Annotated in this window: 52 protein-coding genes; 34 read left to right on the plus strand and 18 right to left on the minus strand. The window is 34.9% G+C overall.

The features are described from left to right. Window positions 1-76: 76 nt before the first annotated feature. The 4 genes from ACFQZ1_RS21610 to ACFQZ1_RS21625 all read right to left on the minus strand — a co-directional run bounded on the left by ACFQZ1_RS21610 (window position 77) and on the right by ACFQZ1_RS21625 (window position 3,641). On the minus strand, window positions 77-736 hold the full coding sequence (locus ACFQZ1_RS21610) for a PspA/IM30 family protein (protein ID WP_377884217.1): 660 nt from the start codon (window positions 734-736) through the stop codon (window positions 77-79). 3 nt (window positions 737-739) lie between these two features. After that, window positions 740-1,303, minus strand: coding sequence for a hypothetical protein (locus ACFQZ1_RS21615; RefSeq protein WP_377884218.1), 564 nt, complete (start codon window positions 1,301-1,303; stop codon window positions 740-742). Between the two features lie 255 nt (window positions 1,304-1,558). Continuing rightward, window positions 1,559-2,926, minus strand: a complete 1,368-nt coding sequence (locus tag ACFQZ1_RS21620) for a HAMP domain-containing sensor histidine kinase (protein ID WP_377884219.1) — start codon at window positions 2,924-2,926, stop codon at window positions 1,559-1,561. A 31-nt stretch (window positions 2,927-2,957) separates the two neighbouring features. After that, entirely contained in the window at window positions 2,958-3,641 is a 684-nt protein-coding gene (locus ACFQZ1_RS21625) for a response regulator transcription factor (RefSeq protein WP_377884220.1), read from the minus strand. 163 nt (window positions 3,642-3,804) lie between these two features. Between ACFQZ1_RS21625 and ACFQZ1_RS21630 the strand changes: the two genes are divergently transcribed. Beyond that, window positions 3,805-5,460 carry a multicopper oxidase domain-containing protein gene (locus tag ACFQZ1_RS21630; protein WP_377884221.1) on the plus strand — a complete coding sequence of 552 codons (1,656 nt, stop codon included), beginning with the start codon at window positions 3,805-3,807 and terminating at the stop codon, window positions 5,458-5,460. A gap of 168 nt (window positions 5,461-5,628) precedes the next feature. Here ACFQZ1_RS21630 and ACFQZ1_RS21635 read toward each other — a convergent pair whose 3' ends face one another. Next, on the minus strand, window positions 5,629-6,171 hold the full coding sequence (locus ACFQZ1_RS21635; protein WP_377884222.1) for a hypothetical protein: 543 nt from the start codon (window positions 6,169-6,171) through the stop codon (window positions 5,629-5,631). A gap of 262 nt (window positions 6,172-6,433) precedes the next feature. Here ACFQZ1_RS21635 and ACFQZ1_RS21640 point away from each other — a divergent pair, with 262 nt between their 5' ends. The 19 genes from ACFQZ1_RS21640 (at window position 6,434) to ACFQZ1_RS21730 (ending at window position 28,039) form a co-directional block, all read left to right on the plus strand. Further along, window positions 6,434-6,745: a metal-sensing transcriptional repressor gene (locus tag ACFQZ1_RS21640; RefSeq protein ID WP_377884223.1), complete on the plus strand. Its 312-nt coding sequence runs from the start codon at window positions 6,434-6,436 to the stop codon at window positions 6,743-6,745. Between the two features lie 12 nt (window positions 6,746-6,757). Continuing rightward, window positions 6,758-9,154 carry a heavy metal translocating P-type ATPase gene (locus ACFQZ1_RS21645; protein WP_377884224.1) on the plus strand — a complete coding sequence of 799 codons (2,397 nt, stop codon included), beginning with the start codon at window positions 6,758-6,760 and terminating at the stop codon, window positions 9,152-9,154. Between the two features lie 30 nt (window positions 9,155-9,184). After that, the gene (gene copZ, locus ACFQZ1_RS21650) at window positions 9,185-9,388 is read left to right on the plus strand and encodes a copper chaperone CopZ (protein WP_098309950.1); all 204 of its coding nucleotides are present in this window, start codon (window positions 9,185-9,187) and stop codon (window positions 9,386-9,388) included. 252 nt (window positions 9,389-9,640) lie between these two features. Beyond that, window positions 9,641-10,564 carry a CobW family GTP-binding protein gene (locus ACFQZ1_RS21655; RefSeq protein WP_377884225.1) on the plus strand — a complete coding sequence of 308 codons (924 nt, stop codon included), beginning with the start codon at window positions 9,641-9,643 and terminating at the stop codon, window positions 10,562-10,564. A 280-nt stretch (window positions 10,565-10,844) separates the two neighbouring features. Beyond that, window positions 10,845-12,062, plus strand: coding sequence for a substrate-binding domain-containing protein (locus ACFQZ1_RS21660; RefSeq protein WP_377884226.1), 1,218 nt, complete (start codon window positions 10,845-10,847; stop codon window positions 12,060-12,062). Between the two features lie 198 nt (window positions 12,063-12,260). Continuing rightward, window positions 12,261-13,034, plus strand: a complete 774-nt coding sequence (locus ACFQZ1_RS21665) for an ABC transporter ATP-binding protein (protein ID WP_377884227.1) — start codon at window positions 12,261-12,263, stop codon at window positions 13,032-13,034. After that, the gene (locus ACFQZ1_RS21670; RefSeq protein WP_377884228.1) at window positions 13,012-13,716 is read left to right on the plus strand and encodes a branched-chain amino acid ABC transporter ATP-binding protein; all 705 of its coding nucleotides are present in this window, start codon (window positions 13,012-13,014) and stop codon (window positions 13,714-13,716) included. Before ACFQZ1_RS21665 ends, ACFQZ1_RS21670 begins: the two co-directional genes overlap by 23 nt. Window positions 13,717-13,740: 24 nt before the next feature. Continuing rightward, a complete protein-coding gene (locus ACFQZ1_RS21675; protein ID WP_377884229.1) occupies window positions 13,741-14,601 on the plus strand; it encodes a branched-chain amino acid ABC transporter permease in 861 nt (286 codons plus the stop codon). 7 nt (window positions 14,602-14,608) lie between these two features. After that, on the plus strand, window positions 14,609-15,610 hold the full coding sequence (locus ACFQZ1_RS21680) for a branched-chain amino acid ABC transporter permease (RefSeq protein ID WP_377884230.1): 1,002 nt from the start codon (window positions 14,609-14,611) through the stop codon (window positions 15,608-15,610). A 157-nt stretch (window positions 15,611-15,767) separates the two neighbouring features. Then, window positions 15,768-16,487 (plus strand): 3-ketoacyl-ACP reductase, encoded by a 720-nt coding sequence (locus ACFQZ1_RS21685; protein ID WP_377884231.1) that lies wholly within the window; start codon window positions 15,768-15,770, stop codon window positions 16,485-16,487. Between the two features lie 292 nt (window positions 16,488-16,779). Next, window positions 16,780-17,727, plus strand: a complete 948-nt coding sequence (locus ACFQZ1_RS21690) for a DNA-binding transcriptional repressor DeoR (RefSeq protein ID WP_377884232.1) — start codon at window positions 16,780-16,782, stop codon at window positions 17,725-17,727. A gap of 319 nt (window positions 17,728-18,046) precedes the next feature. Continuing rightward, window positions 18,047-18,718 (plus strand): deoxyribose-phosphate aldolase, encoded by a 672-nt coding sequence (gene deoC / locus ACFQZ1_RS21695; RefSeq protein ID WP_377884233.1) that lies wholly within the window; start codon window positions 18,047-18,049, stop codon window positions 18,716-18,718. A gap of 111 nt (window positions 18,719-18,829) precedes the next feature. Continuing rightward, window positions 18,830-20,011 carry a NupC/NupG family nucleoside CNT transporter gene (locus tag ACFQZ1_RS21700; RefSeq protein ID WP_377884234.1) on the plus strand — a complete coding sequence of 394 codons (1,182 nt, stop codon included), beginning with the start codon at window positions 18,830-18,832 and terminating at the stop codon, window positions 20,009-20,011. A gap of 54 nt (window positions 20,012-20,065) precedes the next feature. Then, window positions 20,066-21,367 (plus strand): pyrimidine-nucleoside phosphorylase, encoded by a 1,302-nt coding sequence (locus ACFQZ1_RS21705; protein ID WP_377884235.1) that lies wholly within the window; start codon window positions 20,066-20,068, stop codon window positions 21,365-21,367. A gap of 39 nt (window positions 21,368-21,406) precedes the next feature. Next, complete coding sequence (locus tag ACFQZ1_RS21710) at window positions 21,407-21,802, plus strand: cytidine deaminase (RefSeq protein WP_377884236.1); 396 nt, start codon at window positions 21,407-21,409, stop codon at window positions 21,800-21,802. Between the two features lie 537 nt (window positions 21,803-22,339). Next, a complete protein-coding gene (locus ACFQZ1_RS21715) occupies window positions 22,340-23,815 on the plus strand; it encodes a protein adenylyltransferase SelO (RefSeq protein WP_377884237.1) in 1,476 nt (491 codons plus the stop codon). 292 nt (window positions 23,816-24,107) lie between these two features. Then, window positions 24,108-26,252, plus strand: a complete 2,145-nt coding sequence (gene topB, locus ACFQZ1_RS21720; protein ID WP_377884238.1) for a DNA topoisomerase III — start codon at window positions 24,108-24,110, stop codon at window positions 26,250-26,252. Between the two features lie 340 nt (window positions 26,253-26,592). Beyond that, window positions 26,593-27,486, plus strand: coding sequence for a cation diffusion facilitator family transporter (locus tag ACFQZ1_RS21725; protein WP_377884239.1), 894 nt, complete (start codon window positions 26,593-26,595; stop codon window positions 27,484-27,486). A gap of 424 nt (window positions 27,487-27,910) precedes the next feature. Then, window positions 27,911-28,039 (plus strand): hypothetical protein, encoded by a 129-nt coding sequence (locus ACFQZ1_RS21730; RefSeq protein WP_302850598.1) that lies wholly within the window; start codon window positions 27,911-27,913, stop codon window positions 28,037-28,039. Between the two features lie 47 nt (window positions 28,040-28,086). Here the strand turns inward: ACFQZ1_RS21730 and ACFQZ1_RS21735 are convergent, their stop codons facing one another. Then, window positions 28,087-28,938, minus strand: coding sequence for a LysR family transcriptional regulator (locus ACFQZ1_RS21735; RefSeq protein ID WP_377884240.1), 852 nt, complete (start codon window positions 28,936-28,938; stop codon window positions 28,087-28,089). A gap of 99 nt (window positions 28,939-29,037) precedes the next feature. Here ACFQZ1_RS21735 and ACFQZ1_RS21740 point away from each other — a divergent pair, with 99 nt between their 5' ends. Further along, window positions 29,038-30,171, plus strand: a complete 1,134-nt coding sequence (locus ACFQZ1_RS21740) for an MFS transporter (protein ID WP_377884241.1) — start codon at window positions 29,038-29,040, stop codon at window positions 30,169-30,171. Between the two features lie 102 nt (window positions 30,172-30,273). On the opposite strand, the gene ACFQZ1_RS21745 is transcribed toward ACFQZ1_RS21740, so the two are convergent. Then, entirely contained in the window at window positions 30,274-30,939 is a 666-nt protein-coding gene (locus ACFQZ1_RS21745; protein ID WP_377884242.1) for a nitroreductase family protein, read from the minus strand. Window positions 30,940-30,981: 42 nt separating this feature from the next. After that, window positions 30,982-31,830 (minus strand): VOC family protein, encoded by an 849-nt coding sequence (locus ACFQZ1_RS21750; RefSeq protein ID WP_377884243.1) that lies wholly within the window; start codon window positions 31,828-31,830, stop codon window positions 30,982-30,984. A gap of 406 nt (window positions 31,831-32,236) precedes the next feature. Here ACFQZ1_RS21750 and ACFQZ1_RS21755 point away from each other — a divergent pair, with 406 nt between their 5' ends. Continuing rightward, complete coding sequence (locus ACFQZ1_RS21755; protein WP_377884244.1) at window positions 32,237-33,691, plus strand: flavin monoamine oxidase family protein; 1,455 nt, start codon at window positions 32,237-32,239, stop codon at window positions 33,689-33,691. A gap of 307 nt (window positions 33,692-33,998) precedes the next feature. Here ACFQZ1_RS21755 and ACFQZ1_RS21760 read toward each other — a convergent pair whose 3' ends face one another. Continuing rightward, window positions 33,999-34,781, minus strand: coding sequence for an alpha/beta fold hydrolase (locus ACFQZ1_RS21760; RefSeq protein ID WP_377884245.1), 783 nt, complete (start codon window positions 34,779-34,781; stop codon window positions 33,999-34,001). Between the two features lie 1,146 nt (window positions 34,782-35,927). Between ACFQZ1_RS21760 and ACFQZ1_RS21765 the strand changes: the two genes are divergently transcribed. From ACFQZ1_RS21765 to ACFQZ1_RS21775, 3 genes are all read left to right on the plus strand, one after another. Next, entirely contained in the window at window positions 35,928-36,824 is an 897-nt protein-coding gene (locus tag ACFQZ1_RS21765; RefSeq protein ID WP_377884246.1) for a LysR family transcriptional regulator, read from the plus strand. A 58-nt stretch (window positions 36,825-36,882) separates the two neighbouring features. After that, window positions 36,883-37,716 carry a YitT family protein gene (locus tag ACFQZ1_RS21770; RefSeq protein WP_377884247.1) on the plus strand — a complete coding sequence of 278 codons (834 nt, stop codon included), beginning with the start codon at window positions 36,883-36,885 and terminating at the stop codon, window positions 37,714-37,716. A gap of 330 nt (window positions 37,717-38,046) precedes the next feature. Further along, window positions 38,047-39,054, plus strand: a complete 1,008-nt coding sequence (locus ACFQZ1_RS21775) for an LCP family protein (protein WP_377884248.1) — start codon at window positions 38,047-38,049, stop codon at window positions 39,052-39,054. Window positions 39,055-39,117: 63 nt separating this feature from the next. Here ACFQZ1_RS21775 and ACFQZ1_RS21780 read toward each other — a convergent pair whose 3' ends face one another. The 3 genes from ACFQZ1_RS21780 to ACFQZ1_RS21790 all read right to left on the minus strand — a co-directional run bounded on the left by ACFQZ1_RS21780 (window position 39,118) and on the right by ACFQZ1_RS21790 (window position 41,817). Further along, entirely contained in the window at window positions 39,118-39,270 is a 153-nt protein-coding gene (locus ACFQZ1_RS21780) for an SDR family NAD(P)-dependent oxidoreductase (RefSeq protein WP_377884249.1), read from the minus strand. A 56-nt stretch (window positions 39,271-39,326) separates the two neighbouring features. Beyond that, window positions 39,327-39,920, minus strand: a complete 594-nt coding sequence (locus ACFQZ1_RS21785) for a TetR/AcrR family transcriptional regulator (RefSeq protein ID WP_377884250.1) — start codon at window positions 39,918-39,920, stop codon at window positions 39,327-39,329. A gap of 403 nt (window positions 39,921-40,323) precedes the next feature. Then, entirely contained in the window at window positions 40,324-41,817 is a 1,494-nt protein-coding gene (locus tag ACFQZ1_RS21790; RefSeq protein ID WP_377884251.1) for an NAD(P)/FAD-dependent oxidoreductase, read from the minus strand. Between the two features lie 529 nt (window positions 41,818-42,346). Here ACFQZ1_RS21790 and ACFQZ1_RS21795 point away from each other — a divergent pair. After that, complete coding sequence (locus tag ACFQZ1_RS21795; RefSeq protein ID WP_377884939.1) at window positions 42,347-42,565, plus strand: DUF1254 domain-containing protein; 219 nt, start codon at window positions 42,347-42,349, stop codon at window positions 42,563-42,565. Between the two features lie 164 nt (window positions 42,566-42,729). Beyond that, window positions 42,730-43,407 carry an MgtC/SapB family protein gene (locus tag ACFQZ1_RS21800; RefSeq protein WP_377884252.1) on the plus strand — a complete coding sequence of 226 codons (678 nt, stop codon included), beginning with the start codon at window positions 42,730-42,732 and terminating at the stop codon, window positions 43,405-43,407. 161 nt (window positions 43,408-43,568) lie between these two features. Here ACFQZ1_RS21800 and ACFQZ1_RS21805 read toward each other — a convergent pair whose 3' ends face one another. Beyond that, a complete protein-coding gene (locus tag ACFQZ1_RS21805) occupies window positions 43,569-44,537 on the minus strand; it encodes a DMT family transporter (protein WP_377884253.1) in 969 nt (322 codons plus the stop codon). A 129-nt stretch (window positions 44,538-44,666) separates the two neighbouring features. Beyond that, window positions 44,667-45,281: a LysE/ArgO family amino acid transporter gene (locus ACFQZ1_RS21810; protein WP_377884254.1), complete on the minus strand. Its 615-nt coding sequence runs from the start codon at window positions 45,279-45,281 to the stop codon at window positions 44,667-44,669. A 182-nt stretch (window positions 45,282-45,463) separates the two neighbouring features. On the opposite strand from ACFQZ1_RS21810, the gene ACFQZ1_RS21815 reads away from it, so the two are divergent. Next, entirely contained in the window at window positions 45,464-46,915 is a 1,452-nt protein-coding gene (locus tag ACFQZ1_RS21815; RefSeq protein WP_377884255.1) for an aminotransferase-like domain-containing protein, read from the plus strand. 35 nt (window positions 46,916-46,950) lie between these two features. After that, window positions 46,951-47,118 carry a DUF3933 family protein gene (locus ACFQZ1_RS21820; RefSeq protein WP_377884256.1) on the plus strand — a complete coding sequence of 56 codons (168 nt, stop codon included), beginning with the start codon at window positions 46,951-46,953 and terminating at the stop codon, window positions 47,116-47,118. A 204-nt stretch (window positions 47,119-47,322) separates the two neighbouring features. Here ACFQZ1_RS21820 and ACFQZ1_RS21825 read toward each other — a convergent pair whose 3' ends face one another. Together ACFQZ1_RS21825 and ACFQZ1_RS21830 are read right to left on the minus strand one after the other, a co-directional pair. Further along, entirely contained in the window at window positions 47,323-48,291 is a 969-nt protein-coding gene (locus tag ACFQZ1_RS21825) for a patatin-like phospholipase family protein (RefSeq protein WP_377884257.1), read from the minus strand. Between the two features lie 102 nt (window positions 48,292-48,393). Then, window positions 48,394-48,555, minus strand: coding sequence for a YjcZ family sporulation protein (locus ACFQZ1_RS21830; RefSeq protein WP_377884258.1), 162 nt, complete (start codon window positions 48,553-48,555; stop codon window positions 48,394-48,396). Window positions 48,556-48,803: 248 nt separating this feature from the next. On the opposite strand from ACFQZ1_RS21830, the gene ACFQZ1_RS21835 reads away from it, so the two are divergent. From ACFQZ1_RS21835 to ACFQZ1_RS21845, 3 genes are all read left to right on the plus strand, one after another. Next, the gene (locus ACFQZ1_RS21835; RefSeq protein ID WP_377884259.1) at window positions 48,804-49,577 is read left to right on the plus strand and encodes a YwqG family protein; all 774 of its coding nucleotides are present in this window, start codon (window positions 48,804-48,806) and stop codon (window positions 49,575-49,577) included. A 264-nt stretch (window positions 49,578-49,841) separates the two neighbouring features. After that, complete coding sequence (locus tag ACFQZ1_RS21840; protein WP_377884260.1) at window positions 49,842-51,008, plus strand: transglutaminase domain-containing protein; 1,167 nt, start codon at window positions 49,842-49,844, stop codon at window positions 51,006-51,008. Between the two features lie 360 nt (window positions 51,009-51,368). Further along, a complete protein-coding gene (locus tag ACFQZ1_RS21845; protein ID WP_377884261.1) occupies window positions 51,369-52,499 on the plus strand; it encodes an NlpC/P60 family protein in 1,131 nt (376 codons plus the stop codon). Between the two features lie 252 nt (window positions 52,500-52,751). Here the strand turns inward: ACFQZ1_RS21845 and ACFQZ1_RS21850 are convergent, their stop codons facing one another. Both ACFQZ1_RS21850 and ACFQZ1_RS21855 read right to left on the minus strand, forming a co-directional pair. After that, on the minus strand, window positions 52,752-52,976 hold the full coding sequence (locus tag ACFQZ1_RS21850) for a hypothetical protein (RefSeq protein WP_377884262.1): 225 nt from the start codon (window positions 52,974-52,976) through the stop codon (window positions 52,752-52,754). 84 nt (window positions 52,977-53,060) lie between these two features. After that, on the minus strand, window positions 53,061-53,408 hold the full coding sequence (locus ACFQZ1_RS21855) for a DUF4257 domain-containing protein (protein ID WP_377884263.1): 348 nt from the start codon (window positions 53,406-53,408) through the stop codon (window positions 53,061-53,063). 311 nt (window positions 53,409-53,719) lie between these two features. Here ACFQZ1_RS21855 and rsgA point away from each other — a divergent pair, with 311 nt between their 5' ends. Together rsgA and ACFQZ1_RS21865 are read left to right on the plus strand one after the other, a co-directional pair. Further along, window positions 53,720-54,772: a ribosome small subunit-dependent GTPase A gene (rsgA, locus tag ACFQZ1_RS21860; protein WP_377884264.1), complete on the plus strand. Its 1,053-nt coding sequence runs from the start codon at window positions 53,720-53,722 to the stop codon at window positions 54,770-54,772. A 376-nt stretch (window positions 54,773-55,148) separates the two neighbouring features. Next, on the plus strand, window positions 55,149-56,527 hold a 1,379-nt coding region (locus tag ACFQZ1_RS21865), incomplete at its 3' end, for a methyl-accepting chemotaxis protein (protein WP_377884265.1).

Genomic DNA, 56,527 nt, shown 5'->3' on the forward strand with positions numbered 1-56,527 from the left:
TAAGAAATTTTACATATAAAAAAGCCCATTTCATAAGGGCTTTTTTATATTACATAATAGTTAATTGGAAATGAAACTATTTATTTTCTTTTAATTTTGCTAATGCTTGTTGTACTTCTTCTTGTAGATTTTGGTCTAAAATTTGTGCTTGATTAGGAGCGTTTAACTGATAAAAATAGTTACTAGCAGCTGCTTCAGCTTCTAGTTTCTGCACGTAAGTTTCGACACGTGCAAAGCCTTTCACTGCATTTTCTGTATGGAAAGAAGCAAGTGCAGCGTTACTATTTTTTATGGCTTGCGCCGCATTTAATCGGGAAACAAGTACAAGTTCTTTATATTGTAATTCTTGATATTTCTCTTGTAGTTTGTCAATTTGCTCATATAATGCAGCTGTTTGTTGCTTTGTTATTTCGTACTGTTCACGATATAATGCAGCTTTCTTTTCATTTGTGATTTTATCTTGTAAAGCTAGCTGTGCCATGTTATCTTCCTCGCGAGATACTGCAAGTTCAGCTTGACGAGTTCTTTTTGCGATAAGAGCATCAGCTTCCAAAATTAATGCTTCATATTTCTTTTCTAAATATAATTGGTGAGCTAGAGCTTTTTGCGCTTTTGTAATTTGTTCTTCTGTCTCTCTCAAGTATTGCTTCAGCATGCTAATAGGGCTTTCTAGCTTATCCAACGTTTGGTGTACATCTGCCATTACAATATTTTTAATGCGTTTTAGGATACCCATTGTTTAGTTCTCCCCCTTACGAATATTACGTTCCCATTGATCTAAAATGTCTATTTGTTTTTGCATTGTTGAAAAATTATATGTGTGAATATCGATATGCTCATTTGCCATCGTTCTTTTTTGTTTGAACTTTCTATACACCCAAGTAATAGCTGCGGCAAGCGCAAGTATTGGAATGAACGGGAATAAACCGATAACAATGAGTAGCACTCCTGTCCACTTCTTAGCCATATTTCCTTCAGATTTGCGAAGAATTAACCAACCGAAAAGAACAAAGCCAAGTTCTAATAGGAATGGTGCAAAGAATACGCCATCAAACTCTTTTTCATGATGTTTTTCATGATGAGTATGTCTTTCAGAGTTAGCAAAGCGCTCTTTCTCCGTAAAGAAAGCTTGTCCCTTTTCATGGGAGGCAACGGCATATTCAGCTTTTCTATGCTTCTCATGATTCCATCTTTCTGACTTCATACTATGTAGTCCGAAGAATAGTAAAGTAAGAAGCAGGGGAAGGATTAAAATCCATTTTAGCCAGCGCAGCTTTTTGCATTTGTTCTTTTTCTTTTTCATGTGTTCACCTCCATCTATGATTCATAATGTTTCAAGAAAAAATGAATCTAGAACTACTTTTGATAGAGTCAAAATCTGAATGTTTGCGTCTGAATATATCACCTCGCTATATCTTTAGTGAGTCCTAGTGTAAACCCTAGATGTGAGAAGGGAATGAAAGGGGAATGATGAAAATATGAGAAATATATAAGAAAATTCTCATTATAATTAAAAACTCGCCAAATAGTTGACGAGTTAATTTTTAAGGAACATAGTTCATTTTTTTAGATAGATAGTAAAAATAGTCCCATAACCTAATTCACTCTCTACAGAAATATTGCCTCCATGTAATTCGATAATTTCTTTTACAATTGCAAGACCTAAACCGCTTCCGCCTGTTGCGCGAGTTCGAGATTTATCGACTCTATAAAACCGCTCGAAAATATGAGATAGATCTTGTTCAGGGATACCTTCTCCTTCATCTTTTACTCTAATCTTAACGATTTCCTTGTTCTCTGTAACTGTAACAAATACTTTAGAATTTATGTCAGAGTGAGAATACGCATTGTTTAACAGATTGAGTATAACTTGTTCAAAACGTTGTTCGTCGAGTAGAAGAACAACGTCTTCTGGACACGAGGAAATAATACGAATATTTTTATCGGTATAAGCTGGTTGGATCTTTGTTAATATGTTTTTTAATAAATCATATAGATTCGTCTGCTTTGTATGAATAACAAAATTATGCTTTTCCATTTTAGCTAATTCAAATAAATCTTGAACAAGCTGTGTTACATGATCAGCTTCTTCTTTAATAATAGATAAATAATGATGTTGGTCTTGTGCAGGAATCTGATTTTTAATAAGAATATCAGCGTATCCTCTAATATATGTTAACGGTGTTCGAAGTTCGTGTGCAACGCTAGCTAGAAATTCGTCTCGTTCTTTTTTCATATAATGTAAATCATCCGCAAGTTTTTGAATAGAATGTGCTAGTTCTCCAACTTCATCGTTTCCATTAATATTTAAAGACACGGATAAATCCCCTTTGCTCATTTTTTCTGTTGCTTTTTTCATTTTAATTAAAGGATTAGTGAGAAGTTTTGATAATAAGAACATGGTTATAACAGTAAGGATAAAGGTAATGGCTCCAACAACTATAAATTGGTATGTTAAGCGCTGAATCATTTGCTTAATAGAGTCAGTACCTAAAAACATGTATACATATCCTTTCGTATCACTGCCAACTTGAATGGGACTAATTGTACAAATATAATTAGATGTTTTCCAATGATCTTCCACAACTGTGCCATTTTTACTAACAGGGGGCATTTTTGTATGTAAATGTTTTTCCATGGAATGATCTACATTACTTGATTTTGCAAGAATTTCGCCATTTTTCGAAGTAATAACAACCTTAGTTTCTGCTTCTGATTCCATTAGTGCTACATGAGAGATGGTTTGATTATCAAAATATTTCTCCAATACATCACGATGATTATTTCCTCTAGTAAGGAGAGATTTTACTTCCTCTTGAACTCTCGTATTGACTAAACTGTAATACAATAAAAGAAACAATATACTTTCAATTAGAAAGGTACAAATAAAAAAGTAAAATCCAAATTTTACTGAGATACGCTTCATAAGAACCCACTATCCTTGTTGTTTAGTAATATCATATATCTTTCTCTTCATTTGCCCAGCGATATCCAATTCCATATATCGTCTTAAGGTGATCATGAATTGGAAAAGAAGCCTTTCGTAATTTTTCACGTAAGTTACGAATATGAGAATCTACAGTTCGATCCTCTGTTTCTGATGTATGTCCCCAAATACGTTCAATAAGTTGTTCACGACTAAATACGTAATTTACATTATTTAAAAATAAACCGAGTAGCGAAAATTCAATTGGGGTTAATAACAGTTCATTTCCATGCACAGAAGCAGCATGTTTTGCCTCATCCCACACCAATCCTTTATATTCTATTTTATGATGCTGCTTTGTTCTGCGTAGCACGGCTTCTATGCGAGCTAATAATTCTTCTTCATGAAACGGTTTCGTGATATAATCGTCAGCTCCTTTTTTTAATCCTTGTACAACATCTTGTGTATCATCACGAGCAGTTAGCATGATGATAGGTACGCTATTGAACTCACGGATTCTCGCGCAAGTTTCCCAACCATCCATTTCGGGCATCATAATGTCTAGTAAAATTAATCGAAATTCTTTTTCTTCTAATAAAGAAATCGCTTCTTTGCCAGAAGTTGCTTTTGTACAGTAATACCCCCTAGGGGCTAAATATAATGAAAGTAAATCTAGCATACGCGGTTCATCATCTACTAATAGAATGTTAATCATATAGGCCCTCCTTAATTACATGATACCTAAATATAAGATATTTTACTAAAAGATATTGAAGAAATTATGCAGGCTGCTATGTGTTTTTTCATTTTTGTCTCTCCATAATTTCTTGATAATTGTTCTATATAATAATTACGAATAAACTGGGGAGGGATTTTTTATGAAGAGAACGGTATTAACGGGGATTTCAATCGTAGCAATTTCTTTAATTGCTGGATGCTCTGCAACTACAAATACAGCAAGTGATCATAAAAATATGAACGATAAAAAGACCACACAGACTGAAACAGCAACAAAACCATTACAAGTGATAAAAGGACCTGAAGTTACGCTAGTGGCGAAAGAAGAGAAGCAAAAGCTAAGTAACGGTGTTGTTGTTCCAGTATGGACATTTAATGGTTCTTCTCCTGGACCAGAAATTCGTGTAAAAAAAGGTGAAAAGGTTAAGGTCACATTAAAAAATGAACTATCTGTACCGGTATCGATCCACTGGCACGGATATCCTGTTCCAAACAATATGGATGGAATTCCAGGAGTTACGCAAGACGCGATTGAACCAGGGAAAAGTTTTACGTATGAATTTGAAGCAAACGTACCAGGAACGTATTGGTATCATTCGCATCAAGACTCCGTTAATCAACTAGATCGAGGACTGTATGGTGCTCTTGTTGTAGAAGATACAAATGAAAAATATGATAAAGATTACACATTAATGTTAGACGAATGGGTAACTGATAAAAAAGAAATTGATAAACAAATTAAGGAAATGACAAAAGGGAAAACAGAAAAATCAGATGATAATAAGTCTAGTATGGATCATGGAAATATGGAAAAGCATGATGATATGAACGGTATGGATCATTCTGGTATGGACATGGGAGGCGACAAAAAAGACTCCGGTAATATGAAAGGCATGGATCATGGAAATATGAAGATGGAAGGTCATAATATGAGTATGTATGATCTATTCACAATCAATGGTAAAAGCGGGGATTTAGTAGAGCCGTTGAAAGTGAAAAAAGGAGATAAAGTTCGACTACGATTCATCAATGCTGGTTACTTATCACACAACATCCATGTTCATGGTCATGATATAAAAGTAATTGCAACTGATGGCCAGCCAATCAATGATCCAAAGGTTGTAAAAGATGAAGTCATTTCGATTGCACCAGGTGAACGTTATGATGTTGAGTTTACAGCGAATAATCCTGGAAAATGGTATGTTGAGGACCATGGGGAAGGAAAAGGTGTAAAAGGAATGAAAGCTGTTATTGAGTATGATGGCAGCAAAGATATGAAAGATAAAGCGAATGAAAAAGAAAAACTTCCAACATTAGATATGACGAAATATGGTTCTAAGAAATTAGGAAGCCTCACATTAGATCAACAATATAATGCCACATATACAATGGATTTGAACACAGAAATGAATGGCAATGGAATGGTTTATACAATTAACGGAAAAACATTCCCTAATATTGATCCAATTCAAGTAAAAAAAGGCGATCTAGTAAAAGTAAAATTAGTTAATCGTTCTAAAATGGATGATCATCCTATGCATTTGCACGGACATTTTTTCCAAGTATTAAGTAAAAATGGAAAACCAATAGACGGTTCTCCGATTGTGAAGGATACATTAAACTTGAAACCAGGAGAAGAATATGAAGTAGCCTTTGTAGCAAACAATCCAGGTGAATGGATGTTCCACTGCCATGATTTGCATCATGCATCTGCAGGGATGGTAACAGAAGTGAAATATAAAGATTATAAATCTGATTATGTTCCAAATCCTAATATTCCTAATATGCCAGAGTGATGTAAAATTTGTGTAATTTATTATAGATAATATAAAGCAGCTTTCCAATTGGAGAGCTGCTTTATTAATATGTTGTATGAAGCGTTTAATCGATCCAGCATAAACAGGCAGTAAGTCCCCCACTGATGGAAGTTTCACTTTATACTGTTTTTTGAAATCTTGATTCAGTTAATGTATATGTTGATTGTGTTGAGAAGAAGGTGAATTATGATCTGGAAATGTTATAAAAACGGTGAGAAGAATTATAATGCTAACTGAAAGCAAAAATAGAAACCAGCGGTGAATGTAAGAAGAGAAAATTTTTGACAAGAATTGAATGATACATGACGTAGTAATGGCAATTGTGAGCAAAATACTAATAAGAAGTATACTGTGTGCTTGCTGAGCATTCAACATTTCCGTCACCATAGCTCCCATCATACCTGCCATCAATCCAGAAAACATACCTTCTAAAGCAGAGTACAGATGAAAAGATAGCCCAACTAAAAGTCCAACTATGCCACTAATCAACATAGAAAGTAAAGTAGAATACAACAAGTCTCCTTTTAACATAATACCAAGATAGAATCCTATGCTTAATCCGGTGCTCATACTAAAAGACATAATGAATACCATATACTCCATTAGGGTACCTTTAGATTTAGTGATAAATGATGTAACAATAACTAAGATAAAACAAAGCGTTAGGGTAGTTAACGTATAGCTGGACACAGTGATACCTCCCTGTCCTTTTGTTCATTTCATCATATGTGCAAATGTAGAGTACTTATGCCTATATATATCTGCAAAATATCTGCATAATTTAAGGGAGAGAATGAAAATAGTTGTTCTGATAAAAATACATATAAGTGTGCTTGTATGTATTTTATTTGAAAACATTTCAAAAAATAGACTTATGAACAGTTGCTTTTTATACCCCCTACCCGTATAATGTATATAAAGATTGGTAATTACAATACATGAGGTGATATAAATGGATCATTGTGAAGGAAATCATAGAGATCAAAAAATGGTTCCTCGAACAGAAGAGGAAATTCAAAGTGTTATAAAACGTTTAAAACGTATTGAAGGGCAAGTACGCGGTGTTCAAAAAATGGTGGAAGATAATCGATATTGTGTTGATATTTTAATTCAAATTTCAGCGATTAATGCAGCTTTAAATAAAGTAGGTTTTTCTTTATTGGAGCGTCATACAAAGCATTGTGTAGCAAAGGCGATTCATGAGGGGAATGGGGACGAATCGATTCAAGAATTGATGAGTGTAATTAAGCAATTTTCAAAATAGGAGGAGTATAAGATGGAGAAACAAAAACATGTTACGCTTGGAGTTACAGGAATGACATGTGCAGCTTGCGCCAACCGGATTGAAAAAGTGCTAAATAAAATGGATGGGGTAGAAGCTAACGTAAATTTAGCAATGGAAAAAGCAAGTATCAAATATGATTCGTCTCAGCAAGAAATTTCGAATATAAAAGAGAAAATTGAGAAGTTAGGGTATGGCGTATCAGCAGAAAAAGTTACTTTTGATATTGAGGGAATGACATGTGCAGCTTGTGCGAATCGAATTGAAAAAGTACTAAATAAAATGGAAGGCGTTTCTCATGCAACTGTTAATTTAGCTACAAATAGCGCTGTTGTAGAGTACAATGAAGGTTTAGTTTCTACAGAAAATATTTTAGAAAAGATAAAGAAAATTGGATATAAGGGACAAATCCGTAACGAAAACGCAGAGCGTTCCGAAAAAAAAGAAGAAATTATTAAGGAGAAAAAGCGTCAACTTATTATTTCTATTATTTTGTCCTTACCTTTACTTTATACAATGCTTGGACATATGCCATTTGATACAGGAGTACCAGTGCCGCATATTCTTATGAATCCGTGGTTACAACTTTTATTGGCAACACCAGTTCAGTTTTATATTGGAGGACACTTCTATGTAGGTGCTTATCGGGCTCTTCGAAATAAAAGTGCGAATATGGACGTTTTAGTTGTCTTAGGAACATCAGCAGCTTATTTTTATAGTTTATATGAAACTTTGAAAACGTTAGGAAATCCTGCATACACTCCTGATTTATATTTTGAAACAAGTGCGGTTTTAATTACGTTAATTTTGGTCGGAAAGTACTTTGAAACAATGGCAAAAGGACGTACAACAGAAGCAATTTCAAAATTGTTAAGTTTACAGGCGAAAGATGCGCTTGTTGTTCGTAATGGTCAAGAGGTGCGAGTGCCGTTAGAAGAAGTTGTGATTGGAGATATCATGATTGTAAAACCCGGTGAAAAAATACCGGTGGATGGTATCGTGATTTCAGGGACATCTTCTGTTGATGCATCTATGATTACTGGAGAATCTATTCCGGTGGATAAAAAAGAAGGAGATTCTGTTATTGGTGCGACAATTAATGCAAATGGGATGCTGACTATTCAAACTGAAAAAGTTGGAAAAGACACAGCGTTAGCGGGCATTATTAAAATTGTTGAAGAAGCGCAAGGATCTAAAGCACCTATTCAGAGATTAGCAGATATCATTTCGGGTATTTTTGTTCCTATTGTTGTAGCGATTGCTTTAGTTGCCTTTATTGTATGGTATTTCTTTATAACACCAGGAGATTTACCAAAAGCATTAGAAGTAGGAATTGCGATTCTTGTCATTGCATGTCCGTGTGCACTAGGTTTGGCTACACCAACTTCGATTATGGTTGGTACGGGAAAAGGAGCAGAGAAGGGTATTCTCTTTAAAGGAGGTGAATACCTAGAAGGGACGCATAAAATCAATGCAGTGTTGCTGGATAAAACAGGAACCGTAACAAAAGGGAAACCAGAAGTTACCGATGTATTAGAATTTCAAGAAGGTATGCTGGATTATGCGATTTCAGCTGAAAGTGCTTCTGAACATCCGTTAGCCCATGCGATTGTTGAATATGGAAAACAACATGAGATAAAAGTGAAAGAGTTACAGCACTTTGCAGCAATTCCAGGTCATGGTCTTGAAGTGGATATTGAAAACAAAAAGGTTCTTGTTGGAACACGTAAATTGATGAATGAACAATCTGTAGAAATTTCACAGCATGAAGAGGTCATGAAAGAACTAGAGTATCAAGGTAAAACAGCGATGCTTGTTGCAATTGATGGAAAAATGGCTGGAATAATCGCTGTTGCTGATACTGTAAAGGAAAGTTCAAAGGATGCAATTCAAACACTCAAGCAAATGGGAATTGAAGTATATATGGTAACAGGTGATAATAAACGTACAGCTGAAGCGATTGCAAAGCAAGTTCATATTGATCATGTATTTGCAGAAGTATTGCCAGAGGATAAGGCTAAGATTGTAGAGGATTTACAAAAACAAGGAAAGAGAGTAGCAATGGTAGGTGATGGTATTAATGATGCACCGGCTCTTGCGAAATCTGATATCGGTATGGCAATTGGAACAGGGGCAGATGTAGCAATTGAAACTGCAGATGTTACGTTAGTTGGCGGTGATTTATCACATATACCAAAAGCAATCGAGTTAAGTCGTAAGACGATGAAAAATATTCGTCAAAACTTGTTTTGGGCTTTATTCTATAATGCAATCGGTATTCCTGTGGCGGCATTTGGATTATTAGAGCCTTGGGTAGCCGGAGCAGCAATGGCATTTAGCTCTGTATCTGTTGTGACTAACGCACTTCGTTTGAAACGCGTTAAAATATAAATGAATTAAATTAATATGGAGGAATTTAATATGACTATCACATTAAACGTACAAGGAATGACATGTAATCATTGCAAAATGGCAGTAACAAATGCACTTACAGAGTTAGCAGGAGTACAAAATGTAGAAGTTAACCTGCAAGAGGGAACTGTAAATGTAAAATATGATGAAGCAAAAGTAGATGTAGAAAAAATGAAAGAAGCAATTGAAGATCAAGGATACGATGTGCAGTAAATAGGGAAATTCAACAATTCTTAGCAAAAGGCCGCTTTATTAAAAGTGGCCTATTATTTAATGATAAATAAGTTGTATCGTTACATATGATAGGCTTCGAATAGGTATAATCTGTTACCCTAATAATCGTATTTTGTTTACATATAAAATTTAATTTACTAGAATAATAGATATAAATCGTAATAATTACGCTTTGTGGCGGTGTTGTACAAGTAAGTATAGTCAGAAACAAAGAAATGGATGGTTGATAATATGAACAAAGTAGAAATTCATATTTTAGGTGGTTTTTTAGGGAGCGGAAAATCAACGCTGCTTCAAAATTTATTATTAGCGGAAAAGAAGAAAAATCGAAAAGTTGCAGTACTAATGAATGAAATAGGCGAATACTCCGTAGATACAGATATTGTAGGACGAGAAAATATTTTAAGAGAACTTTTAAAAGGCTGTATTTGCTGTACGATGAAAGATGAATTAGAAATTCAGCTACATTCCTTATATCAGGAGGAGAGACCTGATGTAGTTTATATAGAAACAACGGGAGTTGCGCATCCGATTGAAGTATTAGACGCTTGTCTCTCACCTATTTTAGCTCCTTATATTGAGGTGAAGTCCATTATTGTTGTATTAGATGCAATCAGATGGTTAAATCGGGAAACATTAAGTAAAAGCGTGCAACAACTTTTAAACGAACAAATGAAGTATGGAAGTCATATTCTTATCAATAAATCAGATTTGCTTAGAGACGAAGAAAAGAAACAGGTTGTTGAGGAAGTAGCGTTAATAAATAGACATGCAAAATTATACGAAACACAGTATTGTAATATATCTTTAGAGGATTTCGAAGAAGTAAAGCTAGCGAGTAATCAAAATCATGAAAAATTACATGTGAAACAGCATTTACATATTCAAACCATGACTTATCCATTTGAAAAATCAATTGATCAGGGCAATTTGTACGAGTGGCTTTCTAATTTACCTGAGGGAATTTATCGTGTAAAAGGGTTTGTGAAATTTCATGGTGATAAATACCCAACGTTGCTGCAATACTCATTTGGTGTGCCATCTTTATTGGAGCAGAATTTTGGTTTCCCTACAAACCTTGTAATTATTGGAGAGAATTTAGATAAAGCGAAACTGAAGAAGGAGCTAGAGAGTTTGGAACAAGTTGAGTTGTAAGGTTTGTATACGGTTGTTTTCAGATGAATATATTAATTTTATTAGAGAGGGAAGGACTAGTTTTTTAGTCATTCCCTTTTTTAGTTAAGAAACGAACATGCTATTAGTAAATATTTACAAATAAACTGGAAGGGATTTAGGGAAAGTTAGAGAAATTAGAGGTACTTCAAGAAATTTTATATCATAGTAGCGATTGATATTGAGAAATGTCATTATTACGGATAGTTCACCTCAGTGTATTCAATTCTCTAAGAAGGTAAATAATAGGGGAGGAATCATGATGTCAGTGAAAAAACGTAAGTGGCTAAGGATAGTGTGCACAAGTTGTATACTTGGTTCACTGTTCGTATCAGTTGGGTGCTCTGGAAAAAAAGCAAGTACAAGTAATGAGGAAACAGTTAAGGTAGGTGTTCTTGCTTCGTTAACTGGACCACTTGAATCGTATGGAAAACAAACAGTAAATGGATTTGAACTCGGTCTAGATTATGCAACAGGTGGAACAGGAAAAGTGGAAGGGAAAAAGATTAAGTTTGTTGTAGAAGATACGGAAACAAAAGCAGATGTAGCCGTTAAGAAGGCTACGAAACTATTAGAAGAAGATAAAGTAGACTTTTTAGTTGGTTCATCTAGTTCAAGTGATACGTTAGCGGTTTTACCATTGGCTGAAGAATATGAAAAAATAATGGTTGTTGAGCCGGCTGTAGCAGATAGTATTACGGGGAAGAACTGGAATAAATATATTTTTAGAACAGGACGGAATTCATCTCAAGATGCAATTGCTGGTGCAGCATCAATTGCTAAGAAAGATGTGAAGATTGCTACACTAGCTCAAGACAATGCATTTGGAAGAGAAGGGATTGCGGCATTTAAAGATGCAGCAAAGAAGTTAGGCGCAAACATTGTAAATGAGCAATATGCTGATGCGAATTCTACTGATTTTACGGCAAATATACAAAATATTATAAGCTCAAAACCAGATTATTTATTTATTGTCTGGGCAGGTGCAAATTCACCTTGGAAGCAATTAAAAGATATGAATGTGGAGCAGCAAGGTATTAAAATTTCAACGGGTGCACCTGATATTCCAGCGTTAAAAACGATGGATGCGTTAGTTGGCATGCAAGGATTTTCAGTGTATTATCATACGCTTCCAAAAAATAAAGTGAATGATTGGTTAGTAGAGGAACATAAAAAACGATTTAACGGTGCTGTCCCAGACTTGTTTACAGCTGGTGGGATGTCAGCTGCTATTTCAATCGTTGAAGCCTTAAAGAAAACGAAAGGCGATACTGATGCTGCTACACTTATTAAAAAGATGGAAGGAATGGAATTTGAAACACCAAAAGGAACAATGAAATTCCGTGCGGAAGATCATCAAGCTTTACAAACGCTTTATTCGATTACATTGAAAAAACAAGATGGAATTGATTATCCAGTTCCAGTTTTAGAGCGGGAATTAAAAATGACAGAAACAGAACCACCAATTCGTAATAAATAATCTGAATAATTAAAAAACAATTTTTATTATAACGAACAGTGAAAGTTTTCCATTCCTATCATAAAGGGATGGAAAACTTTTCACTTCATATGAACGGGCAGTAAAATCTGCGCCTCAAGATTCAGAGAAAACGAAGAAGATAGGTGGAGACTAGTGATCAGTAGGGAATTAAGGAATTCTTTGTGAGGAGGACGTAGTGTGGAGAATTTGTTAGAGACTCGCGAACTTTCTGTCTCATTTGGAGAACATCATGTGATTAAAGATGTAAATTTGATGATACCGAAAGGAAAACTTATTTCCATTATTGGACCGAACGGAGCAGGAAAAACCACCCTTTTTAATTTGTTAAGCGGGCAGCTTACTCCGACAAAAGGGGAGATTTATTTTAAGGAACGTGACATTACAAAGTTATCAATTCCAGATCGAACACGTCTTGGTATGGGACGTTCTTTTCAGCTTACGAACATTTTTTCAGAATTAACGGTTCTTGAAAATGTTCGGCTTGGTGTACAGTCATATGCGAAAGATTATTATAGTTTCTTCCCACGCCCGTCTCAGTATAAGCAGCAACAAGAAGAAGCACGCCATTTACTCGAAGTTGTGTTGCTGAATGAAAAGGAAGAAGTACTTGCAAAAGATTTAGCTCATGGAGAAAAGAGAAAATTGGAACTTGCAATGCTTTTAGCACTTAAAACAGATATGTTGTTGTTGGATGAACCGACAGCGGGTATTTCTATTGAAGAAGTTCCTGCTATTTTACAAGTGATTGAAAATATAAAAAATGATCGTGAAAATACGATTGTGTTAATTGAGCATAAAATGGATATGGTTCTTCATTTATCTGATCATCTCGTTGTGTTATTTCATGGGGAGTTATTAGCTGAAGGATTACCAGAAGAGATTATGAAGGATGAGCGTGTGCAAACTGCATATTTAGGAGGATTATACAGTGACACTATTAAAAGTGGATAATATAGAAACGTATTTAGATCAGTTTCATATTTTGCAAGGTGTTTCTTTTGGGGTGGAGGAAGGAACCATTACAGTCTTATTTGGAAGAAACGGAGCAGGGAAAACGACAACGCTGCGTTCTATTATGGGGTTTCATACCATTTCTAACGGAGCGGTTTATTTTGGCGACGAGAAAGTAAATGGGCTATCAGCACATATGATTTCTCGAAAAGGTATAGGATATGTGCCAGAAAACCAAGGAATATTTCACGACTTAACGGTTGAAGAAACGTTTGCACTTGCTCAAACGAAAAAGAATGAAGAAACAGATGGAAAAGTAGAGTGGATGCTGAATCTTTTTCCAGACTTAAAACAATTTTGGCATAAAAAGAGCGGATTGTTAAGTGGAGGTCAAAAGCAAATGCTCGCTATCTCAAGAGCTTATATTAACAGTGAAGGTCTACTGCTTATTGATGAGCCTAGTAAAGGCTTGTCACCAATCATGATTGAGAAGTTGATGGTCTCAATTTTAAAAATGAAGGAGAAAACAACGGTTTTACTTGTCGAACAAAACTTTATGATGGCCAGTCAAATTGGCGATTATTTTTACATTATGGATAATGGGAAAATTGTGCATAATGGTCCGATGAGTGAACTGAAGGAAGATAAGGAAACGTGTCATAAATATTTAGGGATCTCTTAACCTTGATATGGGTGAGGTGAAAACATGGATGTGTTAGTTAATTTATTTGTAAATGGTGTTTCGACAGGTGTGCTTATTTTCTTATTAGCATCTGGCTTAACGCTCATTTTCGGTTTAATGAGCGTTCTTAATTTTGCTCATGGCGGGCTATTTGCATGGGGTGCTTTTACTGGAGTGTGGTTATTTCATGTAACAGGCAGTTATGTGTTTGCATTATTTGGTGCTATTGTGATGGGGATGTTTCTTGGTTGGATATTAGAAAGATTCCTCATCCGTCCGGTTTATGGAAATCATGTTCGTCAACTTCTAGTTACCCTTGGTGGTATGCTCGTGCTTAGTGAATGTATAAAAGTATTTTGGGGACCGAATCCGATAGGAGCTAAGTTACCGAATTGGTTACAAGGAAGTTTTACATTTGATGGAATCATATTAATCAAGTATCGCTTATTTGTTATTTTGATCGGTTTATTCGTTTACATCGGATTTGTATTGTTACTCCGAAAAACGAAAATCGGGCTTATGATTCGTGCTGGTGTAATGGATAAAGAGATGGTACAAGCACTTGGAATTAATGTGAAAGCTATCTTTTCTTTTGTGTTTTTATTAGGAGCTGGAATGGCGGCGTTAGGTGGCTTTCTTCTTGCACCTTATTCGGGTATTATTTTTGCCGAAATGGGGATGCAGTATGCTATTTTAGCTTTTATCGTTGTAATTATTGGTGGATTAGGTAGTGTACAGGGCTCTGTAATTGCATCCTTAATTGTTGGCTTGGCAGGAGCTTTTACGGCATACTATATTCCGGATTTATCGCTTGCTATAAACATGTTGATGCTGTTATTCGTCTTATTAGTTAAGCCAACAGGACTCGTTGGTGAAAAGGGGTGAGATTGTTATGATCACATCATCTAATCGGGCTAGCTTATATTTTTGGGGGACAATTCTTTTCTGCTTCATGCTATTTCCTTTTATAAACGATTCAAGAAGCATGTTAATCTTGTTTACACAAATTTTCATTTTCGCAATATTTGCAATGAGTTTTGATATTCTATTAGGTTATACGGGAATTGTGTCGTTTGGACATTGTATGTTCTTTGGAATCGGTGCTTATTGTGTTGCACTCTTATTAGATCGACAAGAGGCAACAATATCGAATTTTTTCATTGGGATTATATTTGCAGTCACCTTATCAGCAATCATTAGCTATATAGTCGGTATGCTTTCCTTACGATTAAAAAGCCATTTTTATGCGATGCTAACGCTTGCTATTTCTCAATTATTCTTTGTGCTCGCTGAAAAATGGCGAACCGTCACGCATGGGGGGGATGGTTTTACGTTCCATGTACCTGATATATTCCGAGATCGTTTCACATTTTATTATATTACATTAATAAGTCTAGTAATCATTTTTTTATTACTACAACTGTTTACGAAATCTTCAATTGGAAACGTATTAAAGGCGATTTCGCAAAACGAACAACGTGTGGAAGCACTTGGTTATAAAATTCTTCATTATAAAGTAATTGCGAGTGTTGTAGCTGGAGTAGTAGCATCTGTGAGCGGCGGATTATTTGTTATCACACTGCGCTTTGTAAATACAACCGTTTTCTCAATTGACATGACGCTGAACGCTTTATTAATGACAACAATAGGCGGTATTGGGACATTAGTAGGAGGGATAATAGGGGCAGGAATGATTGAATCTTTGAAATACTATTTGTCAGAGCTTGCTGCGCAGTACCCAATTTTTGAACGATGGACAATTTTTCTTGGTTTATTGTATATCATCGTTTTATTAGGTCTTCCAACAGGTATGTTAGGAACAGCTAGGAAGTTGGTGAGCTGGAAACGACATAAGAAAAAAGGGAAGAGGGAGCAAATTGAGCGTAGTGTTTAATACACTAGAGAATGGCTTCTTAACTGAAGATAAATCTAATAGTTACTTATAGGTAACCTACGCACATTAAAGTGCAGTATTGTACTTTAAATGATATATAGATAAAATTCATGATATGAAAAAATTAGCAATTTAGAATGAATAAGGAGTGTTAGATTTGGCAGAGTTATTACAAGGAAAAAATGCATTAATTACAGGAGCTGGAAGAGGGATTGGTCGTGCTGTAGCAATTGCTTTAGCAAAAGAAGGCGTGAATGTAGGACTTTTAGCACGTTCAGAAGAAAATTTAAAAACTGTTGCAAAAGAAGTTGAGGGAGAAGGAGTGAAAGCTGTAATCGCTACTGCTGATGTATCTTCATATGAAGAAGTAAGTGAAGCAATTGAAACATTAAAAAATGGCTTAGGGTCTATTGATATTTTAATTAATAACGCTGGAATTTCTAAATTTGGTAAATTTTTAGAACTAGATGTTGCGGAATGGGAAAAAATCATTCAAGTGAACTTAATGGGCGTATATTATGTGACTCGTGCTGCGTTACCAGGAATGATTGAGCAGCAGTCTGGTGACATTATTAATATTTCATCAACAGCTGGACAAAAGGGAGCACCAGTAACAAGCGCGTACAGTGCTTCTAAATTTGGTGTTCTTGGTTTGACAGAATCGTTAGCGATGGAAGTACGTAAACATAATATTCGCGTGACAGCATTAACACCAAGTACAGTTGCAACAGATATGGCAGTAGAATTAGGGTTAACAGATGGTAATCCAGATAGAGTTATGCAGGCTGAAGATATTGCCGAATTTATTGTAGCGCAGCTGAAATTAAATAAACGTACATTTATTAAATCTGCTGGATTATGGTCTACAAATCCGTAAGAGAATGGATGCTTGAATTAGCAAAAAAGATAGCTGTTCTGAAAAAGAACAGCTATCTTTTTTTAGGCGTAACCTTAGCGCATAGTTTCTTAATTACGATAGAGATGTTCATCTTGTTGAATCTCATTCCAACATGTCACTTCATCAACAGACAAGCATAATGAGGTAACTAAGAAAAAATGTTTTTGCGAAATACGTTTATTTCCAATTCGTATAGTCGAATTTTCTAACATGAAATGTTATGATGCCATTAAGGTACAATAAGTTTGGAAGGGGTATAGAAATAACGAATATGGACAAAGAAAAACAACAATTAAGCGTTGAAGTTGCAAGGTTATACTACCAGTCTGATTATAGTCAACAAGAGATTGCAAATAAATTAAATATCTCAAGGCCGACAATCTCGAGATTGTTAAAATATGCAAAAGAAAAAGGATTTGTTCAAATTAAAATAGCTGATCCATTTGCTGATTTAGATAATGTAGGAAACCTACTTAAAGAAAAATATAACTTATTAGAGGCACATGTCGTCTTTTCTCCAGTACCAGAATATACAGCCATTACGGAGTATATTAGTAAGTATGCTGCTGAGTATATGGAAAAGACTGTTACAAATGGTGATGTTGTTGGTGTGAGTTGGGGAACGACGATGTATGAAGTCGCTAGAAAAATTGTCCCGCAGCATGTGAAAGGGGTAGAAGTTGTCCAATTAAAAGGAGGTATTAGTCATTCAAGTGTAAATACATATGCGAATGAAACAATCGCCTTGTTTGCAGATGCTTTTCAAACAACACCACGAAATCTACCGCTTCCAGTTATATTTGATAATGCAGTTACAAAAGAATTAGTAGAACAGGATAGGCATATTCATCATATTGTTGAGATGGGAAAACAAGCTAATATTGCCATTTTCACAGTTGGAACTGTTAGAGATGAGGCTTTATTATTTCGACTAGGTTATTTAAATGAACAAGAAATGAGCTTATTGAAAGAACAAGCTGTTGGAGACATTTGCTCACGTTTCTTCGATGGAAATGGTAATATTTGCAGTGAGGAAATTAACCAACGAACAATTGGTATTGATTTAGAAGAGTTGCGCTTAAAGAAGCGCTCTGTTCTTGTTGCAGGAGGCTCTAGAAAAGTAAAGGCAATTGATGGTGCATTAAGAGGCGGATATGCGAATGTCTTGATTATCGATCAGCATACCGCAAAAGAGTTATTACATTATCAAAAAGGTTAGAAAAAGAAGGTTTCTCAAAAATATAAATTTGAGAAACCTTCTTTTAGTATGTGGCTGTGCAACGCATGCGTTTTTCAATAAAAATTTTATGATGAAATAATGGCTTGCATAAGAAATTTGTGAAATAGAATTTTTTATGAATAAATAAATTTTGTGTTTTATGGGGGAGCTATTAATATGGCAGCGCCCTTTTTGTGTCAATTTTAAAAACTTATTTCACTATCTCAAAAAAATGTTGAACAAAATTTCAAAAGTGTATTTACATTTGTTCAAGGTGGAGTTAGAATGAAGTTGTTAAAAGATATGAGGAGTGAAAAAAATGAACATTGCAAAGTTAATTGATCATACAGTTTTGAAACCGAATACTACGAAAGAAGATGTTATGAAAGTCTTAGAAGAAGCAAAGAAATATAATTTCGCTTCTGTTTGTATTAATCCTACATGGGTAAAATTAGCTGCTGAAGAATTAGCAGGGCATGATGTGGATGTTTGTACAGTAATCGGATTCCCTTTAGGTGCAAATACAACTGAGACAAAAGTATTTGAAACAAAAGATGTAATTGCAAAAGGTGCAACTGAAGTAGACATGGTAATCAATGTTGGTGCTTTAAAAGATGGAGATAATGAATTCGTAGAAAACGATATTCGTGAAGTTGTACAAGCTGCAAAAGGAAAAGCACTTGTAAAAGTTATCATTGAAACTTGTTTATTAACAGATGAAGAAAAAGTTCGTGCTTGTGAATTATCTGTAAAAGCTGGTGCTGATTTTGTAAAAACTTCAACTGGATTCTCAACTGGCGGAGCAACTGCAGAAGATATCGCATTAATGCGCAAAACTGTTGGAGAAAACGTTGGTGTAAAAGCATCTGGTGGCGTTCGTACACGTGAAGATGCAGAAAAAATGATTGAAGCTGGCGCTTCTAGAATCGGTGCAAGTGCTAGTGTTGCAATTGTATTAAATGATACAAACGGCGTTTTAGATAACTATTAATTCATAAAAAGTTGTAAGCAATAGATACACGAATTGCTGAGAAGCATAGTGTATCTATTGCTTTAACAATCAAAAAATATGTAAGCGGATACGAAAAAGGAGGGGATTTTTATGAAATATGTAATCGGTATCATAGGCTTGATAATTGTGTTAGGTATCGCATGGCTTGCAAGTAATAATAGAAGAAAAGTGAAATATCGCCCTATTATAACGATGATTATACTTCAGTTTATTTTAGGTTTCTTGCTATTAAATACAAGTATCGGGAACGTACTAATTGCTGGAATTGCAGATGGTTTTGGACAATTGTTAAAGTATGCTGCTGATGGTGTTAACTTTGTATTTGGTGGTTTGTTAAATCAAAAAGAATTTTCATTCTTTTTAGGAGTATTAATGCCAATTGTGTTTATATCAGCTTTAATTGGTATTTTGCAGCACTTTAAGGTATTGCCGTTCATTGTGAAATATATTGGTTTAGCTTTAAGTAAAGTGAATGGAATGGGAAAACTTGAATCATATAATGCTGTAGCTTCAGCGATTTTAGGGCAGTCAGAGGTATTCATCTCTGTTAAGAAACAATTAGGTTTATTAAGTGAAAAAAGATTATATACACTGTGTGCTTCTGCAATGTCAACGGTGTCCATGTCTATAGTGGGATCCTATATGGTGTTATTAAAACCACAGTATGTTGTAACCGCTTTAGTGCTGAACTTGTTTGGTGGGTTTATCATTGCTTCTATTATTAATCCTTATGAGGTTACGGAAGAAGAAGATATTTTAGAAGTACAAGAGGAAGAGAAAAAGACCTTTTTTGAAGTATTAGGGGAATATATAGTAGATGGCTTTAAAGTTGCTATTACAGTAGCTGCAATGCTAATTGGATTTGTTGCTTTAATTGCTTTTATTAATGCCATTTTTAAAGGAGTAATTGGTATCTCATTCCAAGAGATTCTTGGTTATGTATTTGCACCATTTGCATTTATTATGGGGGTTCCTTGGCATGAAGCTGTTAATGCCGGTAATATTATGGCGACGAAACTTGTATCAAATGAGTTTGTAGCTATGACAAATTTAGCACAAGGAAACTTTAATTTTTCAGGAAGAACGACTGCTATCATATCGGTGTTCCTAGTTTCATTCGCAAATTTCTCTTCAATCGGAATTATCGCCGGAGCTGTTAAAAGTTTACATGAAAAACAAGGAAATGTGGTAGCAAGATTTGGTTTGAAACTGCTTTTCGGAGCAACTTTAGTAAGCTTTTTATCCGCAACAATAGTTGGATTAATATATTAAGAGTTTAATAAGTTTACCCTTTACAAAATAAAATAAAAAGGATCGGTGATTAAGATGAGAATGGTAGATATTATTGCAAAAAAACGTGATGGTAAAGAATTAACAACAGAGGAAATTCAATTCTTTATTAAAGGATATACAGATGGATCAATACCTGATTATCAAGTAAGTGCACTAGCAATGGCTATCTTTTTCCAAGACATGTCTGATCGTGAACGTGCTGATTTAACAATGGCTATGGTGAATTCTGGAGAGACAATTGATTTATCAGAGATTGAAGGGGTTAAAGTAGATAAACATTCAACTGGCGGTGTTGGTGATACAACAACATTAGTTTTAGGACCATTAGTAGCTGCTTTAGATGTACCAGTTGCAAAAATGTCTGGACGTGGTCTAGGGCATACAGGTGGTACGATTGATAAATTAGAAGCAGTTGAAGGATTCCATGTTGAGATTACGAAAGAGCAATTTATTGATTTAGTGAATCGTGATAAGGTTGCAGTTATTGGACAAACAGGTAATTTAACACCTGCCGATAAAAAGATATATGCGCTACGTGATGTTACCGGAACTGTGAATTCGATTCCATTAATCGCAAGTTCGATTATGAGTAAAAAAATTGCAGCTGGAGCTGATGCAATTGTTCTTGATGTTAAGACAGGAGCAGGAGCATTTATGAAAACAGAAGAGGATGCGAAAAAATTAGCACACGCAATGGTACGAATCGGAAATAATGTTGGTCGTCAAACGATGGCTGTTATTTCAGATATGTCACAACCACTTGGCTTTGCGATTGGTAATGCTCTTGAGGTGAAGGAAGCAATTGATACGCTAAAAGGAGAAGGTCCAGAAGACTTAACGGAATTAGTGCTTGTATTAGGAAGTCAAATGGTTGTACTTGGTAAAAAAGCAGATACATTAGAAGAAGCACGTGAAATGTTGAAAGAAGTTATGAAGAATGGAAAAGCGATTGAGAAATTTAAAGAGTTCTTACGTAATCAGGGCGGCGATAGCTCAATTGTAGATCATCCAGAGAAGTTACCACAAGCGAAATATGTAATTGATGTACCAGCTAAAGCTTCAGGTGTTGTGTCTAACATTGTCGCAGATGAAATTGGTATTGCTGCGATGCTTCTAGGAGCAGGTCGTGCAACAAAAGAGGATGAAATTGATTTGGCAGTTGGTTTAATGCTACGCAAAAAAGTTGGCGAAGCTGTAAAAGAAGGGGAAGCGCTTGTTACGATCTATGCAAATCGTGAAAATGTGGAAGATGTAAAAGCTAAAATTTATGAAAATATTTCTATATCAGAAAAGGCCGAAGCTCCTAAATTAATTCATACAATTATAACTGATTAACGATACGTAGAATTATATTTACTCTGAGGAGGAAATAGCATGGATAAAAAGAGATACATTGAAGAAGCAACAAAAATGTTGTCAAAAGCTTACATTCCATATTCAAAATTCCCTGTTGGCGCAGCACTCGTTACGAAAGAAGGTAAAATTTACACAGGTTGTAACATAGAAAATGCATCTTACGGTTTATGTAATTGTGCCGAAAGAACAGCAATATTTAAAGCGGTGTCAGAAGGAGAGCGCGATTTCAGTTATTTAGTAGTAACAGGTAATACAGATGGTCCTATTTCGCCATGCGGAGCGTGCCGACAAGTAATCGCAGAATTTTGTGATCCGCAAATGCCAGTATTATTGACAAATCAAAAAGGCGATGAAAAAGAAGTAACAGTTGAAAGTTTACTGCCAGGTGGATTTTCAAAGGATGATTTAATTTAATAAAAAATTTATTATGTAAATGATAAAACAAAGAAGCTATCTCGAAGGTAAAATAGAGGGATAGCTTCTTTTTTATAAAGTGAAATTTTCATCAGTGGGAGTTTTTTTCATCCCCACTAATGGAAAGCTCTCACCAATCGGGCACATGCCAGCAGTTATCCCCCACTTATCTTCCTCGTTTCTCTTTGAATCTTGAGGTGGGGGTCTTACCGCCCGTTAATGCTGGATAAATAACCGGCTCAAATTGAAAGAACAGATAACACTTATATGTTCGCAAATTCATATACTATATATTCTGCTAATTCTTTTTTTATGTATTATAATTAGAAGGATGTTTACTATTTCTTAATATTTAATTCAATAGTTTTCGAATCGACGCAGTACAAAATTCATAAATTGTTGGAAAGGGTATAATAAATTAACCGAAGTAGACACTAAAAGAGGTTGCTTTGTATTGATGTAGAAATACATAATTAAAATTTAATTCTTAGACTTTTTGTTTTATGTAAAAAAGATAAAAGAAGAAACGGTGATACAATGACAAATAAAAAAGAAAGAATAGAAGCAGGATGGAATTTTGATAACAGTTATGCCCGTCTACCGGAATCGTTTTTTAAAAGTCTCAGTCCAACTCCTGTTCGCTCACCGAATTTGGCTATTCTTAATAATTCGCTAGCAACATCTCTAGGATTGAACATCGAGGAACTAGAAAGTAACGATGGAGTAGCGGTGTTTGCTGGAAATCGGATTCCCGAAGGTGCTTTTCCTCTTGCTCAAGCTTACGCGGGACATCAATTCGGGCATTTTAACCGGTTAGGAGACGGCCGAGCTTTGCTACTTGGCGAGCAAATTACTCCATTAGGTGAGAGAGTTGATATTCATCTTAAAGGTTCTGGTAGAACACCATATTCCCGCCGGGGAGATGGTCGAGCGGCACTTGGACCGATGCTACGCGAATATATCATCAGCGAAGCAATGTATGCGCTTAGTATTCCTACTACTCGGAGCCTAGCGGTGGTAACGACCGGTGAATCAATCTTTCGTGAAACGGAGCAGCCTGGTGCAATTCTTACCCGTTTGGCTGCAAGTCATTTGCGCGTTGGCACTTTTCAGTACGTTTCCAAATGGGGCACTGTTGAAGATCTTCAAGTCCTAGCTGATTATACAATACAGCGACATTATCCAGACGTTGACGCTGCTGAAAATCGCTATCTTTCCCTGCTTGAGGAAGTCATTAAGCGTCAAGCTCTGTTGATTGCAAAATGGCAACTTGTTGGTTTTATTCACGGGGTGATGAACACAGACAATATGACCATTAGTGGAGAAACCATTGATTATGGTCCTTGTGCATTCATGGATACTTATGACCCGGAAACAGTATTCAGTTCCATTGATATTCAAGGTCGCTATGCTTATGGCAATCAGCCGTATATTGGTGGATGGAATCTTGCAAGATTTGCTGAAACTTTATTACCGCTGCTGCATAGTGATTATGCAAAATCTATGGAAATGGCTCAGGATGCAATTTTGAATTATGACGAGTTATATCATACTAACTGGCTCGCGGGAATGAGAGCTAAATTGGGGATATTTAATGAAGAAGTGCAGGATAAATCCCTTATTGAAGACCTCCTTACTATCATGGAGAAGAATCGTGCAGACTATACGAATACCTTCCGTGCGTTAACTTTTAATAAGCTGGAGGATATGGACTTGTTTAAAACTCCAGAATTTCACCAGTGGCATGAGCGGTGGCAGGAAAGACTAGGTAGGCAGGAAGAATCAAAAGATTCTTCACATCTATTGATGCGGAAAAACAATCCTGCGATAATCCCTCGGAATCACAGGGTAGAAGAAGCTCTAGAAGCTGCTGTGAAACATGGAGATTACAGCGTGATGGAGCGTCTTCTTAATGTCCTTTCAAACCCTTACGCGCACTCCCCTGAACAAGATGAGTACGCGACACTACCTGCGCCATCATCATGTCCTTACCGAACTTTTTGCGGTACATGATATAGAAGGAATCATTCTTTCTGCTTTTCTACAATCGTGTTGATGTTTATTATGTTTAAGGTTCGTATGATAATGCTACTTCTTTAATTGAGGTAGCATTATTTTAGTTTGTCCTTTCTTCTTTTTTTAGTTTTAACATACGAATCTGCTCTATTGTGAAGTTACTAAGATTAAGCGTATAATATGATAGGTCTAAAACATATAAAGAGAATTGTGACGGATAAATATTTTTTATCACTAAAAAAGTAGATACAATAAAAGTAACACTGGCATTTAGATAGGGAGTTATAAAATGAAATTAATTATTGCAGAGAAACCAGATCAAGGTTTAGCGCTCGTTTCTCAATTTAAATATCGACGAAAAGACGGTTATTTGGAAGTGGAAGCAAATGAATTGTTTCCGAATGGTGCTTATTGTACGTGGGCCATTGGTCATTTGACGCAATTGTGTAATCCAGAGCATTATCATGCAGAGTGGAAAAAATGGTCATTAGATACGTTGCCAATGATTCCAGAACGTTTTCAATTTGAAGTAACGAAATCAAAATATAAGCAATTTAATGTTGTGAAACAGTTGTTACATAACCCGCAAGTGACAGAAATTATTCATGCGGGAGATGCAGGGCGTGAAGGGGAATTAATTGTACGGAATATCATTAATCTTTGTAATGTACAAAAACCGATGAAGCGTCTGTGGATTTCTTCCTTAACGAAGCAAGCAATCTATCAAGGATTTAAAAACTTACTTGATGAAGCAGATACGATTAATACATATTACGAAGCATATACACGATCATGTGCGGACTGGGTTGTTGGGATGAATGCCTCCCGTGTTTTTAGTATTTTACTAAAGAAAAAAGGAATGAATGATGTTTTTTCGGCGGGACGTGTGCAAACACCAACACTTGCATTAATTGTGAAACGTGAGAAAGAAATTGAAAACTTTAAATCAGAGCCATTTTGGGAAGTGTTCGCAACCTTTAATATAGAAGGAAAGAAATATGAAGGTAAGTGGGAACAAGATAATGAATCTCGCTTAAAAGATCCGAATATGGCAAAAAAAATTGCTGCATTTTGTCAAAATAAGCCGGCTGAAGTGAAAGAAATGAAAACAGAGCGGAAAGAGTTTCAGCCACCATTTTTATTTAACTTATCATCTTTACAAGCAACGGCGAATAAAGCATTTAAATTTTCACCGAAAAAGACACTTGATATCACACAGGCGTTATATCAAAAAGGAATTGTGTCTTATCCGCGTTCGGATTCTAACTATGTAACAGAAGGAGAAGCGGCGACGTTCCCGGATATTTTACAAAAGCTAAGTCAATTTGATGATTATAGAGATTTATTACCAGCGCCGATTTCGTCCATTATGAATAATAAGCGCTATGTAAATGAGAAAAAGGTTACAGATCACTATGCCATCATTCCGACAGAGCAAGTTACAAATCCAAGTAAACTATCTGGCGATGAAAAGAAAATTTACGATATGATTGTGAGACGTTTAATTGCGGCGCATTACGAAGCTGCTATTTTTGATTATACAACGATTACAACGCTAGTTGATGGACGTGCTGAATTCATTTCAAAAGGAAAACAGCAAATTCAAGAAGGTTGGCGTAAAGTCATTTTCCAAGATGATAAAGATGAAGAAACAATTCTTCCTATTGTACAAGAGGGCGAACAAGGAAAAGTTGTAAAAGTGAAAGTTAAAGAAGGTAAGACACAGCCTCCGAAGCGTTATACAGAAGGTCAACTTATTACGTTAATGAAAACAGCTGGGAAGTATTTAGAGAACGAAGAACTGGAAAAAGTATTAAAAAAGACAGAAGGCTTAGGCACAGAAGCAACGCGGGCTGGTATTATTACGATGCTGAAAGACCGTAAGTACATTGATGTGAAGAAAAACCAAGTGTACGCGACTGATAAAGGAAAAGTGCTCATAACGGCAATTGGTGATAAAATTTTAGCTTCGCCAGAAATGACGGCAAAATGGGAGCAGCGCCTTGCAGAAATAGGAGAAGGTACAGCTTCACCAGCAACATTTATGGAACAAACGAAAAAGCTCTCAGCAAAAATTATTGAAGATGCAATTGAAATGTCTGAGAAATGGGATTTCACGGGGTTACATGTGGAATCTATTGAGCGATCCAATTCAAAATTTACAGTAGGTAAAAAAGTAGGACAATGTAAAAAGTGTGATGGAGATGTGATTGATAAATCCACTTTTTATGGATGCTCGAACTATAATACAACGAAATGTGATTTCACAATCTCTAAAAAGATATTAGGAAAAACGATTTCGCAAAAGAATATGAAGAAGCTACTAAACGGTGAACAAACGGAACTAATGAAAGGTTTCAAGAAGAACGATAAAACGTTTGATGCGAAATTAGAATGGAAAGATAATAAGATTAATTTTGTGTTTGAGAAGTGATGATGTCAAAAAATAAAAAAATTCTGTAACAAGGTAGGGTTGAAAAAGTATTAATTTTAAAATTTTGTAAAAAAGCATGACAATGAAATGTCATGTTTTTTTGCGTTAGGCAACAAATGAGGATAAAGGAAACAAAGTAAGTCATGTTCTAAATCTATACTGCCAGGAAAAAATGTTTGTATAGACCCACCCATTTATTATTTGGTAATGTATGAAAGTACTTTAAATGCTGAAAAATACAATGTGCTTTTCTTTAGAATGTCCTGATAAGTAGAGAGGGTAAGTAAGGCACTATGAAATCAAATCAATGAACAAAAGTGAAAGTGAAGTGGGGATAAATATGAATGGAAACCGTAAATCATCTTTATTGGCAGCATGGATCAGTGTAATTAGCAATATATTTCTAACTTTTATCAAAATTATAGTCGGTTTACTTTTCAAAAGTCAGGTATTATTAGCTGATGGGATTCATAATGCTGCTGATGTTGTAGCATCTGTAGCATCATTGGGGTCAATGAAAATTTCAAACCAACCTGCTGATGAGGATCATCCGTATGGTCATGGAAAAGCAGAAGTCATTTCCTCAGGAATTGTAGCTATTATTTTAACTCTAGCAGCTTTATTTATGGCCTGCGAATCAATAAAAGCATTATTTCGACCAGCGCCTGAGCCTCATATGATTGCTTTTATAGCGGCTGTTGTTTCGTTAGTTTGGAAGCAAATTTTATATGTATATACAATACGAATTGGTCGAAAAGCAAATAGTAAAGGCCTTATCGCAACTGCTTATGACCATCTTGCTGATGTTTATGCTTCAATTGCTGCTGTAATTGGAATTGGGGTTGCTTTGTTAAACAATATATATTCAATCCCATATGCAGCTTATGGTGATCCATTAGCTGGTATTATCGTTTCCTTTTTTGTCTTAAAGTTGGCAATCAGTATGGGGAAAGAAGCTATATATATATTAATGGAAGGTGGTCTTCCTACTGAGAAATGTAGTAAATATAAGAAGATAATTCAGGCACACCCTTTTGTGAAAAGAATTGATAGAATACGTGCACGTGACCATGGTCACTATATTTTGATTGATGTAAGGATTAGTGTCCCAGCACATTTAAGCATCCAACAAGGACACGATATTTGTAGAGAGATAAAACGAACTATTATGAAACAGGATTCAGAAGTATATGAAGTACTAATTCACTTAAACCCGTGGTATGAAGAAAAATAAGTTTATCATATCTAGCGAGAAGACCTCCACCTCAAGCGCGAAGCAAATAGGTGGGGGTAGTTCAATGAAGTTTAGAATTATAAATGATGAAGTGGGAGACAATGATAAAATATATGAATCAAATGGTAACTAAGCAACAGGGAGAGGATAGAATATCTTCTTCAAAAGAGAAAGCTCGTTACATTGATATAAACGTTACAAACTCATGTAAAACGGAATAGAAATGAAAAGGTGTCTTCGCAGTTAAAAATGAACACCTAAAGTTACTTATATTGCTATTGCATTACAATACATAGGGATAACAGAAAATAACTCGAAGATAAAGTGAAACTTCCATTAGTGGGGTTTTCTTCATCCCCTACTGATGGAAGTTTCATTTTATAAAACGTAGTATGTGTTACTATTTTGAAAAAGGATGTGTAGCATGAACAAAGAAAAAAAATACACTGTTGTTGGCACTGATATTGAAGAAGTGAAAGAGCTGAATAAGAAATCTGGTTTAACGTATAACGAAGTAAAACAATTATTAGTGAAACGAATGAAACAAAAGTGAGTATACATGAAGCCACAAACAATACGTTTGTGGCTTCATGTATACTGTTACAACTGATTACATACTAAAAAAGCATTTATTAGTGGGTTTTTTTCTTTAAAAGCAAGGCTAATTTGACGATATTGTTTTTGTTTTAGTTTTTTTATGTCAATGTTTTTGTGAGACTTAAAAAATAGTTCAGGGCCCATGCTAATCCCGATATTTTGTGAAACCATATTAACAATCGTTTCGCAATTCAGTACTTCTAATATAATGTTTGGGGAAACATTATGAGCAGATAAATTTTCTAACACTAATGATTGATAGGGACCTTTTGGCATAATAAAGTCCATATTAGCAATTGTCTTTATATCAATTGTTTTTTCATTAACCAGTGGATGATTTTTCGGTAATCCTAAGACAATTTCATCCTTTGTAATAGGTATTGATTGAAATTGTTTTTTTGTATCTTCTTCTATAATGAATCCTATATCTACAGTGCCGTTATTAATCCACTCTACAATTTCTACATACGTACCTTCAAACAATATTACTTTGACTTCTGGGTAGCTTTTTTTTAGATTTGATAGCATTTTTGGTAATATTTGAGCTGCAGCACTTGTAAATGCACCTATTTTTAAAGTGCCTTCAAGTTGATTGTTTTGAAGAGATATTTCTTGTTTAATAATAGCCTCACTGTTTAAAATTTGTCGGATATGCGGGAGAATTCGATCTGCAAACGCAGTTTTGCTAATCTTTGCTTGCTTATTACGATGTAGTAAGGGATAGCCAAACTCTTTTTCAAGACTAGAAATAGCATGGCTTACTGCTGATTGTGTCATGTTAAGTTGTTCAGCTGCTCTAGTGAAATTCCCTAGTTCGACCACTTTTTGGAATACTTCATATCTTGCTATTGTCATGAAATAAACTCATACCTCCTATGCTAAATATTAATTTCACTAATTTCATTATACCCTTTATGATAAAAAATGGAATAATTAACAAAAGGGTGATGAACATTGAACAAGATATTTTTATTAGCAATAGGCATGTTTGCACTAGGTGTAGACGCTTATGTCATGGCAGGAATTTTACCTAGTATTACCGATGAGTTTCGTGTCTCTATCGGGAAAGCGGGGCAAACTGTAAGTATATTTACTTTGTGTTATGCAATTGCAGCACCTTTGTTTGCTGCAATGATGAGTAAAACGAATGCAAAAAATACATTATTAATAGCATTATCCGTCTTCGTATCAGCTAACATAGTAAGTGCGGTTACGAACAATTTTATAATTTTATTACTTTCGAGAGGAATAGCAGGGATAGGGGCAGGACTGTATTCACCATTCGCTTCATCGGCAGCTGTTACATTCGTTCATGAAAACAAAAGAGGTAGAGCGTTAGGAATGATATTGCTTGGAATGAGTGCAGGAACTGTAATAGGTGTTCCTTTCGGTATTTATATTTCAAATATGTATGGATGGCGAATGACAATGTGGTTTATTGTCGCAATTGGTGTACTGGGAATATTGTCCCTATTGTTTAGGTTCCCAGTGATAAAATCTACTCACTTACCAACACTAAAAGAACGTTTAATGATGTTCAAACATAAAGGTATTTCACTTGTAATGTTCATAACGATGATATTGAGTTGTTGTAGTTTAGGTTTATACACATACTTAGATCTCATAATAGCTTCCTATGGATTTGGAAAATCCGTAATCTTTATATGGATGTGGGGAATAGGTGGCATAGGAGGCAGCTTTATTATTGGGTATATTATTGACTTCTATAAGAAACCTAAAATCATATTAATATATTTAATGGTTATCATGTTTTCATCTTTAATATTTATGGGGATTTCTCAGCAAATAGCGATTTTGGTAGCTATCTGTTTAATTCTTTGGGGGGCTACTGGGTGGGCAGCGTTAGCAACGCAACAAAAAACGTTAGTCGAAATGAGCCCAGAACATGCTACTATTTCTATCGCCTTGCTTAGTTCTATTAATTATTTTGCTGGTTCAATGGGAACACTGGCAAATGGTATATTTTTAGAAAAAGGAGTAAATCCTACAACTTTGCCATACTTTACAGGTGGTATATTAGTCATTGCAATTGGGTTACAGTTTATTTTAATAATAAGAAAGCAGTAGAGCGAAATAAATGATACAAATTTAAGTTTTAGTTTATGAAACATATAAAAATAGTCTAAGTCAAAACATGTAATGTGACTTAGACTATTTTTATATTAGGGGTTATTTGAAGAATTTAATACGTTCTTCCGTTGGTTCAAATTCTTTGTTATTCGCCGGAGCAACAGGTTTACCAAATGGCATTTGGGCAATTAACTTCCAGCTACTTGGAATATTCCATTCTTTTTTCACTTCATCGTCAATAAGAGGATTGTAGTGTTGAAGTGTCGCACCAAATCCTTCAAGTTCTAAAGATGTCCAGATAACAAATTGAAGCATACCAGATGATTGTTGCGACCATACAGGGAAATTATCTTTATATAGGGCAAAATTCTCTTGTAAGTATTCAATTACGCTATTGTCTTCAAAGAATAATACGGTACCATAACCGTTTCCAAATGCAGTCATTTTTTCTTCAGTTGAACTAAATTGATCAGCAGGAACGATTTCTTTTAATGTGTTTCTTGTAATATTCCACAATTTATCATGTTGTTCTCCTAACAATACGACTACTCGTGCACTTTGTGAATTAAAAGAAGAAGGAGTATGTTTCACAGCATGGGTTACAATTTCTTGAATACGTTCGTCTGAAACGACAGCCTCTTTACTAATTGCATAAATAGAACGTCTATCTGCTACAGCAGAATAAAAATCTTTTGTTGTATGTTCCGTGTGAGTTACTTCTTCTTGACTAGTTGAATTTCCAAATAATTTATTTAAAAAACTCATTTTATACACCACCAAATTTTATTTTTTAGTTATATACTTTCTTCAAATACATAATTGAATATGGTTACCTGAAGGATCTTTTGTAACAACAACTCCATCTGTTGTTGTTACTGATACCCCAATGTTTTGGAGACGTTTCACAGCTTGATTTCGTGTTTCTTTATCTGGGAATAAGAGTGAAAAATGTTTTAATCCCACGCTGTTTGCTGCCGGAGCAGGTGCCCCAACACCATTCCATGTATTTAAACCGATATGATGATGATATTTTCCTGATGAGATAAATAATGCTTGATGACCGTATCTACTTACAGCATCAAACCCAAGACCAGTACAATAAAACTCCTCTGCTTTTCCTAAATCAGCAACATGTAAATGAATATGTCCCATTACTGTGTCACTTGGAAGACCAGTCCAGGTTTCGTTTTTAGCGGCCGATAAAATGTCACTTGCTATAGGCTCAGTTGCCATTGTTACTTGCCCGTCATTCCATTCCCATGTTTCAAAAGGACGATCTACATAAATTTCAATTCCATTTCCATCAGGATCTGCTAAATAAACGGCTTCACTCACAAGATGATCAGAGGCCCCCTGCAAAGGATAATCTGTTTTGATGAGGTGATGTAATACCTTCGCTAAATCTGAGCGATGAGGTAATAAAATTGCAAAATGGTATAAGCCAGTTGTACGTGGTTGCTTTGGTAATATCTTTTCTAGTTGTTCGATTGTTAAAAGTGGAGTTTTTCCATCTGCTGTTAGTACAGCTTTCGTTTCTGATTGTTCGAGTATTTGGAATCCTAATTCTTCTTGATAAAAAGAAAGGGAGCGTTCTAAATTTTCAATTAATATGTGAACGTGATTTACAAAAGTATAAGGATGCTTTTGGAATTTCATCTTTGTTCCTCCTCTGTTCATTGTTAACTGTTAGTAATAAGTAATTATTAGTGTGAATGAACAATTGAAATGTATTCGAATAAAACAACAAATATTATTTAATTACTTTATATAAGTAAGTATAAAATCGTTCTTAAGTTACGTCAAGTACATAACTGAAAATATTTCAAATTGATTATTTGTTGCGCAAAAGCACGGTGAGTTTGTAGAAAAATATGTGATTTATCTCTAGTATTAGCAGGTGTGGTAAGCAATGCAATCGGAGTGTGCAGGAAGAGATTTATATTTAGCAAATTATTAGTGGAATCGATCCTTTTTCGAAACCTTAAACAAAAAGAACTACACATAGGTGTCCTTTTTATTGAATATAATGCAATGAAATCCTTTTGAAGAGGAGTAAATAAGGATGCCTCAAAAGATAAATCAGCAATTATTAACGGAGCAAATGATTCATATCATTAAAAATGGCCTTCATAAATCACAAGTTCCTAAACATATTATTATTGTTGGTGCAGGATTAGCAGGACTAGTTGGAGCATCTTTATTAAAGGAGGCTGGGCATAAAGTTACGATTTTGGAGGCAAATGATAGAATAGGAGGGAGAGTGTACACTGTACGCTCCCCGTTTAATAATGGCCTATATTTTAATGCAGGGTCTATGCGTATTCCAGATGTACACACTTTAACCTCGGCATATATTCAAAAATTTGGATTGTCTACGAATCGTTTTATTAACCGAACACCTTTTGATATGATTTATGCAAATGGCATAAAAACACATCTCAACATATTTGAACAAAATCCAAGCGTTTTAAAATATCCCGTGAGGCCGAATGAAAGAGGAAAAACAGCCGAAAAGCTAATGCTTTCAGTCTTGCAACCTATTATAAATTTTATTAAACAAAATCCGGCGAAAAATTGGTTTATCGTAGAAAAACAATATAAAAAATATTCATTAGGTTTCGTTTTAAACTCTTATCTTTCAGACGGTGCAATTGACATGATTGGCATCCTTCTTGATATGGAAGCATATATGGGAATGTCCGTGATTGAAGTATTGCGAGAGATGATATTTTTTACATCAACAAATGAATTTTATGAGATTACGGGTGGCATGGATGTATTACCACAATCCTTTTTACCACAGCTAAAAGAAAATATACTATTTCATCAAAAAATGACAGCTATTATTCAGCAAAATGAGAATGTTACGATTCGTTCTATTCATGAGAAAACCTCAGAACAATTTATGGTAACAGGTGATCTTGCTATTATAACTATTCCTTTTTCTGCATTACGCTTTGTGAAAATTGAACCGTTTGATTCTTTTTCTTATTACAAAAGAAGGGCTATTCGTGAGCTTAACTATATAGCTGCAACAAAAATCGCGATGGAGTTTAAAAGTAGGTTTTGGGAAAGGGGTGGTCAATATGGTGGTAAATCTATCACTGATTTGCCAATTCGATTTACGTATTATCCAAGTTATGACTTACAAACAACAGGGGCAGCTGTAGTCTTGGTAAGTTATACGTGGGCAGATGAAGCATTAACTTGGGACAGCCTATCTAATAAGGATCGTATTCAATATGCTTTGAAGAATTTGGCAGAAATATATGGGAATCAAGTGTATTCTGAATTTGTTTCAGGGGCATCCTTTAGTTGGAGTCAAAACCCTTATTCTTGCGGAGCTTTTACGGCTTTTGAGCCAGGACAGGAATTGGAATTACATCCTTATATAGCAATCCCTGAAGGAAGAGTGCATTTTGCTGGAGAGCATACGACACTTACGCATGGTTGGATGCAGGGAGCGATTGAATCTGGAATTCGAGTTGCATATGAGGTGAATAATTTACCTAAATGAAAATATGAAATGTAAATACATATTGGAAACTATATCTAAAAACAGATGTCCTAAACATGAAGTTCATGGAATGGAGGATTAATCATAGAATGAAATGCTATTGATTAGATTTTCTTCCAACTATACAATGTGATTAAAGTTAGATTTGTATTAAATTAGTAGAAACAAAGAGAGGATACTAAAAATATATGTCGTAGATAGCTCTCACAAAAGATAATTTATTGAGCTACACTTAAAATATGTTTTGTATATGAGAAGAGAGTCGCGATGGTATGCGACTCTCTTTATTTAATAAAAGTAATTGATTTTACGATGATGTACCTTGTAAAAATTGAGAGTAAAGATCATAAAAATAATTTGGTCGAAATATATTTGCAGCATGACCAGCTAATGGGATTTCTTTATATGAAACATTTGGAAGAATAGATTTTAAATCAAATAAACAAGATTTATAGAGATGATCATGTTCTCCCATTACCCATAAAATTGGTTGTGTAAGTTCTCGTAATCGGGATTTTAAATCGAATTCTAAACGATGGCGTAGTGATTCTCGAATAATAGATCTGTGTAATTGTAATCCAAATCGATAGTAAATATTTTTAGAAACGATCGCAAATGGATTTGCTTTTAGAATGCCACTTGGAAATATAGTACTTGCATACTGATGAAGCCAAGAAGAGTACTCATTATTTCGTTTGTCCCAAAACTTTTGAAAGACATTAAATAACTTAGAGGGGTTATTGTAATGACCTCCAATATGGCAAAGACTTAATACTTTTTCTGGGTACTTATGAGCAAATATAGTGGCAATATAACATCCATAGCTTAGGGCGCAAATATGAGCTTGTTGGATTCCCTCTTTTTCATAAAGATCTGCTAATTGCTGTACTAATTGATCTAAAGAAAAATCAATTGCTTCTCCTTTATCATCACCATGACCGAGTAAATCATACGTTATGATGTTGTAAGATGAGGAAAATAGTTTACATTCTTTTTTAAATGCACGACGATTCCCAACTAACCCATGGATAAATATGATAGTTTTTTTACTAAGATCCTGTTGTGTTTGCAAAAAGTATGCCCCTTTCAAGTCTGTGTTAGAAAAAAGAAAATACGTTCTACTAGAATGTTATCATTATCAATGAACTGAGGTAATTGATGTGGTGTTAATTACCATTTTTGTAATATCAAGTTTAGCAATGCAGTGTGTATAAAATATATTGTAAATCAGTATATAGGCACTACTTTGCTATTCATAATGATAGAAAACATGAAATAAAAATTGCTCATCTGTGTTGAGGATGTATACGAGAACGATTTTAATATAATGAAAAATAAAATTTATTTATATATAAATTTAAAAATAAGTTTTGGGAGTTAATTTGTTTTCATTTTGAATGTTTAATAGATTGAGTAGTAGTGTTTGTTGTTATTTTTAAGTACTAGGTAATAATACTAGATGATTATATAGTTTGTAAAGATAACTCGTCGATATGGTCTCAGTAGTGATAAGTGAACTTTAATTTATTCAGCTATCCGCAAGCAGTAAGCCCTCCATTTCAAGATTCATAGAGAAGTGAAGAAGCTAGGTGGGCGATGAGGAAACCCCCTACTGATGGAAGTTTCACATTATAATTCGGAAGGTGTTTTTTGGAAATTGCATAATATATATACTGTAGAGAAGCATGCCAATTTAATAGTATGTTTTTTATTTTGATTAAACTATCATTTTTTTAAATGATTTCTATTAAAATAATTCATTTTATTTATTCTTATTCTAAATATATAATAGCGATTAGGTGAGTGTGAAGAGGGAAATGCTGTATAGTTTCTTTATATGCCGTATACATCATTTGAGAATGGACATTTATATAAACAGGCAGCTTAAGTTTGGAATCAATCGTTTTCGATTCGAGTATATATGGTTAAAAGTATATAAGGTTGTCCATGAAGCTAACTATTTCTATGAAAATAGTTAGCTTCATGAGTGTTTCAGGACAAATTTTACTGTATGCCTCTTATATAATAGAGAAAAGTCATTTATAAAAATTTAGATGAATACAACACATGTTTACCTTTGGCATTATATATCTTGTAACATCAATTTTCGTTATTATGGAAATATAGGTATAACAATAAATTGATGTAAGAAGAGTATAGGTAACCTTTCTACATAATATAAGCCGTAATATGCTATTGAAGATGAAATAACGATTGTACAACAGGAGGTGGCATTATGGAGTTACGTCATTTGAAAACTTTTATTATTGTAGCAGAAAGCGGTGGATTTACACGGGCTGGAGAACGGCTCGGATATACACAATCAACAATCACCAATCATATTCAATCTTTAGAAGAAGAAGTTGGAAGCCCTTTGTTTGATCGTCTTGGTAAAAAGGTGATTTTAACTGAAGTAGGAGAGCACATGCTTTCTTATGCGCAAAAAATATTAGAATTATCTAATGAGGCGTTGGAATCATCTCAAATGAACGGTAAGCCATCAGGGACGATACGTATTGGGGCAAACGAGTCTTTAATGATATATCGATTACCTGTGATTTTATATGAATTTAAAAAGAAATATCCGCAAGTTCATATCATTTTACAGCCATCAGAGAGCCAAGAGTTACATAATGAGTTAAAGTCAGGTAAATTTGATTTTGCTTTATTTACAAATCCGGAAAAGCTTGGTGTAGATATTGTCACTCATTCCCTTGTTCGAGAAACAGTTGTGCTTGTTGCCCCGCCAGGGCATCCGCTAACAAAACAAAAAATTGTTACTCCTGCTGATTTAGAAGGAGAAATGTTATTGCTTACAGAGCCGGGAAGTTATCGAGACTTATTAGAAAAGTGGATAAAAAAGGAAGGGGTTAGTTGCTCAAGTATTCACTTTTGGAGTATTGAGGCAATTAAACAAACTGTCATGTGCGGATTAGGTTTATCGTATTTACCGCTTATTACGGTTAAGGAGGAAATTGAGCGTGGCAAGTTAATCGTTCTTCCATGGATATACAGTGAGGATTTTGTTACAACGGAACTGGCATACCATAAAAATAAATGGTTGACTCCGGCGATGAAAAAATTAATTGAAATGATAGAGAAACATGCAGAGAAATGGAGAGCGATAACTTAGTTTCCTAAGATGTTGAATTATAACATACATGTAAAGGCATAGATGGGAGGAAAATGTAATGAATGAACGTACGAAAGAGATTTTACTTGTTATAGTTGGATCATTATTATTTGCGATTGGGATTAACTTTTTTGCTATTCCAAATCGATTATCAGAAGGGGGAATTATCGGTCTTACTGTTATTACTTACTATTTGTTTGACTGGTCTCCTGGTGTTGTAAACTTTATAATGAATGCCATTTTACTTGCAATCGGTTATAAATTTTTTGATAAAAAAACGATGGTGTATACAGTTCTTGGGATACTATCTACATCTTTCTTTTTATATATCACAGAAGGCGTTGCAACTCCGGTAAATAATGATACATTATTAGCAGCTCTTTTTGCAGGGAGTTTTGTAGGGGTTGGTTTAGGATTTATGTTTCGGGCAGGTGGTACATCGGGTGGTTCGGCTATCATAGCTAGGTTAGCAAATCAATATTTAGGCTGGAGCGTCGGGAAAGGCGTATTAATTATAGATATCGTTGTTATTGCCGGTTCAGTGTTTATTATCGGACAGGAGAAAGCGATGTATACACTTGTAGCGGTCTTTATTGGCGCGAAGGTCATTGATTTTATTGTAGAAGGAATGGATACAAGAACAGCTGTGACAATTATTTCAAACTATCCAGATGTTATTCGAGAGTCCATTATGAAGCACATGACGCGCGGTGTAACAGTATTAGAAGGACGAGGCGGTTATACAGGAAATAATAAGGAAGTATTATATATTGTTATTAATAAACAAGAACTCGTTCAATTAAAACAAGTCGTGAGTAGAAAAGATGAAAATGCATTTGTTGTTATTCATGATGTACGTGATGTATTAGGTGGTGGCTTTAAAGCAAGTTGAAAAAACTGGCCTTCAAATGTTTGAGGGCCAGTTTTTTTATCTCAATATTTAAACGATATTCTTATTTAAATTTGACAATATGGAAGTAGAGATAGTTCGAAAGTTTATAATTATGTAAAAGGTGCAGTTTTTTCTGTTTGTGTATTAAGAAATTGCTGTAGTTCCAAGATTGAAATGATTCTATAAAGATTGTTGAAAATAGTACCAAATAAGAAAAAATCACTTGAAAATCCTTACAAAAATGTAAGGTGAATGAAATGTAATTCGATACAAAGAATGCTACATTTCAATTAAACTAGTAAGGGAAAGTGTTTCGAAAGGAGAGTCGAAATGACAGAAGATATAGAAGCAACAAGTAGAAGTGAAAAGAAAAACATGCGCTCCAAAAAAAGAAGCTTTTTATGGTTTCTGACAATTCCCTTTTTACTTCTTATTGTTGGTGGGATAAGTTACAGTTCATTTATATATAGTAAAGCAAAAGCGGTTGCAAGTAATTCTTATGCAGAAATAAATAAGTCTAGTAAACGTGATAAAGAGGTGGCACCTTTAAAAGATAATATTTCTATTTTAATTATGGGAGTAGATGAAAGCGAACAAAGAGAAAGCCAATATGGTAAAGCTGTTCGCACTGATGCATTGTTATTGGCAACGATTAACAAAGATGATAAATCAGTAAAGTTAGTAAGCATCCCTCGCGATTCGCGTGTATATATTCCATCACGAAAAAAATTAGATAAAATTACACACGCGCACGTATTTGGTGGGGTGGAAAGTACACGAGATACAGTTGAACGCTTTTTAAATGTACCTGTTGATTATTATGTGAAATTTAATTTTGAATCTTTTATTAAAATAGTAGATTCACTTGGCGGTATTGATATTGATGTGCCAGTTACCTTTACAGAACAAGACAGCAAAGACCAAGCTGGTGCAATTCATCTTGAAAAAGATTATCAACATTTAAATGGAGAACAAGCGCTTGCGTTAGCGAGAACACGTAAAATTGATAGCGATGCAATGCGTGGTCAAAGACAGCAACTTGTAATCGAAGCAATTGCAAAAAAAGCATTATCAGTTAAATCAATCACGAAGTTGAGCTCATTATTAGATGCAGTTGATAAAAATTTAAAAACAAACTTAACATTTGATGACATGCTAGCGATTGCGAAAAATATGGCAGGGACAGACTTAAACATTGAAAAAATGCAAGTGCAGGGTACAGACAAACGTATTAATGGTATTTATTATTACCAACCAAATGAACAAAATGTAACAGAAATATCAAAACAATTGAATGATCATCTTGGTGTTACGGAGAAAGCAGCTTCTAACAAATAGAGAAAAAGGTTGGCGTTTTGTCAACCTTTTTTCTTTGGTCAGGTCAACCGCTAATGGCAAGAATTATTTCGTATCATCACTAACTGCTCTTGTTAAATTATCCACTGTCCTTGAAGTCGCAGCAACTTGATTACCATTCTTTAATAATTGTTTTACTAACGCAAGTCCCAAACCTTTTGAGGCTCCAGTTACAAACCATACTTTATTTTTGCTCATAATAAATATTCATTCCTTTCTTTCTATAAATTATTTATCAACTTGCTTTTATTCCGCTAAGAACCCGATACAATTCGTAATAATAGGTCGATTTCGGGCATCTGATAATCTTCATCTCCTTGAATATTCAGCGTCATAAGACCAGAAAGTACCGTAAGATAGCAAGAAATCAGTTCCCGAGGATCGCCTGCCGCAAACTCGCCTGCTTTTTGGCCCTCAATGAATAAGGGCTCTAAATGATCGACATAGGTCTTCATAGAATACTGTTTGATAAGCTGTTTAGCCTTCTCTGGTACTTCTTCCGATGTGCGTGCTTGATGAATCAACATGAAACCAAGTTGATTTTCTTCATCGAGTATGTGTTGAGTTAAAGCTCTTATTTTTTCGATTGGTGATCCAGGTAGATGATTGAAGTTTATACCATCAATTGATTCTTTCATTGCCCACTGAACAAGTGTAGTGAAAAGGTCGTCCTTTGACCTGAAGTAGCGATAAAGAAGGCCTGGACTGATGCCAGCTTCCGCAGCGATCATACTCATTTTCGTTCCGATGATGCCCCGCCGAGCGAAGACCTTAAGGGCTGCTTCCATAATCTGTTCTCTGCGTTCATTACGAATCTGCTGTAACTGTTCTTCGTTTAAAGGTGACAATGTGCTTTCACTCCTTTGTATTCCTATTTTCTGCTGATAGAAGAGACACGCCTGAGTTGGTTTGAGAGATTTACGGATCCGCTTGTTTCCTTCAAAAACCTTTTAAGTATTGCGAGCGCATCATCATCTCCGAAGATGGTATTAGTCTGTACGCAATAAAACATCCAAGAATATACTGATGTCCTTTTTTTCCTGTTCACCTTATGAAAATCGCACTGCTAGTCTGTAATATTCCGAGTATTATATGTGAGAATACCAATTTTAATTCTCAGGTAGCTATTCTGAAAAATTCAGAACTGTTCAAGTTTGTTACGTTTTTAATTGTTGGAATGGTTGATGATTCGTATTTTAAGAGATAAGGGATTCTCGGGAACAGACTTCTAGTCAAATCTTATAAGGATGGTTATTGATTCATTGACTCAAAGGGTGCCCCAGAGAAGGAAGGTACAATCTCATCCAATATTTCCTCCAATGGTTTACCATATTTTTGTGAAAGCTCAGAGAGTAATTGTTTGCCTTCATCAGATGCAGTGAGAACAGCCGTTACCATTTGTGAATTAATAATATTACGCGGTGAGAGTGACAATGTATTAACTGCCCAATATAGTCCATATAGCTCAAAATTACGTTGAATAGTTGCATGTTTGAGAAATAAATCCATGTATTTCTGACCAAAAGAAATCCCTTTCAACGGTTGAGAACCCATATATTCGACTCCTTCCCATTGTAAATCAGTAGCGCAATTCAACCACCAAGCAGGTTCAATCACATCTTGGATTTTTTGGAGTACTCTCTGTTCAAAATAGGGTTTGGGGTCATTCCGTTGATCATGCAAACAGGATTCCAGCATTTCTACTTCGATCGCAGCGACGGTCATTCCTTGACCAAAAATTGGATCATAGATGCAGTAGGCATCTCCTAAGACTAACAATCCAGATGGCCATCGTTGCATTTGTTCATAGTGATGACGGAACAATTCTGGCACGCGATAACCTCGGGGTGCTGTGATTGGTTCAAGCTCTTGCAATATTTCTGCGATTATCGGGCTTGGGAGCTGAGCAATCGTCTGTTCATACTCTTTAGCATTCGTAGGAGGATAGTGTCCACCTGGACGATAAAGCAACACTTCTGCTATATGATTTTCAATAAAGGAAAAAACTCCTGTGAAAGTCCCATTAGCAGGCTGACCTGTGATGTTAATTGCATCCCATTTCTCTGTTAGATGTGTTAGACGAGAAGGAATCTTATAACGGCGCGTACTATATCCAAGAGTGATTTTTAGAAGGTCTGGATTTGGCACATCATACCCCAAATCCTCGAGCCATTTTGTCAGTTTGGAAGAACGCCCGCTTGTATCAAATACCATATCGGCTGTCAGTGCTTTCTCCTGTCCGATTTGTCCACGTTCTCGGACTTGGACCCCTGTCACGGTTGTCTGGTCTGGAGTCGTTAACAACCGGATCACATCATGTTTTGGAAGAAAACGAACATTCGGAATCTCTTTCATACGTTGACGAAGCACCCACTCAAGCACTGCTCTACTAAACTTAATATCGTTTCGTGGGTATTGAAATACCATAGTTCCATATTGATTCATTTGATGAATGGTCTTATTCAGTGACGAGTGAGCTCCCTGTGCCAATAAATCCTCTTCATAACCTGGAAAGAGGCGCTCCATAATCGACTTACCACGTCGTGTGGAACGGTGTGGATGAAAAGCTTGTGGAGTGCCAGGACGATTCTCAGGTTTTTCAGGAAAATCATCTTTATCCACGATGAGAACCTCTCTATAATAATCAGAAAGCACTCTTGCAGTCAGTAATCCGCCAATACCTCCTCCAATGATAAGAGCTCGTTCTGTCTTTCCTTTTGTAAGTACGAAATTTGTATCTGTCATAATCTTCACCCTCCATTGATGAATGATTGAATCACTCATTCATCATTAAAATATGTTCGGTTTTGTAAAATGTGAACAGAAAAATAAAAAAATTCCCAAATGTTATGCGGATTATCAGTAGTAAATCAAATGGTTTATTCTATATGTATCAAAATGGGAGCTTTTTCTCTGAAAATAAAGTAATTTATATGACGGTTTTGGAGAATACAGAGGTGACGTCTAAACTGTTAGAATCATTTTTGCATGATAAGAGTTTGTGAGTGATATATTTTTTGTATGTATAGGATAAGAAAAATATAAAGGATACAGAACAAATTTATTCAACTGGAAGAACATGCTTATGGAAATATAGACATTATACATGTATGAGGAGGAGTATCGTGTCTTATATTGAAAAATTTTGCTTATAGTCTAGAGATACAAGCTTATATTTATGGTTATCCATTATTAGTAATAAATAGAACGAAACAATTAACAGCGATAAGCGCTAACTCTTTAGAAAGTAGGTTAGCGCTGAATCAATTTATATATAGAAGAACTAGCAAGCCTAACTGATCAATTTATTGTTTTTCCTAATGTAGATACTTTATATATGTACGTTTGGTTAGATGTTTCAGAGCGGCCTGTGATGTTGCTTGTTCCTGATACACAGGATAGATATTATACAGTGCAGTTATTAGATGCTTGGACTAACACATTTGCGAATATAGGAAGACGAAAAATTAGGACAGAAAAAGGGTATTTTTAAATAATGTTAAGAAGAAACAAAGTTTACGAATAAAATTGAGAGAATAATTTAAAAAGGAAAAGAAAGGACTAGTATTGAAAGTATAAAACAGTTATAGTTACTATTCCGCCATAAAAAATTTAAAACAATAAAACTTAATACTAAATGAATAAGGAGAAATGAACATGACATTTGAATTTTTACTCAAACTAGGTCTGGCCCTCTTTCTTGGACTATTAATTGGAATTGATAGACAGCTGAAGAATAAACCGCTTGGTGTGAAAACGAGTATGGTAATTTCAGTAGCAAGTTGTTTAATTACGATTGTTTCTATTGAATCAGTAAATGTATATTCATCTCCAGGGCATACGAATATGGATCCTATGCGTCTTGCAGCGCAAATTGTTAGTGGAGTCGGTTTCCTCGGTGCAGGTGTTATTTTGCGGAGAAATAATGATGTGATTTCTGGATTAACAACTGCTTCTATGGTTTGGGCAGCATCTGGCTTAGGGATTGCGATTGGTGCCGGTTTTTATTTAGAAGCAGTTGTGGCAATGATCTTAATTATTTTGGCAATTAATGTATTTCCATATATTATTAAATTAGCAGGACCTTATTCTTTAAGGCAAAGAGATCTATCAGTAAAAATAGTTGTTAATAAGCATCAAGAGCTAAATCAAATTTTTAAACAAATTAAGCATCTAAATTTGCAAGTGAAACGTGTGAAAATTAAAGATATAGATAATGGTTATCAACAATTAGAAATGACGATATCAGCACCTGAAAAGTTATATACAACGGATTTATATACCTCTCTAAAAGAGATGAAACAAAGTGTTTCAGTAGAAGTCGAAAGTAGGTAAATTAGTAGTTATATAAAATCTCAAGAATTTGGATATCAAATTCTGTATAAACAACAGATGTATATAGGTAATTTGGAACATTTTTAAAATGAAAAAATAAAGCCATGACAACATTTTATGAAGTAATGTTATCATGGCTTTTTACATGGAAATTGTAAGTTTTAAGCACTAATTTCTTGATTATGAGTAACTTTTCTTTTTTGTGAAATATAGCTGTGTAAAATCATACCAAGCATGATAAGAAACATGCTGCACCAAGATAAAGCAGAAGGGAATGGAGCTGCTAATAAAATTAATTCTCCAGCTACAGTAAATAATACCTCCATAGATTGAGTTGCTTCGACAGCAGCTAATTTGTGCATATTGCCCCTTACCATATCAGTTGCATGAAAGAAGAGTACAGTTGCAATTACTCCAGAGAAAATGGCAACCAAACTAGATTGAACTGCCTGTTCTTTGCTCGGCATACCAACAGTAATGAAACCATATATGGATAGCAAAATCCAAAATGGTAAACTAGCTAATGTCATACCTAATACACGTTGATATGCATCTAGACGCTCTGTACATACATCCATCATTTTACGGTTACCAAGTGGATAAGCAAATGAAGCTATGATTACAGGGAGCACACCTAATAATACATTTTTTAAAGAAAGGTGATTTGCTTGTTCTATGAGCATAAGAATGATACCAAAAAGAATAATGACTGACATAGCAAGACCTTTAAATGGTATGGTACCTCTAATTTTTATTGGGCCATCTGCTGTTTCAATCGTTTCCGAAAATAATGGTGCAAGTAATGAACCTGAAATAATTGTAATTTGCCATGTCCCAGCAGTTAACCAACCTGGTGCATATGTTGCTGCAAAGCAAAGAGGTGCATAAAATAATCCAAATCCTACAAAGCTCCATAGAATCCATGTTTTTGGCTGTTCTTTCATGACTTTTAGAAGAGGACGTAAATTTTTTCTACTTATAACAATAATCAAAAGTAATGGAACCATAAAGAAATATCGAAGTGACGCACTCCAAATCCAACTTCCGCCGGATAATTCCATAGCCCGGTTCAGAACAAATGTAAAAGCAAAAAAGAATGCTGCGCAAACACCTAAAAAAATGGGACGCAATTCGTTCACCTCAATTCATCTGTTGATTCAATAACTCTTCTAGATTTAACCGATTTTTTCAACAATACAAGCAGCTGTTTCACTTTATCCCACATTAACGGGCAGTAAGGTCCCACGCTTATGGAAGTTTCACTTTATGACGAGCTTTGTTAACATATAAAACGCAACTCCCCAAATAATAACACCAGAAACTTTATTTAGTAGTTTGATTTTTGTTCCAGATGAATCTACTTTTCCTAGCATTCGTCCAGAGATAGCTAGCCCTATAAACCATATCCAAGAAACAAAAATTGTTGCAAAGGTAAATGCCCATTTTTCAGCACCTATGTATTGAATAGAATTTGTTCCAATTACTCCAATCGTATCTAAAATAGCATGTGGATTTAGTAAAGAGACGGAAGCTGCGAACACAATTTGTTTTTTTGTTGTCATCACTTGTACTTCATTTCGTGAAACAGTAGGTTCACTTTTCCATATTACCCAGCCCATGTAAAGAAGAAAGAAAAAACCTATAGTATAGAGTATAGTTGTTAACCATGAAAATGTTAATAGCATTAGAGATACACCTTGCACAGCAAATAAGATTAAAATAGTGTCACAGATTGCCGCTGTTGTAACAACTGGTACAGTTCTCAATAAGGTAGATTGACTGGCACCTTGATTAAAAACAAAAACATTTTGTACACCTAAAGGTATAATAAGTCCAAATGCAAGAACAATTCCGTGAAGTATTGCTTCACTCATTTTATCCCCTCCATATGTAGAATTATAATTTTATCCCGCATTGATGGGCAGAAAGCCCCTCACTGATGGAAGTTTCACTTTATTGTATAAAGGAAAAAATCAATTGTATCCATCCATATGGTTGGATAATGAACCAACCAAAGTATATACTACAAGTATAAAAATCTAGTTGGAGTGATTTAATGGAATGGTTTGAATGGAATCCAAATATATCTTCTCCTATTCCTTTATATAAACAAATTGAAGAATATTTAAAAGCGAAAATTGTCAATGGGGAGTGGACAATAGGAACAAAATTACCGTCTCAACGAGTGTTGGCCGATGCATTTAGAGTGAATCGAAGTACAATTGTAACAGCATTGGATGAGCTAGCTGCTCAAGGGTTAATCGAAGGAAACGGGAGACGAGGAACAAGAGTTATCAGCAATACATGGGACTTGCTAGTTTCTTCAGCGCTACCTGATTGGAATGCGTATGTTGAGACAGGGCTTCATTATCCTAATTTACCAACGATTCAAGAGATTAACCGAGCAGAATTTGATTATAACATGATTCGATTAGGAACAGGTGAACTCTCGCCAGAACTTTTACCGCAAGAGAAGATGCAACATATTATGAGTATGCTTTCACAACAGAGCATCCCTTTAGGCTATGAAGAACCGAAAGGAGATATTTTGCTGCGTGAACAACTAGCAAAGTATTTAAAAACGTTAGGAATACAGGCATCCTCTTCATCCATTTTAGTTGTATCAGGTGGAATACAGGCGTTGCAGTTAATTTCTATGGGACTATTACAGAAAGGGGCAACAATTCTAGTTGAAAAGCCTTCTTATTTATTTTCGCTTAATATTTTTCAGTCTGCAGGGATGCGGCTAATTGGGGTTCCGATGGATCAAAATGGTGTACAACCAACGTTTGTTTCAAAGTATAAAAAGCAATTCCATGGCTCACTGCTTTATACGATTCCTTCTTTTCATAATCCAACTGGTATTTTAATGGATCAAGTGCGAAGACAAGTTCTTATGGAAACTTGTAATGAGATTGGGTTGCCTATAATAGAAGATGGTGTGTATCAAGATTTGTGGATTGACTCTTTACCTTCGAAACCATTAAAAGCATATGATCGACATGGGAATGTTCTGTATGTAGGAAGTATGTCTAAAACAATTAGTCCTGGGCTGAGAATTGGCTGGATTGTAGGACCAGAGCCGGTGATTGGACGATTAGCAGATATAAAGATGCAGACAGATTATGGATCTAGTTCTTTGTCACAACAAGTTGCTGCCCATTGGTTTTTAAGTGGATTGTATGAAGAACATGTAAGCTATATTCGAAGAGAATTGCAAATACGCAGAGATGTTGCATTACAAGCGTTGGAAAAGCATTTTTCACATATTGCGACGTGGGATATACCAAAAGGTGGTTTTTACATATGGCTGCATATAATCCCCGCATTTTCTATGCAGGAGTTGTTTCATAAAGCTTTAAAAGCAGGAATTCTGCTCAATCCAGGGAATTTGTACGATCGAAATTCTGATCAATATTTACGAATTTCATACTCATATGCATCATTATACGATATTGAAAGAGGAATTGAGAAATTAGCGATGATTATAAAAGAAATAAAACAATAAAGAAATGTGAAATTCTATGTTGAAGGAGAACTAAAATGAATCGATATGTAATTTGCCAAATTATAAATGAAACAAAATATTTAGCTGCTTATGCAGAAACAAAGAAAGAAGCAATTGAAAAAGCAGAACTGTTAGGATTAAGGACTGGGGAACGCTATACCGTTATTACAGAGGAAGAAGCAGAGGGATTGCAATATCCATAAAAAGACGGTAGCCGAGATGGCTACCGTCTTTTTATGTTTGCACAATAAATTATTAAGTTATTGTGCAAGCAACAAGACCTCTATTTCAACATTTGTAGAGAATAAAGAAGATAGGTAGGGGATAACTGCTGGCATGTGCCCGATTGGTGAGAGCTTTCCATCAGTGGGGGACGAAAAAAAACCCCCACTGATGGAAGTTTCACTTTATTGTTTATCGATAGTATTGGTTCGACTACTTGTAGTACTAGATGGAGATCCTGTTCGATATCGGTTTATATATTGGTTAAAGTTCCAAGAGTGTAGAAATTTTTCAGCAGCTTGATAACCAGAGTGATAAAGCCATTCTTTCTCTTCATCACTTAAATGGAAGTTGGTACTAGTAATATTTCCAGTAGGGATTTTAATAGTACGTGCCCTTGCTTCTGTATTGAGATGGCGTAAATCATGGGCTTGCATCATTGTTTTAAATAGCCCTTTAAACATCGAAATAGGTTCTTCATAATGAACAGGTTCAGCTTGAATCTCGTCTTTCACAAAATGAAATCCAAAGGTAGGCCAGCGTGGAATGTTTGGTGAGTCGAAAATCCATATCGGATAATTGCTGAGAATGCCTCCGTCGACTATATAGCAAGGCTGTTTCCATTTAGGAGTTTTCCACTTAACAGGCTGAAAAAAGAAAGGGATAGTGGCACTCATTCTCACTGCTTTTGCAATAGAAAATTTTTTGTTAGGAAATCCATAATGTAGTAAATCGTCGGGGAAAACAACCATTTTGCCATTACTAATATCGGAAGCAATGATTTTTAAGCCTTCAGGGTTAGGTAAGTCACTAAAACAATGCACACCTTTTTTAGATAATAAATCTTCTAACCATTGTTCTATAAATTCATTTTTATATATCCCCATTTTAACCCATACATTTATTCCTTTTCCGATAATAGGGATTTTATCCATACATGTTTTTGTAATGAAATTTGTATAATCAGCACCATTTATAATTGTTTTTAATTCTTCTCCTGTATATCCACAGGCAAGAAGCGCTGCAATAATAGCACCAGCTGATGTACCAGCGACTCGCTCCCATTCATAATTATGCTCTTCTAATGCACAGATTGCTCCAACATGTGCAATTCCTCTAACTCCGCCTCCTTCAAAGACACCATCTATTTTCATGAAAACAATTCCTCTCGATTCATTATTTATTTTTGTATATGAAATAAACAGCAAAAAAGCACGGCAAGTGCGTGCTTTTTTACAATAGTTGTTAAAGTTTACTTAGCAGACAAAGCTGCCAAAGCAGCTAGCTCCAATGATGATGAGAAGGATAAATAAAACGATTAATAAAGCAAAACCGCCGAATCCGCATCCGCATCCGAATCCTCCGCCACCGTATCCGAATCCTCCGCAACCGGGGCCATATCCATATCCGTAACCCATATTTATTTCCTCCTTAATATGAAAAATTTTTGGGTGAACAAAGTGAAGTTTATGAGGGTGTATTACAAGGGATGAAGAGATTGCATGTTTGTAGGAACACTGTATATTATGTAATAAGAAGGCATTTCGATTATAATGAACAAGCCCTTTTTCATAATAGGCATAGATATGAATAGAGAAAAATGCGAAAGAAACTGGATTAAATTTTGTGATATGATGTAGGAAATCATGTTGGATAAGGAGTTTTTATGGAGAAATATATTGAAGAATTAATTGAAAAATATCAATTGGCCCATATAAAAGATGAGTTGTTAGCTACAGCATTTGAATGTATAAAAGTAGTACCAAAACAAGAAGCGGTATTACCAGTAGGTTGTTCAAAAATGGGAGGGTGTCCCGATTTACCAGCAACGTTAGACTATCCTACATATAAAGGACATCCTCTTCATTTTGTTGCACAGTTTAATTTAGCTGAACTTCAAGCTGTAGGTATGAAGAATGATTTGCCTCAAAGTGGCATGTTATATTTTTTCTATTTTGCTGATGATAAGCAGGAAGCCTTTTGCGAAGTATATGGAAATTTGAACGTAAAAGAAGGCTGGCGTGTTTTATATTATGAAGGAGAAATAGATGATGTACAAAAAACGAATCAAGTGAAGGGGCAATATACTCAATGTAGGGTTACATTTGAAATATCACAAAAACTTCCAGATTTGTTTATTGAGGACGAAGATGATTCAGATCGTTTCTTACAATTGTTAGAGGAATTAATACCTGATTGCTATGACAATCATCAAGTTTTCGGTACACCGTTTTCAGTTCAAACAGAAGTGTTGGAAGAAGCACAGGAATATATAGGTGTGCATCATAACGACATAACATTATTATTTCAAGTTGATTCTGACGAGGAGCATTTGAACATGATGTGGGGTGAAATGGGAATGTTATATTTCTGTATTGCGAATGAAGATGTAAAGCAGCGACGTTTTGAGAAGGCTTGTTGTATTTTGCAAAGTTTATAAAGTAAAAAGAAGCAGTTTCGCGTGTATAACGGAAGCTGCTTTTATAATTGAATTGAGTTGTTCGGGCATTATTCATTTGGATAAGAATGAATGGTAGCTAGTTCATCGTCGTTTGAATTACGTTATGTGTAAGTCATTTTTTCAACTTTAATGCGATTTGTAATTGTAAAAAATCGGATTTTCTTTTTTGTGAAAATTCGTATATAGTTGAGATATGTAAGAAAGCTATTTTAAGATTATTTTATGTTACGAGGATGTGATGAAATGAAAAAATCTATAAAATATGTATCTACTGTGGCACTTTGTTCAGCTATTATAACTGGAGCGCTTCATATTCCTTCAATCTCATATGCTGCTACAAAACAAGTAGGAGATACGGCTAATTCTGTAAATGATGCGAAATTGATTACAGAATTTCAGCAAGAGTTACAAAAACATCTAAATAATCATGAAACAAGTATTACAATTAAATATAAGACGAAACATGCTAATGCACAAGAAGTTTTGGATACATTGGTGCAGGCTTATAATCAAACGTTAGAAAAAGATGAATATTTAAAATACAATGTAAGCAGCGCCAAGTTTTCGCTTCGTGGTTTACCAGGGAATTACTCATTTACACTAAATATTTCATATCGTGAAACGAAAGAGCAATCACAGTATGTAATGAAACAAGCGAAATCTATTGTAAATTCAATTATTACACCTGGAATGGATGGAAATGAAAAAGTAAAAGCTATTCATGATTATGTAGTGAAACATGTTTCATATGACACATCACTTCGTTCTTACACCGCATATGACGCATTAGTAAATCGTTCGGCGGTTTGTCAAGGGTATGCACTATTAACTTATCAGCTATTAAAAGAAGCAGGAATGCAATCTCATATTGTAATCGGAACTGGAAATGGTCAGTCTCATGCATGGAATCTTGTAAATATTGATGGTAAATGGTACCACCTCGATACGACATTTGATGATCCAGTTCCAGATAAACAAGGACGTGTTATGTATTCTTACTTTAATATGTCTGATGAGCAAATGAGTAAAGATCATCAATGGGATCGTAGTAAATATCCAGTTGCGAATACAAATTATTATAATGAGTTAACGACTAAAATTAAAACAGGTAGTAAGAAGTCCTCTAGTTATCAACAAATATTAAAAGATACAAATCTTGTTTATTTAGCACCGGAATTTGGGGCTGAAGATTACAAACAGTTAAAGCAAAAATTACAGCAAAAATTCACGTCTAAACAAGAAAAAGTAGAATTGCGTTACCATCAAACAGTAGATTACACAATGCAAGATGTTAAGAAAGTATTGAATGAAATTTCTTGGCCAAAAGGAGCAAAGCGAGTATCATACCAGGTAGCTCCTTATCAAGGACAAGATGGATATTCGTTGTTAACAATTACATTTGCGTATTAAATTGTGTGGAAGGGCATCTCAATGAAGATGCTCTTTTTTGTACAAATATATTTTGAATGTTTGAGTGTTGATGACTGCAATAAATAATAATAATAGCTCAAAGATTTAGTAGAGGAGGTAAAAACTAGCGCTCAAAAATAATCATCATTATATAATGATGATTATTTTTTTTTGATAAATTAAAGGTATTTCATCATGATTCGTCATGTGAAATGTCAGTTTTTCTTGGAATATGACGTAATTATTGGTAATATTGGTAATGTCATTATATATTTTTGTTGAAAATTTTTTACTTTGGAATATATCAATTTACATATTCTTATATAATAGATTATAAATTTGGAGAGGGAAATGGTGTCGATGAAGTTAAAAAAAATAAAGAATACATTTTTAGCTGTGGGTGTTCTATTTATGAGCGCACCACTAACTGTGCTTGCTAATGGCGAAGATCAATTGAAACCTGTAAAAGAGGTTACAAATCAATTAGGATGGGTTCAACTAGAGAATGGGGCTTGGGTCTATTATATAGACAATAATCAGGGGCGCATAATTAATGCTTGGAAATATATTGATGGTGGATGGTATCAATTTGATGGAAATGGTTACTTAGTCAATAAAACAGGCTGGGAAAAGTTGAATGGACAATGGATGTATTATGAAGGACAAAAAGGTATAGTCACGAATAATTGGAAGAAGGTTGATGGAAGATGGTATCAATTTGATGGGAATGGTTATTTAGTCAATAAAACAGGTTGGGAAAAGTCGAACGGACAATGGATGTATTATGAAGGAACTAATGGAATTGTAACAAATGTCTGGAAATATATTGATGGTGGATGGTATCAATTTGATGGAAATGGTTATTTAGTCAATAAAACAGGCTGGGAAAAGTTGAATGGACAATGGATGTATTATCAAGGCGATAAGGGTATTGTTGTGAATAGTTGGAAAAAAATTGATGGAAGATGGTATCAATTTAATGAGAATGGAAGTTTAGTAGTACAAGAAGGTTGGCAAAAATTGAATGGGAAATGGGTATACTATGTTCCAGGAAATTACGGACTAGCCACAAATGAAAAACTTACAATTGAAGGTGTGTCTTATTCATTTGATGGAAATGGTTATTGGATAGACACTGCCAATGGTATTGTAGAACTTGCGAAACGGCAACTTGGCACTCCATATCAATGGGGAGGATCTGCTCCTGGAGGATTTGATTGTAGTGGATTTATTTATTATGTATTTAGTCGAAATGGCTATTCAATAAGTAGAATGGATGTTGCTTCATATTGGGATATAGCTAGGGAAGTGAGTACACCACAACCTGGAGATTTAGTATTCTTACAAAATACATATAAAGCAGGGCCTTCTCATATGGGAATTTACATAGGCAATGGAAAATATATTCATGCTGATGATGATGGGGTTAGAACTGCTAGTGTAAATGATTGGTATACGAGTAATCACTTTTTAGGTTATGGAAGACTTTAACATAATATATTCATATAATTATATAAATTTATGTAATTATATGAATTGAGAGCCTGTTAGTACTATGACAACTAATAGGCTTTTTTGTGTTATTAATAAGGGGCTTATTTTCTCTATTTACGTTTAAACGAAGTGGCATTATAGGTAATATAGGGTCTAAAACAAAGCAAAAAGTAGTTAGTATATATGTTAAGTAACAAAAATAAATATATTATGTAAACTGAAATGCTAAAGCACTGTTTTGTGTATATACTAAAACAGTGCTTTTCGCTTTGATTGAATCGTTGCAGCATTTTCATCTTTAATATCAGCTTCTTTAATAATACGTTGTTTTGCTTTATCTAACAAATTGTTTACTGCTTCACCAAAATAGTTTGCTTCTTGTTTTGTGCGGGCTTCTCGTAAACATTTGTAGTTTTCTATCAGCTCCTCTTTTTCAGGGTCTGTTAAGAAATCTTCTATCTTTTTGTTTGTCATACGAAACACCCTCTCTTCTGACAGACACTTCAATTCAGAATATTATTTTTCATTATATCAATAATTCCGTAGTTATAGTACATATTAACGTTTTAATAATTTGTCAATTTCTTGTATTTTTTCATTTGCTTTATTCATTTGCACATTCTTTGCTTGTTCTCCTCCAAGTGCTTGATGGAGTAAAAATGTTTGACCAGAAATTGCAGTAACGATTGCAACTTTAATAATTTCTTTAACTGTTGTCGCATCAAATAAAACAAGACCCAATAGTGCAGCGAGACTACCAGTAATGATATCAGCAAAAAAACCAAGATGGAAAAATGTTTTTAATCGGCGTGGAAGCAACAATTTGCCTTGATGATTGATAAGATGGGCAACAAAACCGGTAATTCCACCAACGAGAAGAGCCGTTAGCCACGAATACATATCCATCAAATCCACTCCTTTTAGTAAATACAATTCTGTTTATATTGCAGATACTCCTTTTAGAACTTTATATACCATATATTGAGAAAATTGGTTTAGGGTGGGTATTTTTATTATACCGAAAATTCTGCCATAAATGGTAGAATTTTAATTTGAAATTTCATATAATAGAACTAAATCTAACGAGAACGGAGTGATGTATTATGACGATTGTTTATATGATTCATACGGTGAGTGCAAATAAGGAAGGAATGGGCGGCGTTTTGTAAAGAATCGCTATATCCTTCCGTAGTATACATTTTAGGGAGGATACGAATTTGAATCGTAATCATTTAGTAGCATTTGGATGGGATTTATATTTTGAAGATCAATTATTGGAGCAATATGAAGTAGGCCGTGTTTTGTTAGAACATAAACATATGTATCGGATTATATGTGAAGATGGTGAATATGTAGCTGAGTTAGCAGGGAAATTTCGATATGAAGTAATTGAGAAAGGTGATTATCCTGCGGTAGGTGATTGGGTAAGTATAACAAAACTGCCACAAGAAAAGAAAGCAATTATTCATGGTGTGCTTACAAGAAAAAGTTCTTTCTCAAGAAAAGTAGCTGGGGAGAAAACGGAGGAACAAATTGTAGCAGCAAATGTGGATTATCTTTTTTTAGTTAATGCTTTAAATGCTGATTTTAATGTGAGACGAATTGAACGTTATTTACTGTTAGCATACGAGAGCGGAGCAACACCTGTTGTTATTTTGACAAAGAGTGATTTATGTGCAGATGTACAGCAAAAGGTGATGGAAACAGAGGCTGTTGCAATTGGTGCATCTATTTTTGCGGTTAATAGTCTGCATCAAACAGGAGTAGAGACGTTACAACAGTTTTTACAACCAGGAAAAACCATTGCGCTAGTTGGTTCTTCTGGAGCAGGAAAATCTACGTTATTGAATGCTTTAATGGGAAATGAAGTGGCGAAAACAGGCGAAATTCGTGAGAGCGATAGTAAAGGAAAGCATACGACAACGCACCGAGAATTGTTCCAATTACCGACAGGTGCACTTGTTATTGATACACCAGGAATGAGAGAGCTGCAGCTTTGGGAAGGAAGCGGGGCAATGCACGCAACATTTTCCGATATTGAAGAAGCTGCGAAAAAATGTCGTTTTCGTGATTGTCAGCATGAAAATGAGCCAGGGTGTGCAATTCGTATTGCAATTGATGAGGGTACATTAGAAGAAGCGAGATTTTTCAATTATAAAAAATTGCAAAAAGAAATTGCTTACGCGATGAGAAAACAAGATGCTCTTTTGGCTCGTGCGGAGCGTGAAAAGTGGAAAAAGACTACGAAGCAAATGAGACAGAAAAAATAAAAAGAAAACTCCAAAGGCGTATGTGCTTTTGGAGTTTTTTATTGTGCTACTTTGGGGCAGTAAGACTTACACTTCAAAATTTTGAGAAGCAAAAAAGATAGATGGGAGATAACTTCTTGCGTGCACTCAATTTAAGAGCTTTCCATTAGTCGAGATAAATAAAGCCGTTACTTATGAAAATTTCATTTTATAATGTTTATATATTTTAAGATATTGTTATTTTTATATATAGACAAATTGAATTTAATTATATAAAATTTACAAAGAATGAGTCGGAATATGTCGTATAATTCGCTGATTCGTGTTTTATTTTCTATTTTTTTATTTTATATACTTTTAAATTATTACCTTGGATAGAATGTAAAGGGGGAGCTGTATGTCAAAATTGTTTAAACCATTTCAGAATATGAATGTAGGAAAAAAACTTCTACTTTCATTTTTTGTCATTTTGATTTCTACTGTATCTATAATTGGTAGTATGTCTTATGAAAGTGCAAAGAAGAATTTTGAAAATCAAATTATGGGTAGTGCTAGCGATAATGTTAAAATATTAGATAATTTAATTAATCAAATAATCGATGCAGAATCTCATGATGCTACACAATTTTCTAAAGTAATTCAGCGTAATATGTATGAAACGGACAATGGAGAAAGCATTAGAAAAATGTTTGCTCAGTATGTAAGTTTAAATCCTGAAATCATACAGCTTTATGTAGGAACTGATAGCGGAGCATTTATTCAAGAACCGAACATACAAATGCCTGCAGGTTATAATCCGAAAGAGCGTCCTTGGTACATAGATGCAATGAAAAAAAATGGTGGTATTGTTATAACACAGCCTTATAAAGATAAATCGACTGGAAATATAGTTGTTACAATCGCTAAAAAATTAGATGATGGCAGCGGTGTTATCGGTATTGATTTAAAACTTGAAAATTTATTAAACACAGCAAAAATGATTAATATCGGTAAGAAGGGATATGCATTTATTTTAGATCAAAGTCAAAATGTTATAGCCCATCCAGAAGAGAAGTCTGGTACGAAAGCACCTGATTCTTGGGCAAAACCGATGTACGAAACAAATCATGGAACATTCTCGTATTCATATGGAGATAAAGAAAAGAAAATGGTATTTGCAACAAATGCGAAAACCGGTTGGAAAATCGGTGGTACGATGTATACAGATGAAGTTATTAAAGCGGCACAACCTATCTTTTATAATACGTTACTGATTGCGGCAATTTCTCTTATATTAGGAGGAGCGATTATTTACTTCATCACACTTTCTATTACGAAACCTTTAAAACAACTAGTTATGTCTTCTCATAAAATTAGTGAAGGTGATTTAACAGAAACGATTGAAGTTCGTTCTCATGATGAAATTGGTCAACTAGGAAAAGGGTTCAATGAGATGGCTCAATCATTACGTGAGTTGATTTCAAGAATTAATTCTTCAGCGGGACATGTAGCTGCAGCTTCAGAAGAATTGACGGCAAGTGTAAGACAAGCGAGTGAAGCGACTGAACAAATTACAGAAGCAATAGATCAAGTTTCAAGCGGTGTAGCAACACAAACAAAAGGTGTTGAACAAGGAGCAATGTTACTTCAAGAAGTGACAGAAGGAATTCAGCGTGTTGCAGATACGTCATCCGATATTTCCAATTCCTCTGCCTATACACGTGAAAAAGCAGAAGCTGGAGATAAACTTGTTGAACAAACAGTCAATCAAATGCAATCCATTCGTAAGTCAGTTTC

Source organism: Bacillus sp. CGMCC 1.60114 (assembly GCF_042676365.1).
Lineage (GTDB): Bacteria > Bacillota > Bacilli > Bacillales > Bacillaceae_G > Bacillus_A > Bacillus_A rhizoplanae_A.

What these genes read in the sequence shown, in the direction of transcription:
- ACFQZ1_RS21820 (WP_377884256.1), top strand. Translation starts at nt 46,951, where the DNA reads ATGAATCGATATGTAATTTGCCAAATTATAAATGAAACAAAATATTTA.
- ACFQZ1_RS21690 (WP_377884232.1), top strand. Translation starts at nt 16,780, where the DNA reads ATGGACAAAGAAAAACAACAATTAAGCGTTGAAGTTGCAAGGTTATAC.
- ACFQZ1_RS21775 (WP_377884248.1), top strand. Translation starts at nt 38,047, where the DNA reads ATGACAGAAGATATAGAAGCAACAAGTAGAAGTGAAAAGAAAAACATG.
- ACFQZ1_RS21705 (WP_377884235.1), top strand. Translation starts at nt 20,066, where the DNA reads ATGAGAATGGTAGATATTATTGCAAAAAAACGTGATGGTAAAGAATTA.
- topB (WP_377884238.1), top strand. Translation starts at nt 24,108, where the DNA reads ATGAAATTAATTATTGCAGAGAAACCAGATCAAGGTTTAGCGCTCGTT.
- ACFQZ1_RS21810 (WP_377884254.1), bottom strand. Translation starts at nt 45,281, where the DNA reads ATGAGTGAAGCAATACTTCACGGAATTGTTCTTGCATTTGGACTTATT.
- ACFQZ1_RS21750 (WP_377884243.1), bottom strand. Translation starts at nt 31,830, where the DNA reads ATGAAATTCCAAAAGCATCCTTATACTTTTGTAAATCACGTTCACATA.
- ACFQZ1_RS21655 (WP_377884225.1), top strand. Translation starts at nt 9,641, where the DNA reads ATGAACAAAGTAGAAATTCATATTTTAGGTGGTTTTTTAGGGAGCGGA.
- ACFQZ1_RS21825 (WP_377884257.1), bottom strand. Translation starts at nt 48,291, where the DNA reads ATGAAAATAGATGGTGTCTTTGAAGGAGGCGGAGTTAGAGGAATTGCA.
- ACFQZ1_RS21660 (WP_377884226.1), top strand. Translation starts at nt 10,845, where the DNA reads ATGTCAGTGAAAAAACGTAAGTGGCTAAGGATAGTGTGCACAAGTTGT.
- ACFQZ1_RS21630 (WP_377884221.1), top strand. Translation starts at nt 3,805, where the DNA reads ATGAAGAGAACGGTATTAACGGGGATTTCAATCGTAGCAATTTCTTTA.
- ACFQZ1_RS21830 (WP_377884258.1), bottom strand. Translation starts at nt 48,555, where the DNA reads ATGGGTTACGGATATGGATATGGCCCCGGTTGCGGAGGATTCGGATAC.
- ACFQZ1_RS21620 (WP_377884219.1), bottom strand. Translation starts at nt 2,926, where the DNA reads ATGAAGCGTATCTCAGTAAAATTTGGATTTTACTTTTTTATTTGTACC.
- copZ (WP_098309950.1), top strand. Translation starts at nt 9,185, where the DNA reads ATGACTATCACATTAAACGTACAAGGAATGACATGTAATCATTGCAAA.
- ACFQZ1_RS21615 (WP_377884218.1), bottom strand. Translation starts at nt 1,303, where the DNA reads ATGAAAAAGAAAAAGAACAAATGCAAAAAGCTGCGCTGGCTAAAATGG.
- ACFQZ1_RS21780 (WP_377884249.1), bottom strand. Translation starts at nt 39,270, where the DNA reads ATGAGCAAAAATAAAGTATGGTTTGTAACTGGAGCCTCAAAAGGTTTG.
- ACFQZ1_RS21765 (WP_377884246.1), top strand. Translation starts at nt 35,928, where the DNA reads ATGGAGTTACGTCATTTGAAAACTTTTATTATTGTAGCAGAAAGCGGT.
- ACFQZ1_RS21680 (WP_377884230.1), top strand. Translation starts at nt 14,609, where the DNA reads ATGATCACATCATCTAATCGGGCTAGCTTATATTTTTGGGGGACAATT.
- ACFQZ1_RS21840 (WP_377884260.1), top strand. Translation starts at nt 49,842, where the DNA reads ATGAAAAAATCTATAAAATATGTATCTACTGTGGCACTTTGTTCAGCT.
- ACFQZ1_RS21640 (WP_377884223.1), top strand. Translation starts at nt 6,434, where the DNA reads ATGGATCATTGTGAAGGAAATCATAGAGATCAAAAAATGGTTCCTCGA.
- ACFQZ1_RS21835 (WP_377884259.1), top strand. Translation starts at nt 48,804, where the DNA reads ATGGAGAAATATATTGAAGAATTAATTGAAAAATATCAATTGGCCCAT.
- ACFQZ1_RS21845 (WP_377884261.1), top strand. Translation starts at nt 51,369, where the DNA reads ATGAAGTTAAAAAAAATAAAGAATACATTTTTAGCTGTGGGTGTTCTA.
- ACFQZ1_RS21645 (WP_377884224.1), top strand. Translation starts at nt 6,758, where the DNA reads ATGGAGAAACAAAAACATGTTACGCTTGGAGTTACAGGAATGACATGT.
- ACFQZ1_RS21625 (WP_377884220.1), bottom strand. Translation starts at nt 3,641, where the DNA reads ATGATTAACATTCTATTAGTAGATGATGAACCGCGTATGCTAGATTTA.
- ACFQZ1_RS21770 (WP_377884247.1), top strand. Translation starts at nt 36,883, where the DNA reads ATGAATGAACGTACGAAAGAGATTTTACTTGTTATAGTTGGATCATTA.
- ACFQZ1_RS21790 (WP_377884251.1), bottom strand. Translation starts at nt 41,817, where the DNA reads ATGACAGATACAAATTTCGTACTTACAAAAGGAAAGACAGAACGAGCT.
- ACFQZ1_RS21730 (WP_302850598.1), top strand. Translation starts at nt 27,911, where the DNA reads ATGAACAAAGAAAAAAAATACACTGTTGTTGGCACTGATATTGAAGAA.
- ACFQZ1_RS21675 (WP_377884229.1), top strand. Translation starts at nt 13,741, where the DNA reads ATGGATGTGTTAGTTAATTTATTTGTAAATGGTGTTTCGACAGGTGTG.
- ACFQZ1_RS21715 (WP_377884237.1), top strand. Translation starts at nt 22,340, where the DNA reads ATGACAAATAAAAAAGAAAGAATAGAAGCAGGATGGAATTTTGATAAC.
- ACFQZ1_RS21725 (WP_377884239.1), top strand. Translation starts at nt 26,593, where the DNA reads ATGAATGGAAACCGTAAATCATCTTTATTGGCAGCATGGATCAGTGTA.
- ACFQZ1_RS21815 (WP_377884255.1), top strand. Translation starts at nt 45,464, where the DNA reads ATGGAATGGTTTGAATGGAATCCAAATATATCTTCTCCTATTCCTTTA.
- ACFQZ1_RS21855 (WP_377884263.1), bottom strand. Translation starts at nt 53,408, where the DNA reads ATGGATATGTATTCGTGGCTAACGGCTCTTCTCGTTGGTGGAATTACC.
- deoC (WP_377884233.1), top strand. Translation starts at nt 18,047, where the DNA reads ATGAACATTGCAAAGTTAATTGATCATACAGTTTTGAAACCGAATACT.
- ACFQZ1_RS21800 (WP_377884252.1), top strand. Translation starts at nt 42,730, where the DNA reads ATGACATTTGAATTTTTACTCAAACTAGGTCTGGCCCTCTTTCTTGGA.
- ACFQZ1_RS21745 (WP_377884242.1), bottom strand. Translation starts at nt 30,939, where the DNA reads ATGAGTTTTTTAAATAAATTATTTGGAAATTCAACTAGTCAAGAAGAA.
- ACFQZ1_RS21700 (WP_377884234.1), top strand. Translation starts at nt 18,830, where the DNA reads ATGAAATATGTAATCGGTATCATAGGCTTGATAATTGTGTTAGGTATC.
- ACFQZ1_RS21755 (WP_377884244.1), top strand. Translation starts at nt 32,237, where the DNA reads ATGCCTCAAAAGATAAATCAGCAATTATTAACGGAGCAAATGATTCAT.
- ACFQZ1_RS21850 (WP_377884262.1), bottom strand. Translation starts at nt 52,976, where the DNA reads ATGACAAACAAAAAGATAGAAGATTTCTTAACAGACCCTGAAAAAGAG.
- ACFQZ1_RS21735 (WP_377884240.1), bottom strand. Translation starts at nt 28,938, where the DNA reads ATGACAATAGCAAGATATGAAGTATTCCAAAAAGTGGTCGAACTAGGG.
- ACFQZ1_RS21610 (WP_377884217.1), bottom strand. Translation starts at nt 736, where the DNA reads ATGGGTATCCTAAAACGCATTAAAAATATTGTAATGGCAGATGTACAC.
- ACFQZ1_RS21710 (WP_377884236.1), top strand. Translation starts at nt 21,407, where the DNA reads ATGGATAAAAAGAGATACATTGAAGAAGCAACAAAAATGTTGTCAAAA.